Annotated in this window: 43 protein-coding genes; 20 read left to right on the forward strand and 23 right to left on the reverse strand. The window is 39.6% G+C overall.

What is annotated here, in order from left to right; translation table 11 throughout:
• Positions 1–880: asparagine synthetase B (locus tag K1X56_09005; protein MBX7094847.1), on the reverse strand; the 880-nt coding region annotated here is incomplete at its 3' end.
• An 80-nt stretch (positions 881–960) separates the two neighbouring features.
• Here K1X56_09005 and dacB point away from each other — a divergent pair.
• Positions 961–2445, forward strand: a complete 1485-nt coding sequence (gene dacB / locus K1X56_09010; protein MBX7094848.1) for a D-alanyl-D-alanine carboxypeptidase/D-alanyl-D-alanine-endopeptidase — start codon at positions 961–963, stop codon at positions 2443–2445.
• Positions 2446–2726: 281 nt separating this feature from the next.
• Positions 2727–3179 (forward strand): DUF4389 domain-containing protein, encoded by a 453-nt coding sequence (locus K1X56_09015; GenBank protein ID MBX7094849.1) that lies wholly within the window; start codon positions 2727–2729, stop codon positions 3177–3179.
• A 65-nt stretch (positions 3180–3244) separates the two neighbouring features.
• On the opposite strand, the gene lpdA is transcribed toward K1X56_09015, so the two are convergent.
• The 3 genes from lpdA to K1X56_09030 all read right to left on the reverse strand — a co-directional run bounded on the left by lpdA (position 3245) and on the right by K1X56_09030 (position 6589).
• Positions 3245–4633, reverse strand: a complete 1389-nt coding sequence (gene lpdA / locus K1X56_09020; GenBank protein MBX7094850.1) for a dihydrolipoyl dehydrogenase — start codon at positions 4631–4633, stop codon at positions 3245–3247.
• A gap of 111 nt (positions 4634–4744) precedes the next feature.
• Positions 4745–5695: a carboxypeptidase-like regulatory domain-containing protein gene (locus K1X56_09025; protein MBX7094851.1), complete on the reverse strand. Its 951-nt coding sequence runs from the start codon at positions 5693–5695 to the stop codon at positions 4745–4747.
• 9 nt (positions 5696–5704) lie between these two features.
• Complete coding sequence (locus K1X56_09030; GenBank protein ID MBX7094852.1) at positions 5705–6589, reverse strand: DUF4412 domain-containing protein; 885 nt, start codon at positions 6587–6589, stop codon at positions 5705–5707.
• Positions 6590–6678: 89 nt separating this feature from the next.
• Between K1X56_09030 and K1X56_09035 the strand changes: the two genes are divergently transcribed.
• From K1X56_09035 to K1X56_09050, 4 genes are read left to right on the forward strand one after another with little or no spacing between them, the layout of a single operon-like run.
• Positions 6679–8088: a hypothetical protein gene (locus K1X56_09035; protein ID MBX7094853.1), complete on the forward strand. Its 1410-nt coding sequence runs from the start codon at positions 6679–6681 to the stop codon at positions 8086–8088.
• A gap of 36 nt (positions 8089–8124) precedes the next feature.
• Positions 8125–9870 (forward strand): hypothetical protein, encoded by a 1746-nt coding sequence (locus K1X56_09040; GenBank protein ID MBX7094854.1) that lies wholly within the window; start codon positions 8125–8127, stop codon positions 9868–9870.
• 1 nt (position 9871) lies between these two features.
• A complete protein-coding gene (locus K1X56_09045; GenBank protein ID MBX7094855.1) occupies positions 9872–10402 on the forward strand; it encodes a hypothetical protein in 531 nt (176 codons plus the stop codon).
• Positions 10399–10887: a hypothetical protein gene (locus tag K1X56_09050; GenBank protein MBX7094856.1), complete on the forward strand. Its 489-nt coding sequence runs from the start codon at positions 10399–10401 to the stop codon at positions 10885–10887. The genes K1X56_09045 and K1X56_09050 overlap by 4 nt, the downstream gene beginning before the upstream one ends.
• 1 nt (position 10888) lies before the next feature.
• Here K1X56_09050 and K1X56_09055 read toward each other — a convergent pair whose 3' ends face one another.
• Positions 10889–11272 (reverse strand): RidA family protein, encoded by a 384-nt coding sequence (locus K1X56_09055; protein ID MBX7094857.1) that lies wholly within the window; start codon positions 11270–11272, stop codon positions 10889–10891.
• A gap of 101 nt (positions 11273–11373) precedes the next feature.
• Here K1X56_09055 and K1X56_09060 point away from each other — a divergent pair, with 101 nt between their 5' ends.
• From K1X56_09060 to K1X56_09085, 6 genes are all read left to right on the forward strand, one after another.
• On the forward strand, positions 11374–11943 hold the full coding sequence (locus K1X56_09060; protein MBX7094858.1) for an aminodeoxychorismate/anthranilate synthase component II: 570 nt from the start codon (positions 11374–11376) through the stop codon (positions 11941–11943).
• Between the two features lie 192 nt (positions 11944–12135).
• Entirely contained in the window at positions 12136–14124 is a 1989-nt protein-coding gene (locus K1X56_09065) for a SpoIIE family protein phosphatase (protein MBX7094859.1), read from the forward strand.
• Positions 14125–14321: 197 nt separating this feature from the next.
• Entirely contained in the window at positions 14322–16982 is a 2661-nt protein-coding gene (locus tag K1X56_09070) for a hypothetical protein (GenBank protein MBX7094860.1), read from the forward strand.
• 11 nt (positions 16983–16993) lie between these two features.
• A complete protein-coding gene (locus K1X56_09075) occupies positions 16994–18196 on the forward strand; it encodes a hypothetical protein (protein MBX7094861.1) in 1203 nt (400 codons plus the stop codon).
• Positions 18183–18707: a hypothetical protein gene (locus K1X56_09080; GenBank protein ID MBX7094862.1), complete on the forward strand. Its 525-nt coding sequence runs from the start codon at positions 18183–18185 to the stop codon at positions 18705–18707. The genes K1X56_09075 and K1X56_09080 overlap by 14 nt, the downstream gene beginning before the upstream one ends.
• A 55-nt stretch (positions 18708–18762) precedes the next feature.
• Complete coding sequence (locus K1X56_09085) at positions 18763–20937, forward strand: tetratricopeptide repeat protein (GenBank protein ID MBX7094863.1); 2175 nt, start codon at positions 18763–18765, stop codon at positions 20935–20937.
• 35 nt (positions 20938–20972) lie between these two features.
• Here the strand turns inward: K1X56_09085 and K1X56_09090 are convergent, their stop codons facing one another.
• Genes K1X56_09090 through K1X56_09100 form a run of 3 tightly spaced genes read right to left on the reverse strand, consistent with a single transcriptional unit; the run spans position 20973 to position 22588 of the window.
• Positions 20973–21557: a carboxymuconolactone decarboxylase family protein gene (locus tag K1X56_09090; protein ID MBX7094864.1), complete on the reverse strand. Its 585-nt coding sequence runs from the start codon at positions 21555–21557 to the stop codon at positions 20973–20975.
• Position 21558: 1 nt separating this feature from the next.
• Positions 21559–22110, reverse strand: a complete 552-nt coding sequence (locus tag K1X56_09095; protein MBX7094865.1) for a peroxiredoxin — start codon at positions 22108–22110, stop codon at positions 21559–21561.
• 22 nt (positions 22111–22132) lie between these two features.
• A complete protein-coding gene (locus tag K1X56_09100; protein MBX7094866.1) occupies positions 22133–22588 on the reverse strand; it encodes a DNA starvation/stationary phase protection protein in 456 nt (151 codons plus the stop codon).
• Between the two features lie 93 nt (positions 22589–22681).
• On the opposite strand from K1X56_09100, the gene K1X56_09105 reads away from it, so the two are divergent.
• Complete coding sequence (locus K1X56_09105; protein ID MBX7094867.1) at positions 22682–23614, forward strand: hydrogen peroxide-inducible genes activator; 933 nt, start codon at positions 22682–22684, stop codon at positions 23612–23614.
• Here K1X56_09105 and K1X56_09110 read toward each other — a convergent pair whose 3' ends face one another.
• From K1X56_09110 to pruA, 8 genes are all read right to left on the reverse strand, one after another.
• Positions 23615–23887, reverse strand: coding sequence for a DUF3817 domain-containing protein (locus tag K1X56_09110; protein ID MBX7094868.1), 273 nt, complete (start codon positions 23885–23887; stop codon positions 23615–23617).
• The gene (locus K1X56_09115) at positions 23887–24051 is read right to left on the reverse strand and encodes a hypothetical protein (protein MBX7094869.1); all 165 of its coding nucleotides are present in this window, start codon (positions 24049–24051) and stop codon (positions 23887–23889) included. The genes K1X56_09110 and K1X56_09115 overlap by 1 nt, the downstream gene beginning before the upstream one ends.
• A 5-nt stretch (positions 24052–24056) precedes the next feature.
• Positions 24057–24701, reverse strand: coding sequence for an NAD(P)H-binding protein (locus K1X56_09120; protein MBX7094870.1), 645 nt, complete (start codon positions 24699–24701; stop codon positions 24057–24059).
• Positions 24698–25366, reverse strand: a complete 669-nt coding sequence (locus tag K1X56_09125; GenBank protein MBX7094871.1) for a YggS family pyridoxal phosphate-dependent enzyme — start codon at positions 25364–25366, stop codon at positions 24698–24700. Before K1X56_09125 ends, K1X56_09120 begins: the two co-directional genes overlap by 4 nt.
• A 53-nt stretch (positions 25367–25419) precedes the next feature.
• Positions 25420–26667 carry a DUF1015 family protein gene (locus tag K1X56_09130; GenBank protein MBX7094872.1) on the reverse strand — a complete coding sequence of 416 codons (1248 nt, stop codon included), beginning with the start codon at positions 26665–26667 and terminating at the stop codon, positions 25420–25422.
• Between the two features lie 6 nt (positions 26668–26673).
• Entirely contained in the window at positions 26674–27636 is a 963-nt protein-coding gene (locus tag K1X56_09135) for a D-2-hydroxyacid dehydrogenase (protein ID MBX7094873.1), read from the reverse strand.
• A gap of 75 nt (positions 27637–27711) precedes the next feature.
• Positions 27712–28230, reverse strand: coding sequence for a hypothetical protein (locus K1X56_09140; protein ID MBX7094874.1), 519 nt, complete (start codon positions 28228–28230; stop codon positions 27712–27714).
• Positions 28231–28341: 111 nt separating this feature from the next.
• Entirely contained in the window at positions 28342–29973 is a 1632-nt protein-coding gene (gene pruA / locus K1X56_09145; protein MBX7094875.1) for an L-glutamate gamma-semialdehyde dehydrogenase, read from the reverse strand.
• A 98-nt stretch (positions 29974–30071) separates the two neighbouring features.
• On the opposite strand from pruA, the gene K1X56_09150 reads away from it, so the two are divergent.
• Positions 30072–32888 carry a tetratricopeptide repeat protein gene (locus K1X56_09150; protein ID MBX7094876.1) on the forward strand — a complete coding sequence of 939 codons (2817 nt, stop codon included), beginning with the start codon at positions 30072–30074 and terminating at the stop codon, positions 32886–32888.
• On the opposite strand, the gene K1X56_09155 is transcribed toward K1X56_09150, so the two are convergent.
• From K1X56_09155 to K1X56_09165, 3 genes are all read right to left on the reverse strand, one after another.
• Positions 32885–33061 carry a hypothetical protein gene (locus tag K1X56_09155; protein MBX7094877.1) on the reverse strand — a complete coding sequence of 59 codons (177 nt, stop codon included), beginning with the start codon at positions 33059–33061 and terminating at the stop codon, positions 32885–32887. The genes K1X56_09150 and K1X56_09155 overlap by 4 nt on opposite strands.
• Positions 33062–33177: 116 nt before the next feature.
• Positions 33178–33972 (reverse strand): hypothetical protein, encoded by a 795-nt coding sequence (locus K1X56_09160; GenBank protein ID MBX7094878.1) that lies wholly within the window; start codon positions 33970–33972, stop codon positions 33178–33180.
• Positions 33973–34210: 238 nt separating this feature from the next.
• Positions 34211–34816, reverse strand: coding sequence for an ACP phosphodiesterase (locus K1X56_09165; protein ID MBX7094879.1), 606 nt, complete (start codon positions 34814–34816; stop codon positions 34211–34213).
• 87 nt (positions 34817–34903) lie between these two features.
• On the opposite strand from K1X56_09165, the gene K1X56_09170 reads away from it, so the two are divergent.
• The 4 genes from K1X56_09170 (at position 34904) to K1X56_09185 (ending at position 37891) form a co-directional block, all read left to right on the forward strand.
• Entirely contained in the window at positions 34904–35950 is a 1047-nt protein-coding gene (locus tag K1X56_09170; GenBank protein MBX7094880.1) for a histidine kinase, read from the forward strand.
• 18 nt (positions 35951–35968) lie between these two features.
• Positions 35969–36697, forward strand: a complete 729-nt coding sequence (locus K1X56_09175; protein MBX7094881.1) for a response regulator — start codon at positions 35969–35971, stop codon at positions 36695–36697.
• Positions 36698–36811: 114 nt separating this feature from the next.
• Entirely contained in the window at positions 36812–37216 is a 405-nt protein-coding gene (locus tag K1X56_09180; GenBank protein ID MBX7094882.1) for a DUF1987 domain-containing protein, read from the forward strand.
• A gap of 69 nt (positions 37217–37285) precedes the next feature.
• Complete coding sequence (locus K1X56_09185) at positions 37286–37891, forward strand: hypothetical protein (protein ID MBX7094883.1); 606 nt, start codon at positions 37286–37288, stop codon at positions 37889–37891.
• Here the strand turns inward: K1X56_09185 and K1X56_09190 are convergent.
• Positions 37884–38441: an NUDIX hydrolase gene (locus K1X56_09190; protein MBX7094884.1), complete on the reverse strand. Its 558-nt coding sequence runs from the start codon at positions 38439–38441 to the stop codon at positions 37884–37886. The two genes, K1X56_09185 and K1X56_09190, sit on opposite strands and share 8 nt — an antisense overlap.
• 67 nt (positions 38442–38508) lie before the next feature.
• Here K1X56_09190 and K1X56_09195 point away from each other — a divergent pair, with 67 nt between their 5' ends.
• Positions 38509–38661: a 30S ribosomal protein THX gene (locus tag K1X56_09195; protein MBX7094885.1), complete on the forward strand. Its 153-nt coding sequence runs from the start codon at positions 38509–38511 to the stop codon at positions 38659–38661.
• A 51-nt stretch (positions 38662–38712) separates the two neighbouring features.
• Entirely contained in the window at positions 38713–39267 is a 555-nt protein-coding gene (locus K1X56_09200) for a Smr/MutS family protein (protein ID MBX7094886.1), read from the forward strand.
• 5 nt (positions 39268–39272) lie between these two features.
• On the opposite strand, the gene K1X56_09205 is transcribed toward K1X56_09200, so the two are convergent.
• From K1X56_09205 to K1X56_09215, 3 genes are all read right to left on the reverse strand, one after another.
• Entirely contained in the window at positions 39273–40073 is an 801-nt protein-coding gene (locus tag K1X56_09205) for a DUF4249 domain-containing protein (GenBank protein MBX7094887.1), read from the reverse strand.
• Between the two features lie 3 nt (positions 40074–40076).
• Positions 40077–42419 carry a TonB-dependent receptor gene (locus K1X56_09210; protein MBX7094888.1) on the reverse strand — a complete coding sequence of 781 codons (2343 nt, stop codon included), beginning with the start codon at positions 42417–42419 and terminating at the stop codon, positions 40077–40079.
• Between the two features lie 128 nt (positions 42420–42547).
• Positions 42548–44397 (reverse strand): T9SS type A sorting domain-containing protein (locus tag K1X56_09215; protein ID MBX7094889.1); only part of this gene is annotated, 1850 nt, incomplete at its 5' end.

Here is a 44397-nt window from a genome sequence, read left to right on the forward strand (position 1 = left end):
ATCGGCTTTCATCAAAATATGCTTGTTTGGGAAATGAAATGGAGTAGGTATGAAGTTGCGGTTTCAGTTGACAAGCAAGTGCACTTACGATGGCAGAATCCAAGCCGCCACTTAAAAAAGATCCAAGTGGAACATCAGCCACCATGCGCCATTTTACGGCTTCCTGTAATGCATTTTTTAGTTGTACTTCATCGGAATTTACATCACCTTTTAAGGTGTACCAATTGGTGTTTTTTATTCCTTGTTTACTGAGGTAAAGCAGTTCTCCCGGTTGCAGTTTGTGAACCTCATTTAAGATGGTATAGGGAGCGGGAATGTAGGATAGATGCAGGTAATGATGTAATGCTTGCTGATGAATGGTTTTTTCAATCGGAAATGCAAGGATTGATTGAAAATCGGATGCGTAAAAGCAGGTGTTCTCTTTGTAACTCCAGTAGATCGGTTTTTCTCCAAACCGGTCGCGTACCAACCAGTGTTCATTGGTGTTTAAATCTGAAAAATGAAAGGCAAAAAATCCATGAATCTTATGCAGGAATTTTTCCTTGTAACGGTGAAATCCCTGGAGCATTACTTCCGTATCGGATTGTGTTAAAAAAACACAACCTTCCTTTTCGAGTTCTGATCTTAATTCGCGGTAATTAAAAAGTTCGCCGTTGAGCACAATAACTTGTTGTCGGTCGGCACTAAAAAAAGGCTGATTTCCATTGGAGCTGGTGTCGATGATTGAAAGTCGACTATGTGCTATGGCGATGGTGCTGTTTTGGAAAAATTCCTGATGATCGGGACCCCTGAAACGCAATTCATACAAAGCAGCGCGAAGCTCTTTTTCGTAATCCTGCTTTAAACCTTCCGGCGAAATAATTCCGGATATTCCACACATGTGTCCTGATTTTTGTTTTAAAGATACATCTTGTAGTGTTCCATCGGACGATTTTTCGTTTTATATTTATATCATCCATGATGAAACGACTGTTAACTCTGATATTATTTTTTTCCATCGCCTCCATTTCCGGGGCACAAGTGGTGGTAGATACTTCTATGAATTCCCTCGAAAAAGCAGTGGAATTATTTCTGAAGGATCCGGATTTAAAAAATTGTGCATTTAGTTTTTATGCCTACAACTCAAAAAGCGGAAAAGTAATTGCCGATAAAAATGGTTCGATGAGCATCGTTCCGGCTTCCTGTATGAAAGTAATTACCACAGCGAGTGCCTTAGAAATTTTAGGAGGTTCTTATCGGTTTAAAACTTCCTTGCAGTACACCGGATACATTGATCAAAATTGTGTTTTGCATGGCGATTTATACATCCGTGGAGGAGGTGATCCTACCTTGGGTTCCAAATTCTTCACTGATGGTGATCCTTCTGAATTTTTAAATCAATGGGCATTGGAAGTACGCAATGCGGGAATTGATTCTATTACCGGAAATGTAATAGCAGATGCGGAAATTTATGGTTGGGAAATGGTTCCCAGTACCTGGGCCTGGGGAGATATTGGAAATGGATATGGAGCTGCTCCTTGTGGAATTTCCATTTACGATAACACTTGCGTATTGAGTTTTAAAACCGGAGAAAAAGCAGGAGATGTTGCCCATATAGAATGCATGCAGCCTTATGTGCCCAATCTCGAGTTTGTAAATGAAGTGTATTCCTCGAATGTTTCGGAGGATAACTCCTATATTTTCGGCGCACCTTATTCCTACGATCGTATTATTAAAGGAACACTTCCAAAAGGTCGTGAAGCGTTTGAAGTAAAAGGAACCATTCCCGATCCCGGATATTTAGCAGCTTTTGAATTACGGTATGCCTTGGCCAAATGGGGTATTGGGGTTGCAGGTATTACGACTACTGTTCGGGAATTAAAACTGGAAAAAAAATACAACGACACCACCCGTATAAATATCTACGATCATTTTTCACCATCGGTGGCATCCATTGTGAATCTCACCAACACCTATTCGGTGAATTTGTTTGCCGAGCATTTAATGAATCAGATTGGATTAATTAAATATGGAAACGCAACGGTAGGTTCCGGCACTGCGGCGGTTACTGAATTCTGGACAAAAAAGGGAATTGACACGAAAGGATTTTATATCACCGACGGTAGCGGATTGTCGCGATTCGATGCCGTTTCTGCAAAACATCTGGTGGATATTCTACTTTATATGTCGAGAAGTAAAAATGCCAGCACATTTGAAAAATCGCTTCCCGTTGCAGGGAAAAGCGGGACCTTATCTAATTTTTGCAAAGGGACTAAAGCTGCAGGTAATGTGTGGGCTAAAAGTGGAACGATGACCCGCGTAAAAGCTTATTCGGGCTATGCAAAATCGGCAAAAGGGGAGAAAATTGTCTTTTCCGTGATTGTGAATAATTTTAATTGCAGCACCAAGCAAATGGAGAAAAAGCTGGAAAAGCTTGCTATTGCTATGGTCGAATTTCAAAATTAACTCCTGTGAATTGTTGAAAACTGTCTGATGGATTTTTCGTAAAGTTTTGGTTATGTGTATTTTCTGTGTAAATTAATGCACCAAAACCAAAAAAAATGAAAATAGGTATCAGACATCAGGAGTCATACTCTCGGGGAGAGTTATTACTTCGCACATTTTTCGGCGCATTTTACATTGCGATTCCGCACTTCTTAGTTTTAATCTTTTTGTTTATCGGATCGGCGATAATCAATTTCATCACCTTCTGGGCGATTTTGATTACCGGTTAATTTCCACGAGGTATGTTCGATTATCAAATCAAATTACAACGCTGGATGCTTCGTTTAAATGCTAGACTTCAAAACCTGAGTGATGGTTATCCTGCTTTTGGTTTGGATGCGCAAGATCCAAATGTTGTACTTGATGTTGCATATCCTGAAAACCCAAGCAGAGGATTAGTATTAATCCGTATGTTTTTCGGAATGATCTATGTAATGATTCCTCATGGAATTTGCCTCATCTTTTTAGGGCTTGCATCTGCATTTGTTAATCTAATTGCATTTTTTGCAGTTCTAATTACAGGTAAATATCCAAAAGGAATGCATGATTTTATGACAGGCGTTCTTCGTTGGAACATTCGTGTAGGTCTTTACATGGGCTATTTCACCGATACATATCCTCCATTCACCATGGCTGAAACAGATCCAATCGATTGGTCAAAATCCAATGGTGTAGAAGATCATTTAGTTGGATAATCTTCTTCCTTATAAAATGAAAAAGCCCCGAATCATTCGGGGCTTTTTTATTGGGTAATTATATTTTATAAATGGATAACCTCTCCGTATGCAGCTGCAGCAGCTTCCATTACTGCTTCGCTCATGGTAGGATGCGGGTGAACGGTTTTGATGATGTCGTGACCTGTTGTTTCCAGTTTACGAATTGCAACTATTTCGGCAATCATTTCGGTAACGTTTGCACCGATTAAATGTCCGCCCAATAATTCTCCATATTTCGCATCGAAAATTAATTTAACGAAACCATCTTTTGCGCCGGCAGCTGAAGCTTTACCTGAGGCAGAGTAGGGGAATTTTCCGACTTTAATTTCAATACCTGCTTCTTTCGCTTGTTTTTCGGTCATACCCACCGATGCAACTTCCGGATTGCAATATGTACATCCGGGAATGTTTTTGTAATCGAGTGGTTCTGGGTGGTGACCCGCAATTTTCTCTACACAGATAATCCCTTCTGCAGAGGCAACATGTGCAAGTGCAGGACCAGGAACAACATCTCCAATGGCAAAATAGCCCGGGATGTTGGTTTGGTAATATTCATTGACCAGAATTTTTCCTTTGTCGGTTACAATACCAACTTCTTCCAGTCCGATATTTTCAATATTGGCAGCGATACCAACCGCAGAAAGAACAACATCACATTCAATGATTTCTTCTCCTTTTTTGGTTTTCACTTTTACTTTACACCCAGTTCCTTTGGTATCTACCGACTCAACAGACGCTTCGGTCATGATATCAATTCCTTGTTTCTTAAATGAACGCTCCAATTGTTTGGATACTTCTTCATCTTCAACAGGAACAATGTTCGACATATATTCAACAATTGTGACTTTCGTTCCTATGGCGTTGTAGAAATAAGCAAACTCAACACCGATTGCTCCTGAGCCAACTACTACCATGGATTTTGGTTGAGTAGCTAAAGACATCGCTTCGCGGTAACCAATTACTTTTTTACCGTCTTGAGGAAGATTAGGTAATTGACGCGAACGAGCTCCGGTTGCAATGATGATGTTTTTTGCTTCCAGTACGGAAACCTTACCATCATCACCTGTGACTTCTAATTTTTTTCCGGCTTTAACTTTACCGGATCCTTTGATAACGTCAATTTTATTTTTCTTCATCAGAAATTGAATACCATTGCTCATTCCATTGGCAACTTCGCGACTTCTCTTCACCATTCCTCCAAAATCGGCATTGGCATTTCCTACTGTAATTCCGTAATCCGAAGCATGTTTTATGTATTCGAAAACATTCGCACTTTTCAGAAGAGCTTTCGTAGGGATACAGCCCCAGTTCAAACAAATTCCTCCCAGACTCTCACGTTCAACAATTGCAGTTTTTAAACCCAATTGAGAAGCACGAATCGCGGCAACGTATCCGCCGGGACCACTTCCTAAAACTATTACGTCGTAGCTCATATTTTAATTTTTTAGATTTAACAGTTTGAGGCACGAAAGTAGCAACTATCCTACTATAAAACAAAAAGAGGTCTATCTAATGATAAACCCCTTTAAGTGGTTGGTAAACAGTTATTGCTTGGGCGACATTACAAAAGGATCCTGCGTTTTTTTGCCTTCTTCCGCATCAACTCCGGCAAATAGATCCTGGTAATTACAATGGGTGATTTTTAAGGGGTGGTGACCATTGGGTAAATCCTTCAACATCAATTTTCCATTCTTGTCGGTTTTGTAAATGGTACCATTGGGTAATTCAACAATTGCTTCTGCAATACCCAGTCCTGTTGCCTCATCATTCACTGTAATTTCAATTGAATTGCGGGTGATGGCTCCAGGTTTGGGATTGATCAGTAATTTGATGAAATCAATGGCAAATCCATCAGCTGCGGAGGTTTGCGGATCATCGATTAAAATCACCAATTCTTTTTCTTTTAACAAGGGAAGAAATTCAGCCGGAATTTCGAAGGTTAACAATTTTCCAATAGGACCTGTCTGATTGAGTTTGTTCAATGCATTTTCCATAAATGGAGCACGTTTTCCATTGAGGGTTACCTGAAACGATGAGCAGAAAACAGGAGATTGAAAATCGTCGGCAAACAATTGCAGAATTGCAGATTGAATGGTGAAATCCTGAGGTATTTGCAAGGGAAGATGAATGGGTAATACACTTGCTTTAAACTGACTCATGTTGCTTTCGTACTGACCCGAATATCCGTCGCCACCACATGCTGCATCCTTTTTACCCATAGAGCTGGGGAGCATAATCATATCGGTTCCTTTAAACGCTGTATCCGGGGTCCAGGGATATCCGTGTGGCGGTGTTGATTTTCCGGAGAAGGGGTCAAACTTTTCTTCCCATCCAAAAGAGAGGTTGTCAATGTCGCCTCCCCGAATCATAATATCCGCCTGAGGAGTACCTTTCAGTACAACATAATTCAATTTCCAATCGCCATCATTTGCTTTGTTTTGAGCAATGGCATTTACTGACCACAGAGTGGTTAATGCAATAACTAATTTTTTCATGTTAAAAGTTTAGAATCCGAGAAAGGTGTATTCTCCGGTTTTTACTGAAGTTGTTTTTTTGAGATTTACCTCAAGTGCTTTCCAGGTTGTTTTTTTACCATCCTTTTCTGTCATGATCATTTCCATGGCAAATCCTTGTGGTCCTTGTGTGAAATTAGAAGAAGGAGATTTTCCTCTGGAAGCACCTGCAAACATGCTGCTGGCTCCGGTTACATCCAACAAAATATCTTTGGTCACCCACATCTCATTTTTAGAACCTTCTTTTTCATTTACGGCAACCCATTCTTCGCAGGTATAACCTAAAATGACTTTCGTTCTTCCGGTCTTCGACATTTTCCAATCGCTTTTGCTGGTGTCGGCAGCTTCCTGAACTTGTTTTTTCAAATCGTATTTCATCACCATGCCCTGTTTTTGTCCATCGTTCTCCATGAGCATAACGATTTGATTTTTTTCATATTCAGCAACGGAGAAAGTGTGCGATTCAACTTCGCCTTTTTTGTTTTTGCTATCCATTTCCATTCCGAAATAGGTATTGGAAGAAGAAAAATGATAACGAACCTGTGCAGGATCTCCATCCGCTTTTCCATCTTTTTTATAGTTCTGAAGTTCGATGAGGACATTGTCGTTAAAGGTGTATTCTGCTTGAACATCCTTTTTGCTTCCACCTGAAAAACCGAAAGGAGCCGTGTTACCGTTTTGTCCGGAATTATCTGTTGACGGATTACCGCCATTGTTGTTTTCGGGTTGAGTAGCACGGGTAGTATCCGCACTGGTCTTCGATTGCGATTTGTTGTTGATGGTCTGTTGTGCTTTTTTCATCAGGACATCACGTACCTGAGCTTGGAGGTTAAGACTTAAACATCCGGCAAGTGCAAATAAGGCTAGCTTTTTCATGGTTGGAAAATTGTGAAACAAAATTCGTGATAATCAAAAATATAGCCAAAATTATTTTTGTAAATTGTGATGAAAAATTTTGTCAAAATATGATTGAACTAACTGAAAAAGAGAATAATGACTTTATTTCTGTGTTGAAAAATGAGAAAAGAGCATCACTCTTTAAATTGTTCTCGAGAACGGATAAAGGGAAAGGAGGGGACCGGAAAAAGTTATTTCAGTTCATTTTCGATAAGCCGTATAGCGAAAAGGAAGATTTTCTTCTTCGGAATGAATTCCGTTTGTTAAAGGAAAAATGGAGGGATTTTTTGGCCGGTTTATTTTTAAAAAGAAGTACTGAAGAATCTCGTCACTACCGTGATTTGCTCCTGCTGAAAGAATTATTCCGGAGAAATGAATCGGAAGTCTTGGAACGTGAAATTTTACGTGTGAAAAAATACCTGAGGGATGGTGAGGATGAAGAAGTATTAAAGGAAGTATTGTTATTGGAGCAACGATATCTGATTAACCAGGCAGGGATTAGTTTGCAAAATTTATCACAGATCCGTTCCATCAATGAAGAGTTGCTGATGATTGACCAGCGTATTCATCGTCGTACGCGACTTTATGCAGAAAGTGTGAAAGCCTGGAATTACCGCATGTTGCAGATCTATGATCCGGGAGGCGCATATTTCTATCAGCTACCGGTGGATTTATTGCAATCGGAAAATGAATCTGACACTGAAGCACGATTTTACCTGCTAAAAATTAAAAGTCTGTATGCACCACAACATGAGCGTCTGGAATTATTGTTAGAGATGGTTCAACTCGCTGAGAAAATTCAACGGAAAGGGTTTCCCAAGGGAAGAGAATTAGCGGTGATATACTCGAATCTCGGAGTGGAATATTCATTTGTTCCGGACTATGATCAATCGCTTGAACAATTCAGAAAAAGTGTTGAATTAAAAAATGAAATCCAGCAAATTAATTTTCATCAGATTTTATTTAATTATATCTCAGTATGTATAAAATCCGGCAATACGGATAGAGCAATGCAACTCATCGATAAATATGGAACTGCTCTGAATAACGATTCGTTTTTAAGTCCACGTTACCGTGTAGTTCATATCATGGCTTTGGTATTTACCGGAGAGATAAAAAAGGCGAAACAAATTTTTCCGGAGCAGTTGAAAGAAGGGAATTATGAAAATTATATTTACCACAGGGTTGTTCAGTTAATCTTGTTTTTCGAGGATGGAAAAATTGATTTGGCCATGAATGAATGTTTAAATCTATTGCAGACCGTTAAAGGGAAAAGCGGATTAGATCATCATTTGTTGTTTTTAAAGTCGTTCCGAAAAATAATGGAACAGTCTATGCAGATGGAGGATAGAAAAAAATTAAGTAACGCTTTTATCAAGGGTATGCTCACTGAAACCAATCCCGATAAATTCCTTCAACAAAACGTAATACCGCTCATCTGGTTGAGGAAAAAACTTTTACTTTCACAGGATAGCTGATTTTTTAAATGTATTTTTACCATCATATTTTTTCTCATGATTCACTATCGACTTTCCTATAAAAATCCGCAACATCGGTTTCTCGCTGTTGAAGTGAAAATCCCCGTTTTATCCGATAAAAAAATCCAGGTTCAATTACCGTCATGGCGACCCGGAAGATATGAACTGGGAAATTTTGCGAAAAACGTCAGGAATTTTCAAGTTAAAAATGAAAAGGGGAATGCTGTCCCTTTCTCAAAATTGAATAAAGATCTTTGGGAAATCATTGCTAAAGGCGAAACGGAGATCATCGTTTCTTATCACTATTATGCTGCCGATTTAAATGCGGGTTCAACTTATATCGACGAGAAACAATTGTATGTTAATCCGGTTAACTGCTGCATTTATGTCCCTTCCCGAATCGATGAGTCATCACAATTCACCGTAGAGGTTCCTGCCGGCTGGGAAATGGCATGTGGAATGAAAAACTCAAAATCCAACGGAGATGCTTGTTCCGTATTTCACATGCAGCCCGGTTCATTTCATGAATTAGCGGATAGTCCATTTATTGTTTCACCTCAATTTCACCATCGGGAATACCGCGTGGATCAAACCTTATTTCATATTTGGTTTAATGGTGAATGTCGACCCGATTGGGATCGGATTCTAAATGATTTCTCAGCTTTTACAAAGAAACAGATTCAAGCTTATGGGGCTTTTCCGGTGGATGAATATCATTTTTTAATTCAGATTTTACCAGTTCAGTTTTATCATGGCGTAGAGCATCAAACCAGCAGCGTAAATGCATTGGGACCCGGATATGAATTGATGCGCGACAGGTATGATGATTTATTGGGATTGTGTTCGCATGAATTGTATCATGCCTGGAATATTAAAAGTATTCGTCCCGCAGAGATGTGGCCTTATCGCTACCAGGAAGAAAATTATTTTAAAACCGGTTATGTAGCCGAAGGAGTTACCACCTATATGGGTGATTATTTCCTGCTCGCATCCGGTGTTTTTTCAGTGTCCAATTACCTTTCCGAATTAAGCGCTCAATTACAAAAGCACCTCGATAATTTTGGAAGAAAGAATTATTCGGTTGCCGACTCATCCTGGGACACCTGGCTCGATGGATATGTTCCCGGTGTGCCTGAACGAAAAGTCTCCATTTATACCGAAGGCTGTCTCCTTGCGTTTATGACGGATGTTTTAATTATGAAACACAGCAAGAATAAATTCCGCTTGCATGATGTCATGAAAAAATTATACACGGAATATTACCTGAAAGGTAAAGGCTATATGGCTTCAGATTACAGAGCGGAAGTGGAGTCCTTTGCGGGAACGGGACTGTGTGAGTTTTTTGATACGCTGGTGAATGGAAAACAAGATTATATTCCAACATTACAGAAGTGTTTAGAATATGTGGGACTGGAAATTTCTTCGCTCGATCCCGCAACTGCAGCTGAAAAATTTTATGGAATTAAGATAACGGATGCTGCAAGTGGGTCCATAATTACGGCCATTCATCCGGATGAACCCGCTTATCATTGCGGAATATCTCTGGGCGACAAGCTAATTTCTATCAATGGTTACCAGGTAAACTCGGATGCCAATAAATGGATTGCTTATTTTGCCGGAGAAACATTGGATTTCATTTGTATGAGAAATTCAGAATTGAAAAAGATTCAGATTCCCACAGCTGAAAACGGGGGATTCAGGTCCTGGAAAGTTACACGACTGGAAAAAATTTCGGCAGAACAACAAAAAAATTTCAATCTTTGGTCAACCTTAACGAATTAATATGTCAACACAAGAAAATAGCAGTGTAGAGATCAATCCTGAAAAAGATGAATTGAATTTACCAAACCGCAAATGGGTTTATACGCTAACTACTTTAACGTTTATCGGAGCAACCATCGGTTTAATTTTTTGTATCATGTTTATCGTTTTTTGGGGTAAACTGGATGTGGTATTATCGAAAGGCGATCAGAATGCCAAGGATCTTGAGGCCATGCTTATCTCTACCATTGGAGAACAACGTTGGTGGACCTACGTAAAAAATAATCAGATCAACGATTTCTTTTTGTCGACGCGTAATCATTATATCCTTGCAGCCATTTCCAATGCGCTGGCTATTTTGGGAGCATTCCTGATGCGTACCTATCGTAAAAGCGGATTTTATATTTATGTGCTTTCACATCTTTTATTTTTGGTTTCACCCTTTATCATGATTCTGGATTATGAAATCAATATGAGAGATACTTTGATTTTTGTTTTGATAGCCACTGTATTTATTGGTTTATACTCGAGAAGTATTAAATTTTTTAAATGACCACCAGTTATACTATCAGGACCAAAACAATCAAAAATTTTATTCTGGGTAAAGAATCCCCTTCTTTATTTACCCGTATCGTTTTTTGGTTGAATGTGCCCTTGGCCTTATGGTACCTGATATTTTTTGTCCTTGAATTTTTAGCCATCCGTTTAGTTCATACACTGAAAGATTCGGAAGAAGTGCTGGACCGGATCAATGAAATTGGAAGTAATTACGGCTTAAGCGATATCTCACAAAGTTTTTTTCTGATGTCGGTAAGTGGCTTAACGGGAGTTGCTTTAATGATTGTGGGAATGCTTCTCTTCTGGAGAAAAATCAAGTGGGGCTATCCGGCATATCTCATTGGAATAAGCATTGTATTTGTTAGTCCAATGGTGTTTTTAGGTTATACCTATTTCAGTGAAGAACAAACGATCCTGGAGCTGTTATTGCCCATGCTCGCTTTGGTGCTGGTGTTGATTGACTGGATGCGTAAATCCTGACCTATTTCGGTTTATAGGCAATCACTGAAATTTCAACATTTACATTTTTAGGTAAACGTGAAACTTGTACAGTTTCCCTGGCCGGAAAATGATCTTTGAAATAAGCACCATACACCGCATTTACTTTCGGGAAGTCATCCATGTTGGAAAGGAATATGGAAGTCTTTACAATATGACTATAATTCAATTCTACCGCATTTAAAACGGCACCTATATTTTTCATTACCTGTTCGGTTTCAGCTTCAATGCTGCCCTCTACCAGGTTTCCGGTTGAAGGATCAATTGCGATTTGTCCGCTCACATATAAGGTGTGGTCAACCAAAACAGCCTGACTGTAAGGACCGATCGGTGCGGGAGCATTGGGGGTATGTACAATTGTTCTCATAGTTGAATTGCAAGAAAGCACGAATATAAGAAATAGGAAAAACAAGAAGTTTCGCATAGGTCTGATCTTTATCAGTAAAATTGCAAAATAAATCGAAGAGCATGAAGGTCCTGCTTCTGGATAATTACGATAGCTTCACCTGGAATCTATTTCATTATGTAGATTCACTGGGAGTGGAGTGCCGTGTTGTGCGCAACGATGAAGGAGAACTGTCGGAACTGGATCATTATTCGCATTTGTTGTTGTCGCCGGGACCAGGATTGCCGAAGGATGCAGGAAAAATGATGGAGGTTATTCGAAGGTATCACTCCAAAAAAAACATATTGGGTGTTTGTTTAGGCATGCAAGCCATCGGAGAATTTTTTAATTGTTCATTGGTCCAATTAGAAAAACCATGTCACGGTGTGACGGGAACCTACACTATACTGAATGCAAAGGCCAGCTTATTTCACCGGGTGAACAATCCATTTATCGCAGGTAAATACCACAGTTGGGTGATTTCTAATCCAACTTCAGAATCCGGTTTAATCGTAGATGCCGTAGATGAATTGGGAAATCCTGCAGCCATTTCGCATGTAAACTATAAAGTTTTTGGTGTACAGTTTCATCCTGAATCTATAATGACACCATCAGGTAAACAAATCATTGAGAATTGGTTAACACTAAGCTAATTTTCGCTTCTTTTTGATAACGAAGGGTCTGAATAAATAACGGCTTAATGTTTTCCCGTTTTATTATTTCATCGATGAATAAAGAATTCTAATGGTTGAATTTTAGCGTTCGAAAATGGACTTAAACATTATTTGAATCAGAAATAAGAATGCGTTAAAGTCGATAGAACATCCTACCTGTAGTTTTGTTGTATGAAACAGCTATGGAAAATCGGGTCGACCTCAATTCGCATAAAACTCCTTCTCACTTTTTTATTTTTCTCTTTATTTGGATTGTTCCTTGTTCTTCTTGCTTTTTTTCATGATCAACGCCGCCAAAAAGTACAGCAAGGATTACAAAATATTGCCGATTTGCGTATCGAAATTCTTCATCATTTATATGATCAGGAACGGTTTTTTAATCATGATGTATATACCGAAGATTTTTATAAAAATAAATCGAGCGGCATATTGATTGCGCTTAATGATTCTCGGAAAAAAATTGGAATAAACATCGATCAGTTAAATCACGAATTATCAGAATTTGGTTCTTATGATGTTGAATTGCAAAAAATAAAAACGACCTGGCTGCAAATGAACGATTGTTTTGATCAATGCGTTGAAGTGATTTTAAAACGAGGGTTTAAAGATTACGGCATGGAAGGCCGGATGCGAAAAATAATCCATAGTTTGATGGATGATCCGGCTATGGAACCGTATAAAAATGAATTATTATCTATTCGTCGACACGAAAAGGATTTTATCATAAGAGGTTCGCAAAATTATATTGAGTTACTGCGTTTAGAAGCAGCAAAACTCGAGGGGATTTTACAGCGAAAAATGTCAGAATCGAAGCTGGATTATAAATCACAAATTTTGCGTTTAAAGCGATTTGTTTTGTGTTTTAATGAATTCTCCAGGCTGGAGAAGATTTTAGGCAGATCAACCAATGAAGGGTTAAAAACGCAACTGTTCATCATGGCTGCCGGTTTGGAAGAGTCGATTGTGTCCATAAAAAATAAAGCCGAAGAAGAAGCGATTTCATCACTGCGTGAAATGAAAATGACCTATATCGGTTCGGTGCTGGTTATATTGGCATTGGCCGTTGCTTTTAGCTTTTATTTTTCAACGATTATGTCGGACCGCATCCGGAAACTGAGTGACCGCGTAAAACTATTTGTTGAAAGCGGATTCACCAAGCGCAAATCCTTTTCTCCCGGAAAAATGCGCGATGAATTATTCAGGCTTCATGTCCATCTTGGGATTCTGGAAGATGAAATTGCGATTCGCTTTAAAGAATTTAGAGAACATTCAGAGAAAAACACATTTGAAATTCTGGAACAGAACAAACGAATTGAATATCAGAAAGCCCGGATTCAGGAGCAGCGTGATGTGTTGTTTCATCAAAAGGAAATTGTAGAAGTTCAGAATAAGCGGATCATCGATTCCATTGTATATGCTAAGCGGATTCAGAATTATTTATTTCCAAAAGAAAAAAAACTGGAAAGCATTTTAAGAGATCATTTTTTGTTTTTTCGACCCAAGGATATTGTCAGCGGCGATTTTTATTGGGTGGAACAAAAGGATGAGTGGACCTGGATAGCCGTTGCCGATTGTACCGGACATGGAGTTCCGGGTGCGTTTATGAGTATTATCGGAAATACATTATTGAATCAGGCCATATTCGAAAAAAATATTCAGGAACCTTCCGAAGTCCTGCATTTTGTTTCCAAAGGAATAAGTACCCGGTTCGGACAATCAGGAATTCATTCTGAGATCAAAGACGGAATGGATATTTCATTGGTGAAATTCCGTTTTAATGCTTACACCAATCAGGGAGAATTATTTTTTTCCGGTGCACAACGCAATTTGTTAATGATACGGAAAGGTCGTGTACAAGAATATAAAGGAAACCGAACAGCAATAGGTTGGGTAAGTGGAAATCAGGTTCCGCATTTTACACAATTCAGGATTAGTCTGAATGAAGGTGATCGCTTTTATATGTTTACCGACGGACTAGCCGATCAATTTGGTGGCGCTGATGAATCGAAGTTTAAACACAAAAAGGTGGTCGAATTAATTCATTCGATTCAGGAAGAAGAAATGTCGAAACAGGGACCCATCATTGAGGAGACGTTTGATGTGTGGAAGGGTGAGGTTTTTCAGGTGGATGATGTCTGCCTCCTGGGTTGGGAAGTATGAATTGGCATCCCGGTAATCAACATTTTTTAGGTTATCAACAGGTGTTGAAAAGATCTTATTCACATTTAAATTCCTTATTAATTAAGCTTCTGTAAGCTTTTTAACAGTCACGCTTTTCTTGTTAGAAACTACATTTTACCTTCTCCTTTCTCTGGGGTTGCAAAGGGTTATCTTTGTTAGAATAAAAAAACTGCTGAATGCTACGTAAAATTGCCGTTCTGAATTCTAAAGTGTACGGAAAAGCCGTTGTGCGCGTTGACGATTGTGATTCGCTTCAATTGGTGGGACCGAACAACATTGGTAAGAGTACCTTGATTTATGCCCTGAACTTTCTGTTTATTATCGACGGAAATAAAATGACCTTTTCCGGTCAGCGTAAGGGCGACAAGGAAACGATTCACCACTATTTTCCGACTCCAAATCAGAGTTACACCATTTTTGAAATCTACAAAAATCGTGCATACTGTATTCTGGTAAAAAGGGATACCGAAGGTGAATTGGAATATTATCATTTTAATTCGGAATACCGCGATGATATTTTCTTTAAGGAAGACGGAGCACAGCAACGACTTTTAAAATTCGACGAGGTTCAGGAACGCATTGCGGAAATTGGACTGGATCTGGTTCAGTTTAAGAATAAATCGGAAGTATTCAGTTTTGTGTACAGCCGCGGTACCGACAACGATGCTATCGTTTGGCTCGAAGAAAATGTTAAATCGGATGGTTTATCGAATAACTTCTCCAAGGTTTATCGTTATCTGATTAACTCGAAGTTGATCACCAACAAAACCCTGAAGGAAGCATTAATTATTGCGGATAACCGTGAAAATGAAGTCCTGAATTTCTCTCAGAAAAACAAAAAAGACATCATTGATCTTTTGCGTTTAAATGATGAAATCAAGAATATTAAATCGGTTAAAAATGAATTTCTCGATTTCCGCGAAATTGTTAATCAATACGAATCAAAATCGCGCATTCTTTCGGAATTGATTTATCAGTTTGAAGAGTCGTACAAAACGACGCTTCCGGAAATGGAAGAGCGTATTCACCGTAAAGCGAAAGAAATCAATGAGCTTTACACCGAAATCGGTGAATATCTTCGTCCGAAAGAACAGGATCTGAACCGTCGTATTGGTCAGAAAGAAAGCGACATCAATAATCAAAACCGTTATGTAGAAGAAAAGCGTCTTACGCTCGACGAAATTAACGGTATTGAAAGCATGGAATTCCTTGCTGAATCGCTCGAAAATCTTGAGCGCAGCAGAAAGGAAATCGAATCGCAGATTACACAGGTTGAAAGTCAGCGCTACACCTCGAATCAGATTAAAGCACGTCTCGATGTATTGGGAGCAGCCATTTCTGAAAAGGAAAATCAACAGCGAAACTATAACGACTTATTGATTCACAAAATCAGTGATGATGCGGATACCCGTAAGTTGCTGAATACCGTATTGTCGGAAAGAATTACTTCACTTCCAAGCGGACGTATTCTGGAGAAAGTGAAAAAAGCGGTGAAGAATCTGAAAATTTTCGATGGAGAAATCGATATTTCAGGATTGTCACTGAAAGACTTTAAATCCATCGATGAGATCAATGATGAATTATACGATCTGCGTCGCGAAGAGGAAAATTTCAAACGTCTTTTAGATACCGCTAAAAATGGAGAAAAAGTTCAGGAAGAACTTCGCACCATTAAAAACAATATCGAAGAAATTCAGGATAAGATTCGTTTATTAAAAACGAAACCTCAGATTGAAAAGGAACTTTCTACTTACCGACTTGAAGTAGAAAAATTACGCGAAGAAAAAGAATTGCTTGAGCGCGAATTGAAAGATTTGATGCAGGAAATTCTTACCAAGGAGCACATGCTGCAATCCATGCGTGAAGAACGCAAGAAAACAGAAGAACGTGTTACTCAACTCCGTGAGCGTAAACAGGAAGTTGAATTCCTGAACCTTCAACCGGTCGAGTGCGAAGTATCAGATTCGCTTGAGAGCATTTATAGCAAAATGAAACTTCATTACAATGACCGAATTGAATTGAAGGTAACCAAAGATAAAGCGTTCGATAATCTTCGTCACACACTCAAAAGCACCATTGCTGATGAATCGGAATTCATCCGTTATTTTGAAGAAGAGGTTGCTTGTTTAAGCGATAAAGAAAAATCGATCGACGGATTATTGCAATCAATTTCTACCCAGTTTGCGAATCCGGCTTACACCATGATGAAGCGTTTCGAAGAGTTCAAGCAGTTTATTTATACCAAATTCAATAAGACACTTGCTACCACCCGCATTTCGAATATTGAATCCCTGCAAATTGAATTGCTCGATAATAAACGCATCCTTGGTGAATTAGCAGCCATTAGTTCCATTCAGGAAATCAATGGACAGATGATGCTTGATTTCGATCAAACTGAAAATCTCCGGATTCTGAATAATTACCTCGATAATAGCCGCAAAGTGCATTTCGATGAGTTATTCGATATTGAATTGCATCTTGAAATTAAAGGCACGGTTAAAAAAGTGGATCTTGCCAATCAGGTGGAATCGGATGGTACCGACCGTATGATTCGTCTTGTAATTATCATGTCCATCATTAACCGTTTGGCGATTAACGAACATGATAACAGGATTACCTTGTTTATCGACGAGGTTGCAACCATCGATAAGCAGAATCGTCCCGAGCTGGTGAAATTCTGTCGCGAGCACAACTTCATTCCGATTTTTGCCGCGCCGGATCCGGTTCCAGGTTTCAGCAAGTATTACTTCATCTATCCGAACAAAGGAAAGATCAACATCAACGAGCGCCTCAACGCTATTTACAGCGAGCCTTTGGCCGAAATGGATAACCAATAAGAATCCGTGCTATGAGCAGTTTAAAAGCAGAACCGCGGACCATCTTATACTTCATCTGGAATCACTTTGATCTCTTGAATGAGCTCTTTGCTGAACAGATGGAGAAAGGGTATATCCGCGATACAAGTTTGAGAAACATCTGTTCCAAATACGAACATGATGTCACCGATCGTTTGTCGGAATATAAAATCCTTCGCAAGATTGGCGATGATTTTGAGATTCGTCCTGTTATTTTTCAATTGATCGAATTCGTACAAAACGAATTTAAACCGGTGTTACCGGAGACCATTGAAAAGTATGGATTCTCTATTCTTTCCCTGTTCCGTAAAATCAAAGAGGGGATTAATGGTGATAAAGAAATTCTGATTAAGCGAATTGAAGACCTTCTTTCGGAGGTTCGTTTGTTTGTGGATTCCATTGAGAAAAACACTTCAAAATTACTCTCCGAAACCCGCGCACTGAAATCGAATCTTGAAAAAATCGATTACCGCGAAAAAGTACATCGTGCCTCAGGATGGATTGAACATTACATCATTCCCCTGAACGAAATTCTTGATGTTAATCAGGCAGCATCCGTTACCAATCAGCTTCACGAAGTGGCTTATTATGTGAACATAAAACGCCTCGATACAACAGATGAATTGATTCGTGCACAGTTCGAAAAACTTTACTCTTTCCTGGTACAAACCAATGATGACTTGCTTCGTCAGAGCAAACTGTTGACCAACGAATTATTGCCGCTGATTGAACGGATTAAAACAGAATCCATCATTCTTACCGGTTGGATTGAGTTCCTTAAAAAACCATATTCTGCACGTGTTCCGAAAGTGTTCAAGACATCTCTGGAGCGTGCCTACAACCGTTCATTCTATTTGAACGCAAAAGAATATGTGGAGCAATTCCTGGATGATGAGCCGGTTTATTTATCGGATGAACCAAGCTTTCAGGAAAAATGGATTTTTAACCGCGAGTTCTATAAGGTGAAAATGGAATCGCAATTGCCAATCGAAGATTTCTTTGGTTGGTGCCAGAATACCGTTAAACGCGATTTCCACGGTGTGGATCAGGAAAAATTCTTCTCAATGGTGTCACTGCTATTTGAAGATGATCTCGTAATGGAAGCCGATGAAAAAGCAGAATTCACCACCATTAAAGCCAGTGACGCATTAATGAAAGTACCAAAAGTTAAAATAGACCGCCATGGAATATCCTAAAGGACATAAACACGTTGTTAAAGAATTACTCGATGGGAAATTTGTTTTGCCCAACGATCCCTTATATCAGGTGATTCGTGAAAACGATGAATTCTATACTAAGTTTTTTAAAGAATCGTTCGATTACGAATTGCGGACTTCCAATGAATATTGCTTTCTTATTTCCGGAGAAAGTAATGAGATGTTGAGTCGCGATATATGTATTTTCTTCGGTGTGCTTTGTTATGAACTCGACAGAGACGGAAGAAATTTTATGGATGAGATTCAATATTCGGAATGGGATCATGAACGTTTGGATCGCTATTTCGAGAATTCCACTTACAATGAGTTGATCTCTTCCAATAAACAGTTGCGCGATAAAGATTCGCGTAAAACATTTGTCAATTCCTTATCGAGAAGAAATATTATCGACAAGCAAGGTGAAGATAAATGGTACTTTACCGCTGCGCATAAAGTGTTTATCGACTTCGCTTCGGAGCTGGCTAAAAACAGAATCCGCGAAGGGGTTTAAATTATTCTCCAATACGAATCTCCGTCGACCCGACGGAGATTTTTTATTTTACCCAATGCGGAACATATTCATCTTATTTATCGGATTATTGCTGTGGCAAAATCAATTGTCGGCCCAGTATCTCGATTCGTTATATTCCATTTACAACGATGAAAAACAAACACCTCTCGACAGAGCCTATGCCTTATCGGATATTGCCTGGGAGATGTGTTATATGGACCCCGATTCGGCACGATCACTTTGTGATGAATTAATTGTCTTTATTAAGAAAGAGCCTTCCATTCCGCGCGCTCGTTTAGCCGATGCCTGTAATACGGTAGCTAATTCTTACCGATTAATGGGGCAATTGGATAGTGCTTTAACCTGGTACGATAAAACGTTAAAGATTTACCAGTTTCTTCGTCACGATAAAGGCATTGCTTCTACCTACCTTAATCTTGGAGATGTGTACACATCAATCGGGAATTTTCCACTGGGATTAAAATACATGCAGCAATCGCGGATGATTTATGAGCGCGTAGATAATGCAGAAAATCAGTTAGGGAATTTATATAATAACATCGCAAATATTTTTCTGCAGCAAAACAATATAAAGCAGGCAGTAGAATATTATGAAATGGCCATTGTGAAATTTACAGGATGTAAAGATCTCCGCGGATTAGGAAATGCGTATTCTAATTTAGGATTGGTTTATCGGGATACGTATCACGATTTGGACAAGGCTACAGAGTTAGCCCGCATCGGATTAAGTTACCGGATGCGAAATACGGATAGTTTGGGTATGGGAGATTCGTACAATATTCTTTCGCTGATTTATCTTGAGAAAAAGCAATTTGACAGCGCAGGATATTATATCGATGCTGCATTAGCCTTGCATAAAAATTTGGGCAATCTGGATGGTATGGCCATCTCCTACCAGCACAAAGGAACTTTAGCACTTGAAATGGGAAATGCCGATTTAGCAATTTCTATTTGCGGTGAAGGATTAAAAGTAGCTACGGCATCCAAAATGATCATGAATCAGCAATTCAATTGTGATTGTCTATACCAAGCCTACAAGAAAAAAGGAGATTCAAAAAATGCGCTTTATTATTTCGAAAAACACCGCGAATATGAAGAGGCTATGCGGGATCAGGATCGGATACGTGAAGTAACGGAATTGGATGTGAAATTCAGATTTGAAAAAAAATCGCTGGAGGATAGTCTTAAAGTGAGAGAAGAACGACTGATGGCTGATGAAAAATTAAAATTAAGTCAGGCTGAAACCGATTACCAGCGCCGGTCAAAATATTTCCTGTATGCCGGAATTTTACTGTTAATTGTTTTTGCAGTTTTTATTTATAACCGCTTTCAGGTAACCCGTAGACAAAAACTGGAAATTGAAGAAAAGAAAATCGAAATTGAACATCAAAAGGAATTGGTTGAAGAGAAAAACAAAGAAATTCTGGATTCGATCACCTATGCAAAACGATTACAGGAAGCCATTTTGCCACCACGAAAACTTGTGAAGGAGTATCTGAATAATTCGTTTATTCTATATAAACCTAAAGATATTGTTGCCGGTGATTTTTATTGGATGGAATCCTTCGCTAAAGCTTCGGATTCCAAAGGAGGGGCTGTGAGTGGAGTTTTGTTTGCGGCGGCCGATTGTACCGGGCATGGTGTTCCGGGTGCAATGGTTAGCGTGGTTTGTTCGAATGCATTAAACCGGACCGTAAAAGAGTTTGGAATTACAGATCCGGGGAAAATTCTGGATAAGGTAAGGGAATTGGTTATCGATACCTTTTCAAAATCGGAATCTGAAGTGAAAGACGGAATGGATATTTCACTTTGTGCTTTGGATCTGAACAATCAAAAATTACATTGGGCCGGAGCAAATAATCCATTGTGGATTTTACGAAACAATAGTGATGTTATTGAGGAGATAAAACCAAATAAACAACCCATTGGAAGTTATGCGGAAGCAAAGGCCTTTACAACCATTTCATTTGATCTGAATAAAGGTGATTGCATTTATGTTTTTACCGATGGATATGAAGATCAGTTTGGTGGTCCGGATAGAGAAAAAGGTGGAAAGAAATATAAAAGTTCACGAATGAAATCATTGTTCGTCTCTATTCGCGATTTGGAAATGGAAGAACAAATGCAAGCCATTAATCAGGAGTTCGAAAACTGGAAGGGCGACTTTGAACAAGTGGATGATGTTTGCGTCATTGGTGTTAGAATATAAGAAGGTCACCGGAATTCCCGGTGACCTTTTTTCTTTTACAATAAGCGAACCAGTCCTTTGAAAACTGCTGTTAAGCGAATCGCATCATAAATCCGTTGTTCAGAACCACCGTGATTTAAAACAGAGGCTTCATGGGATACTACGCATTGTTCACATCCATTTAAAGCAGAAATAGCCAGACTCATCAACTCGAAAAATTCTTTTCCCAAAACCGGGTTCAGCATAATACTCATTTTAATTCCGGCGGGCGTTTTTTCATAGAATTCTTTTTGGGTGAAGTGACGAAAACGATAAAAGACATTATTGACTTGCAGCAAGGATACGCAGGCATAGGTTTCTGCAATCTCTTCCTCCTTGATTTCAACTTCTTTTAACCGGTTCAGAATACCGCTTTCAAGTGTTTCATTGTCATCATTGACGGCAACTGCCAAAGCCAATAATAACCGTTCCTTTTCATTTAGCGTTTCAACTTTCAGAACGTTCCCAATGTTAATCTTTACATCGCGCAAATACCTGGTATTGGAATTTGAAATGATATTTAAGCGCGATTCAGATTTCAAGGGCGGATTTCCGATGGAGATCAGTAAATCCTGCAGGGTTTCATTTACGATCGTTTCCATATTATGCATTTAAAGTGGCTTCACCTTTTTTCCAGTTGCATGGACACAATTCATCGGTTTGTAAAGCGTCGAGTACACGCAATACTTCCGCAACATTTCTACCCACGCTTAAATCGTTGACCGAAACCCAGCGGACAATCCCCTGCGGATCGATAATGTAGGTAACGCGATAAGCAACTTTTTCTTCGGCTTCTAAAATGCCTAATTCCTCCGCGAGTGATTTTGATGTATCAGCAAGCATCGGGAACTTTAATTCGCGCAGATCCTTATGGTCTTTTCTCCAGGCGAGATGCACAAATTCAGAATCGGTAGAGGCACCAATCAACATGGCGTCACGATCTCTGAATTCGCCAACATTTTTATTGAATTCGGCAATTTCGGTGGGACAAACAAATGTAAAGTCCTTCGGCCACCAAAACATGACTTGCCATTGACCTGCATCGCGATGATTGGTCGAGGAAAGTGTGGTGAATTCTTTTCCTTCTTCAAGGCTGACAACCGCTTTTTTTGTCCAGTTTGGAAAAACACTTCCAACAGAAATAATTTTGTTCATGGTTTTAGGTTTTAAGTAGTTTTTATTGATTAGATTTTGCGAAATGGCTTTTAAGAAACCAATTCAATTTTTCATGTTCCTGGAGTATCCGGGTCAGGAAATCTTCTGTGCCGGGATCTTTCAATTCTTCTGCTAATTCAATTCCTTTTTTAATCAACCCGATTAAATTTTCGGTGGATTGCATTAATGTGGTAATGATCAGGTCTTCATTCATCAGGGCTTCCTCCGGGAGGTGGATCAATGACGATTTTTGGTATTCTGAAAATGAAGCATGTGCTATACCTCCAATCATTTTATTCCGTTCAGCAATTTCATCGATTCGGGAGTTGGACTCGTTATACAATTCTCCCAGCCATTCATGCATTGGTTTAAAATGGAAAGAGATCAGGTTCCAATGTGCATTTCTGATTTGTAATGCAAAAGCCGATTCAGTGGCTAGAAGGATATTCAGGTAGCTGTTAAGATTTGTCGTTTTCATATTGATGATTATTAGTTTTTGCATTACAAATGTCCACCGTTTTTGGTTATAAGAAAAATTGATTAATTTTATGGATGTATAGATTTTGATTATATGACAATAATTCAACTGGAATACTTTATTGCAATTGCTGATACTCAGAGTTTTTCACTGGCGGCTGATCGCTGTTTTGTTACGCAGCCAACGCTCAGTATGCAGATTAAAAAGCTGGAGGAAGAGCTGGAAGTGGTTTTGTTCGACAGGAATGTGAGTCCTGTTCAACTCACGGAACTGGGTCAGCAACTTTTGCCCAAAGCACGACGAATCGTTCAGGAATCGAAATCGCTGCACGAATTTGTAAAGGATGAAAAGGGAATAATAAAAGGCGATTTAACGATTGGAATCATACCCACTTTAGCGCCCTATTTATTGCCACTGTTTATCGGGAAATTCATGAAAAAGTTTCCGATGGTCAACATCCACATAACTGAATTTACCACTGAGGAAATTATCCACCGGATAAAGGAAAGTCAACTGGATTGCGGAATATTGGCAAGTCCTTTGCATGAAAAAGGAATTTTGGAAAAGCCGGTATTCTATGAGCGCTTTGTTGCTTATTTATCGCCGCAACATCCGCTTCTTAAGAAAAAAGTGTTGGATGCATCTGATCTGGATACGGATGAGACCTGGATTTTGCATGAAGGACATTGTTTCCGAAATCAGGTAATGAATTTTTGTAAGTTCAGGAAGAGTGGACAGCATGCGCGTTTGCATTATGAATCCGGAAGTATTCAGACATTGAAAAAATTGGTGGAGACAGAAAAGGGTTTAACCGTTATGCCCGAGTTAGCTATTCGTGAATTTACTGCACACGAAATGAAGATGCTTCGCTATTTCCGAGCACCGGAACCCGTTAGAGAAATAGCGGTGGTGTGTAGTCAATATCCCGTAAAAGAAAAAATGATTGATCGCCTGGCAGAAGAAATTGCACATGCGGTTCCAGAGAAATGGAGAAAAAAGGAAAAAAACAAAGTGGTTGATATTTAATCAATCCTTCATTTTTCTTACGATATAAAATGTTGCAAAGGGAAGCAAACTGGCAAGATAAGCTTGCGTGGTAAAGGTCCGATTCCATTTTTTTTCTTGTGCTACCAGGTAGGTTAAAATGATATAACTTATAAATAGAATTCCGTGAATCATCCCTGTAATTTGTACAGCAATCGGTTGATTCCATATGTATTTTAATGGCATGGCAATACCTAATAGAATCAGATAGGACCATCCTTCCAGGTGAGCGGTAATCCGGAATAGCTTTTCCATTATTTCGATTTTTTTTGTTCTTCTTTTTTCCGCTCTTTTTCTTCGCGTTCTTTTTCCTGTTCTTTCAGATAAAGACTATCTATAATTTCCTGCAATTCATCAATCGTGCTGATGCGGTTGATCATTCCGATTAAACGTTGACGAGTGAATTCGAGTCGTGACATCCTGCTTAATTTGATTTTAAAATTTCCGGGTATTCATGAATGACTTTCTGCTGATCATTGATTCCGAACTGAATCATTTTTTTAGCGAGATCATTTCCATGAATGGCGCGGTATTTTCTGAATAATCCCATACGGTTAAAAAAACGAAGAATAGCCAGACTCCTTTTTTCTTTAGAACGATATTCTTTGCGGTCGCCTTTTAATGAACCGGGACGTAAAATATGAATGGAGGGGATTGAAAGACGGAGAATTTGTTCATCCAGATCACCTTTCATTTTCATATAAAAAAAGCGGGAGTTTTTGTTGGCTCCCATCGAAGAGATTAATACATAAACCGGGACCTTATTCCTTTCGCAAGCCTGCGCAAATTGAAGTTGATAGGTATGGTCAATTTTCCATTGTTTTTCTTTAGAACCTGCAGTAGATAGGGTAGTGCCAAAGGCTGAATAAGCAATGTCTCCGCTAACCTCCTTTTGCCATGATTCAGGCTGGTTAAAGTCAACCACAAACTCTACCAGTTTGGGATGATTCATGGATAATGATTTCCTGACGAAAATTTTTACCGTTTTATATTCCGGATGTTCCAGAAGTTGATGCAGTAAATAATTTCCGGTCATTCCACTTGCACCAAGAAGCAAAGCCGTTTTCATTGCTGGGCATAATTTCGTTCACCAAAAATTTTGCTGCCAACCCGTATCATGGTACTTCCTTCTTCAATAGCCAATAAATAATCGCCACTCATACCCATAGAGATAATGGAAATAGTTTCTTTAATGGATTTCAATTGTTCAAATGTCCTTTTCAATCCCTGAAACTCCGATTTTATTTTTTGGATATCATCTGTATTTGATGCCATTCCCATCACACCGGTGATGTTTACGTTGTTTAATGCTTGAAAAGCATCGCTCTTTAGTAATGTTATCGCCTCTTCTTCCGAGAGTCCGAATTTACTTTCTTCCGAAGCGATATAGATTTGCAACAAACAAGGAATAATACGATTGTTTTTTTTCGCTTGTTTATCGATCTCCTGCAGCAATTTTAAACTATCTACGCCATGAATTAAATGGACAAAAGGAGCAATGTATTTTACTTTGTTACTTTGTAAATGTCCAATAGCGTGCCAACGGATATCTTTTGGCAGCAATTCTGCTTTTGCACAAAGTTCCTGAATGTAATTCTCTCCAAAATCGCGCTGGCCCGCCGCATAGGCTTCCATGATTTCTTCGTTCGATTTGGTTTTGGATACTGCAATCAATGTTACATATTCCGGAATTTCGCTTTTGATTTTAGAAATATGTTCAGCAATTTTCGACATGTACAAATCGATTTTATTTACCCCTTCCAGCGAATGGGTCAAGTTGTGATTCTTTATTCTTCCAATCCCTGAATAACCAAACCACTTCTTAATTTCGGTTCAATCCAGGTAGTTTTGGGAGGCATAATGTTATGCGTATCTGCAATTTCTTTTAGCTGCTCAACTTTTACGGGAAACAAAGCAAATGCAACTTTACGTTTTTCTTCATCCACTTTTTTCTGAAGTGCATCCATACCTCTTAATCCGCCCACGAATTCAATGCGTGAATCAGTTTTTAAATCGTGTACGCCAAGGATGGGAGAAAGGATATTGTCCGTTAAAATTTGAGCATCCAGATTTCCCACTGGATCTTTCGGATTAAAACTTCCTTTGCGGGCATTCAGAATGTACCAGTTTCCATCGAGATACATCGTAAACTGATGAATCTTTTTGGGTTTAATCTGATGTTTGCCATGAAGTTTGATTTCAAATTTATCTTCCAGTTTCTTTAAAAATTCAGAAGTGGATAATCCATTTAAATCTTTCACCACACGATTGAAATCGTAAATGTTCAATTGACTTTCACTGATGAAAAAAGCCATGCAGTAATTGAACATTTCTTTGCCGGAGTATTTTTTTAATTTTTTCCGTTTGTCCTTCGCCAGCAATGCAGAAGAAGCACTACGGTGATGTCCGTCCGCAATATAAACGGCAGGAATTTTCAAAAATGCATCAGAAATTAGTTTAATATCCGATTTGTCCTCTACCACCCATAAAAAATGAGTGACGTGATCGGTAGTTGCAAATTCATATTCCGCACGGAGCAAAGTGTATTTCTTTAGGACTTTATCTACTGTTTTATTATCGGCGTAGGACAATAAAACGGGTTCTGCATTAAATCCGCAAACATCCAGGTAGTTTTTAAAGACCTCTTCGCGTTTTGTTAACGTTTGTTCATGGATTTTTATCACGCCATTCAGATAATCATCCACAGAAGCTCCTGCAATTATTCCGGTGTATTCAAATCCATCTTTCTGCTGGCGATAGATATATAAACAGTCTTTTTTATCCTGAATTAAAATCCCCTTTTTGCGGAATTCATTAAAACTCTTTTTTACCAGTTTAAAGCGCTCGGTGGTATTCGGACGAGTACTTGCTTTTTGTCCAAACTCCGGTAATATCACATGCATGAAGGTATAGGGATTCTCCTCCAGTTTTGCATTGAGAATACGAGGTTTGTACAAATTGACAGCACGTGACGCAACCAAATGCGCTTTATCACGGGTGGGACGAATTCCCTTAAAGGGATGAATAACCGCCATGGTGATTTATTTCGAGTAAAACGAAATGATTTTATCTGCGATCTCAATTCCGATTCGGTCCTGCGCTTCAACTGTTGCAGCTCCGATATGCGGGGTTAAAGAGATTTTTGGATGAACTAATAAATCCTGGCGTGGAGTAGGTTCGTTTTCGAAAACATCAAGCGCAGCATGTGCAATTTTTCCTGCATCTAATCCTGCAATTAAATCATCTTCATTAATCACACCGCCACGAGCCGTATTTACCAGGCAAACCCCATCTTTCATTTTGGCAATCTCCGCAGCTTTTATCACTGCAGATCCATCTTTTTGTTTTGGAACATGCAAGGTGATAAAGTCAGATTGAGATAAGAGTTCATCCATTGAAGAACTTTTTACGGCAACTTTTACTTTACCGTGACCATGAATTTCAATTTCAATCTGCGCTTCAGTAACAAAAGGATCATGCGCGATTACTTTCATTCCGCATCCCAGAGCATAAGAAGCAACGGCCTGACCAATTCTTCCGAATCCGATAATTCCGATTGTTTTACCTCTCAACTCAATTCCTTTTGCATATTTCTTTTTGAGTTTCTCAAATTCACTTACACCGTTAGCAGGCATATTGCGGTTCGAATCGTAAATGAAACGAGCCATGGCAAACAGGTGAGAAAAAACCAATTCTGCCACCGATTGTGAAGAAGCGCCTGGGGTATTAAATACATCAATTCCTTTTTCGCGACCGTAAGCCACATCAATATTATCCATTCCTACACCACCGCGACCAATCATTTTTAAACCGGGACAAGCATCGATCACTTCTTTTCGAACCGTAGTAGCAGAACGAACTAATACTACTTCATAGCCTTGTTCATTGATGGCTTTGGCCAATTGATCTTGAGCTACTTTTTCAGTTACTACCGTAAAACCGGCTTTTTCAAGAAGGATTTGTCCGGATTTGTCAATACCGTCGTTGGCGAGGATTTTTTTCATGAGGATAATTTTTACCAAAAGTAAAAATTCGAACGAAAAAAGTCCCCCGAAATGCGTGAAATAAAACCGGGTGGATTAATTATTTAATCGTGCAATTTGGATTTGGAGGTATTGAAGCCTCATATAGACCTGATAGTCATCAAAACAATAACGATTGGCATTAGCCAAAATCATTTTTCGGTGTTGACTCCCCATGTTAATCCAATCTTCCATGCTAATTCTGATTTTACCTGCCTTGTATTTACGTATTTCGGCAAGTCGAGCATCAATATCCACTGGAGGTCCTTGCATGACTTCAGCTTTTGAATTATAAGTGGGATAGATGACCTCTTTCTGTCCGGGTTTTTGTTGTGGATGAACAAAGCTTTGGTTTTGATTTGAATTGGATGGTGCGTTAGTCCCCCTTTGAGTTCCCGAAGAATAATAAGTTGGATTTTTTCGATTAGATGGCATTGGGCTTCTATACTGTTGAGAAGGCACCTTGGCAGGTTTAGAATATGCATTGTTTTTTCCTGTCACATTGGGTTTCCCGTTTTGTTGTGAAAATACCATGCTGCCTAAAAAAATAAAACCGATTGTGAAATAACGTTTCATATTCTTGTTTTCAGGAATTTACAAAGACGAGCATTAAAAAGCAAAACGCTACCAATGAAAAAGCCCCTAAATAGGTTTAGAGGCTTTTCAGTTGTAGAATTTAAATGACGATTAATCTTTTTGCAGGAATGGATATCTGTAATCCACCGGCGGAACAAAGGTTTCTTTGATGGTGCGTGGAGAAACCCAGCGCAACAAATTAATCATTGAACCGGCTTTATCGTTGGTTCCTGAACCGCGGGCACCACCAAATGGTTGTTGTCCCACAACTGCTCCTGTTGGTTTATCGTTGATATAAAAATTCCCTGCAGCATTTCTTAATTCGCGTGTGGCGTACTCGGCCGCATAACGATCGTTCGAGAATATGCTTCCGGTTAACGCATAAATGGAAGTTGAATCCACCAAACGAATGGTTTCTTTGAATTTTTCTGCCGGATAAACATAAACTGTTAAAACAGGACCAAATAACTCTTCACACATGGTGACGTAGCCAGGGTCTTTGGTAAGGATAACAGTAGGTTCAATAAAGTAACCCACTTTTTTATCGCATTTACCGCCGGCAATAATTTCAACTTTTTTATCCTTTTTCGCATTGAGAATATAACCTGCGAGTTTGTCGAACGATTTTTCATCAATCACTGCATTAACGAAATTGGTGAAATCTTCCGTTCCACCCATTTTCATACTTTTTAAATCAGCAATTAATAATTTTTTTACCTCCGGCCAGATGTTGGAAGGAATATAGGCGCGTGAAGCAGCAGAGCATTTTTGTCCCTGGAATTCAAAAGCACCTCTCGACATAGCCGTTGCCACTTCTGCAGGATCTGCACTGCTATGTGCAAGAATGAAATCCTTACCTCCGGTTTCGCCAACAATGCGCGGGTAACTTTTGTATTTGTGAATGTTATTCCCAATGGTTTGCCAGATATTTTGGAATACTTCGGTACTACCTGTAAAGTGAATTCCAGCAAAATCGCGGTGGTTAAAAATGACGTCAGCTGCTTCTGGTCCGCTAGGATAAATCAAATTAATCACACCATCCGGTAATCCGGCCTTCATGAAAATTTCCATCAATACGTTGGCCGAATAAACCTGCGTATTCGAAGGTTTCCATACTACGGTGTTCCCCATCATAGCAGCAGATGTTGGTAAGTTTCCTGCAATTGCCGTGAAATTAAACGGCGTTAATGCGTAAACAAATCCTTCGAGCGGACGCCATTCCAACCGGTTCCACATTCCCGGTAAAGAATCGGGTTGCTGCGCATAAATCTCGGTCATGTATTGCACATTAAAGCGCAAAAAATCGATGATTTCACATGCTGCATCAATTTCGGCCTGATAGGCATTTTTCGATTGACCAAGCATGGTTGCCGCATTGAGCTTTGCACGGTAGGGCCCCGCAATTAAATCGGCGGCCTTTAAAAAGATACTTGCACGGTGTTCCCATGCCAGGTCTTCCCACTGTGCTTTAGCTTTTAAAGCGGCATCTATAGCTTGTTTGATGTGTTTTTTCTCGGATTTGTGGTAGAATCCCAACGTATGTTTATGATCATGCGGAGGAGCAATACGGGCTTTATCCCCACTTCTAACTTCCTTACCGCCAATGTACATGGGGATATCCACTTTCACTGCACGGAGTGATTTTAATGCAGCTTGAAGTTCTTTACGTTCCGGACTTCCGGGAGCGTAATTTTTTACCGGTTCGTTTTTGGCAACGGGTACTTTATAAATTCCTTTTGGCATAATCTGTTGAATTGGTTTCCAAATTTAATCAAAACATTTACCTGCGGATGTGATTCTACTCACATATTGTATTTAGATTAGCAAACCAAATGAAAACCATGAAGGGAATTACCTCCATTCTGTTGTTTTGCCTGTTGATTCCATTTTCCGGCATTTCCCAAACGAAGGAATTGGATTCACTCAATGCGATATTTCCGGCCTCCAAAGGCAAGGACCGGGTCGATATTCAGATTTCTATAGCCCGGAAGGTGTATAAAACCGATAAGGAAAAATCGGAATCTTACTTTAAAGAAGCAGAGGCACTGGCGCGTTCCATCAATTACAAAGAAGGGATAATCGATGCGGTTTATTACAGTCACCGTTCCAAAGATTTAGCTAAAGATTATACCAATGCTTTACCCGGATATAAATCCGCTTTAAAAATGGCGCAGGATTTAGGGGATCGCAAACGAATTGCCATGTGTTATTTGGCGATAGGAAAAATTCATGGCCGGATGAACCATTATATGGAGGACATTCTCACAATGGATGAAGCTTTGGCCTGGGTGAAAAATGATGAGTATGAATTCAGAGGTGATTTCCATGCTGAAAAGGGATTCGCGCTTTTTTACACGGGTGATTATACAAAAGCAAAATATAATTTCGAAGAAGCCTATACCATGCGGATAAAATCCGGTAATGAAGCAGATGCAGCCGGTGTGTATATGAATTTGGGGGTAATGACCTACCGTATGGGGAAAGCGGAAGAATCATTGCCTTATTATCAGGTCGCCCTAAAATCATTCAAAAAACAAAAGGATACAGTGAATATCGGTCACGCATTGGTCAACATTGCGATGTCGGAATACGCCATGGGGAAAATTGATGATGCTACGCGTGATTATCAGCGTGCGGGGGAAATGTATCTGGCCATTAACGACAGAAGAAATTTCACCTATGTCCTCAGCAACATCACCAATTTATACATCGATCAGGGTCAATACGGCAAAGCCTACCTGGCGCAGATGGATGCATTAAAGCAATATGAAAAAGATGGCGACCGCAAAGGCATTGCAGGAAGTTATGCGGGGATTAGTCAGGTTAACCTGCACATGAAAGATACAGCGAAAGCGCTCGAATACCTCGAAAAGGCAATTGCAATCAACCAGGAGTTAGGTATTTTGAATTCACTGGCCGGTAATCTGGTGGCGAAGGGAAATATTTTATCTGAACGCAAACAATTTACAGAAGCGAATGCCTGCTATCAGCAAGCGATGCTCATCCGTACAAAAAATGGCGACAAAGGTGGGGTAGCGGGTTCGCATTTATCCATCGGAAATAACTTTTACCGTCAGCAACAACTCGATTCGGCTGTGAACCGTTTTACCACGGCATTAAATATTTTTATCGAGCTCGGAGAAAAACAAAATATTGCAGGATTACATTCCAACATCGGAGTGGTTTACTATGAAAAAGGCGATTACAACAAAGCCTTGGAGCATTATGAAAAAGCGTATGAGATTCGTAAGGAATTAGGTTTTTTGCAGGATATCGGAGAAACCTATCTCACTTTTGCCAATGTGTACGACAAACTGGGTAAATACGAGGAAGCGCTAAAGTACCACCGTTTATATTTTAAACAGTGGGACTCCCTGTACAGCGAATCGAATAAACGGACCATTGCAGAAATGCAAACCAAATACGAAACCGATAAAAAGGAAAAAGAAATTGCATTGCTTTCTGCCGAATCTCAAATGAAGGAATATGCATTAGAGAAACAGTTTTCCTTGTTGGAAATGGAACGATTGAAATCGGACAAAGCCAATCAGGAATTAACGCTTGCACAGCAATTAGCGAAGCTTAAGGAGATTCAGCTGGAACAATCGGAAAAGGACAAAGCCATTCAGGCCAAAGAGTTGGAAGATGAAAAACAACGTTCCAAATTGCAAGAGGAAATCAATGCTCAACAGAAAAAAATCACCTCCTATTTTATAGGTGGATTTATTTTTATGTTGATTACCTCACTGATTATTTTCCGTTTTTATCGCCAGAATAGAAAAGCAAAATTGGTTATTACTGAACAGAAAAAAGAAGTAGAAAAACAAAAAGCAGAAGCCGAACTTCAAAAAATAATTGTAGAAGAGAAGAACAAAGAAATTACCGATTCCATTCGTTATGCGCAGCGCCTACAAAATGCTATTCTTCCTCCCATCAATATGTTTGAGAAGATGTTTTCCGATTTCATGGTGCTGTATAAGCCTAAAGATATTGTGGCCGGCGATTTTTATTGGTTAGCTTCTTTCGCTGAGGCAACGGATACCAAAGGTTTGAGCAGGGACGGAGTTTTGTTTGCCGTTGCAGATTGTACGGGTCACGGAGTGCCGGGGGCGATGGTTAGTGTGGTTGGACATAACAGTCTTGAGCGTTGCATCAAGGAATTTAAGTTGAGTTCTCCGGAAAAAATCCTCGATAAACTAAATGATTTGGTAGTTGGCACTTTTTCTAAAAGTGAAGATCAGGTGAGCGACGGAATGGATATTTCACTCTGTGCCATCAGTCAAAAAGATTCAAAAAAAGTATTGGAATATTCCGGTGCAAATAATCCGGTATGGATAGTCAGAAATGGTGAAATCATCGAAATAAAAGCAGATAAACAACCCATCGGACGATTTGATTATCGTCAGCCATTTTCACTCCATGAAGTTGAATTGCAAAAAGATGATGTGATTTATTTGTTCTCGGATGGATTTGCAGATCAGTTTGGCGGACCATCCGGCAAAAAATTCAAATACTCAAAATTGAAAGAAGAATTGATAAAAATCTGTCAGCAGCCTCTGCAAAAACAGCAGCGCCTGTTATCGGAAGTATTTGAAAACTGGAAGGGACAATTAGAGCAAGTGGATGATGTTTGCCTTATTGGTGTGCGCATCGATTAAATGGAATCGAGATTGATCTTTCGTAGGATATCCAGATAAGCTTCTTTTTTTCCTTCGTAAATGGTTGCCTTGCCGTAATTATGCGTAAGCTTCGACTCTTTAATAACCGATTCTGTTTCGGAAACTTTACCTCTTAGCCAGCTTACAAGATCGCGTACTTGTTTTTTGTCCATAGGCTTTGGTTTTTTGGTTCAACAATTCTACGCTGTCTTATCTAAAGAGGTTGCAAAAAAAATCCCTCCTTATTAGGGGAGGGATTCTCAATCAAACAATACACAAAAACAGGAAACTATTTTTTGTGAAAGCTCTCTACCGAGTTATCGTAACACAAGTAATATTCATCGTTGTTTAACGACACTACGTCGATTTCTTTACCGAAACCTTTAATTCTGGCCTGACCAAATTTGTCGTAAATCTCGTAGGCAGTTTCTTTTGAAAAAATTATTTTATTTTTTCCACTTTCAAAATTCCAGCTTGGTTTTTCAACTTCACTAACAACAGTCACCGACTGCGATTGTTCAGTTTTACCTAATGTTCCTTTTTGCGTAACGCGAATTTTATTCTCGCCCGAAATAAGTCCAACTTTAAATGAGTAATTATTCAATTCAGAGGTTCCTTCACCTTGAACTTCACCAACTTTCACCCATTTATTCCATTTGTAAACTTCAATGTTAAATGGTAATGAACCGGATTCATCTTTAGTGCTCCACTTCAACAATCCTTCTTGTGTTACTTCAATGTTTTGAATTTCGAAGGTGGCTTGTGGTTTAAGTACAGTAGGATTTAACACCTTAGGCGCACAACCGTCGCGATACATAATTTGCACCGTAACAGGAGCTCCTTGTACTAATTTCAATTGCGATAAATCAATTTCAAAAGCGGTGGAGTTCACCTCATCTGTGGTGACTTCCCCATTAACACGAACTTCATACGCACAAAACCCTACACCCGAAGAAGAAACGGAATTGGAAACGTAGAGGTTCTTGTTTTGATACTGACCTTCGAGTGTAAGAATGTGTTCGCCTGCCATTGCAGCGTTAAAACACATCAGACCCAGCGCCGATAAACAAAGTGATTTGAACATACTTATTCTCTTTCTGCGGCAAATTTAGTTGATAAATCACCATTTAACCAAAAAAATCGCAATGAAATATTTAATAATAACGACGAATCATCATTTATTATCGATGAATTTTCAAATTTGACTAAATCGGTTAAATTGCAATAAATGATTGATTATTAACTGTTTAAATTTATGAATTTCCCTAAAGAGCTCAGGAATAGGCTTTTTTTAGTGGAAAAGAAAAAAGGTTATTAACAATTTAGAGGCCGAAATCCTGCTGCAGTCGCAGGCGATGTAAATCGGATTGGAGATTGAGATCGGGGAAAAAGCGGCGAAAATAGGCTTCATAGTGATGATCATTTTCTTCCAAATCTTCCATTGCGAGCTCCATTCCTGAATAAAAACCGGTTCTGCGCGACATCCGTTCGAGTATTGAACTGATTCCTTCACGCGTGACATAAGAGCCCAGCCAATCCTGACGAATCATGTAGGGTATAAACAAACGCGATTTTTCGGGCAGCGAATCAAAATGAAGATCAAGAATGGAATATGTTTCATCGGCGAATTCACGGAGACTAAGAGCCGGGTGATGTTCTTCCCACAAGCGCGCAAGATAATGATCGAAATACACATCAGAAACTACACCGGCGTATTTACCGAAGCGTGGTCGCAGCAAGATTTTAATTTCATCCACCACCGGGTGATGGTCGGTATAATCATCTATGAAGCGATGAAGTTGAATGCCTACCTGAATCTTTTCGGGATAATTTTTCCAGGCCGATCCTTTTACTGAATCAGCAATAAGGTTTCCGATCCGAATTTGCGGATCATCGCCAGATAAAAATGCATGTGCCAGAAAATTCATTCCTTTTATAAACGAAAATGTCCACTGGTCCTAAAGCAATAACCCTTAAGTGAATTACACGTACCTTTAACAAAAATAAGCAAAGATTTGCGTCGAAAGCAATTAGCATATTGGGTCGCTCAATTTTCCGGATGGGGATTGTATCTCTTCATCAGCGGATTTAGTTCTTATTTGAATAATGAATTGAGTCGTCCCGTTTTAATTGGTTTTACTGCCATTTTTCTCAGCGGTATTTTGTTGTCGCACCTCTACAGAAATTTTATTGTTCGTATTGGCTGGTTAAAATTCACGCCTATTAAAGCATTAATTCCTGTCGCCTTTTCTGCGGCACTGCTTTCGCTGGTGATGGGTTTGCTGCAATTAACCTATTCTTCATTTATCATTGGCAGAACAGGTGTTTTTTCATCGCTGGATCCTTCCAATGCCTTTCTGATTTGGCTCAACTGGTGGGTGATTTTTATGGTGTGGTCGGTCATTTATTTTGCCTTCCATTTTTTTGAAAAATCGCGCGACGAAGAAATTAAAAATCTGCGCCTGGAAGCAATGCGTACAGAGGTGGAATTAAATAATCTGAAAGCACAGCTCAATCCGCATTTCATGTTCAATGCCATGAACTCCATTCGTGCCTTGGTGGATGAAGATCCCATCATTGCCAAAGAGAGTATCACCAAACTTTCCAATATTCTTCGTAACACGCTTTTGATGGGACGAAAAAAGTTTGTGACGGTAGAGGAGGAATTGCAGCTGATTGAAGATTATTTAAAACTGGAAAGTATCCGTTATGAGGAACGATTGAAAGTTGAATTGGTCATCGATTCTTCCTGCTCCGCATTTCTCATTCCACCTTTAATGGTGCAAACACTGGTGGAAAATTCAATTAAACACGGGATTTCCAAATTACCGGGTGGTGGACTATTGCGGTTGGAAATTCGTCGTAATCAGGATATGCTCGAAATAGTGGTGGAGAACACCGGTAAACTTGCCAATGGCGTGAGTGGATCAACCGGAATCGGTATTGAAAATACCAAACAACGATTGCAATTATTGTACGAGGGAAAATCCCATTTTTCACTTCGTGAATTGCAGGATAAAGTTGTAGCAGAAATTAAATTACCTGTCAGAAATAATTTGTAACGCTAAAACCGTTGAAAGATGAAAGCTATTATTATTGATGATGAACGCCTCGCTCGTAAAGAGTTGAGATCTTTATTGAATAAATTTCACGAAATAGAAATTGTGGATGAATGTGCCAATGCTGATGAAGCGCTGGTGAGTATCGATAATCATCATCCTGATTTATTGTTTCTCGATATTCAAATGCCGGGTATGAATGGATTTGAAATGCTGAATCAACTCGACCGTGTACCCAAAGTAATTTTCGTAACGGCTTACGACGATTATGCCATTCGTGCTTTCGAAGTGAATGCACTGGATTATTTATTAAAGCCCGTTAACCCCGAACGTTTGGAGGAAGCGATTAATAAAGTATCACGACAAAAATCTTCGTTTGTAGCAGCGCCTGTAGATGAAGAACCGCTAAAGAAATTGTCGGAAAATGATCAGATTTTTCTGAAGGACGGAGAAAAATGTTGGTTCACTTCACTGAAGGATGTACGCATGTTTGAATCGGAAGGAAATTATGTGCGTGTCTATTTTAACGAGTATAAACCACTTGTATTAAAAAGTCTGAATAGTTTGGAGGACCGTCTGGATCCGAAAGTGTTTTTCAGGGCCAATCGTAAATTTATCATCAACCTGAAATGGGTTACGGGAATTGAAAATTGGTTCAATGGCGGATTGCAAGTCCAATTGCGGGGTGGCGAAAAAATCGAGATTTCCCGTCGCCAGGCAGCCCGTTTTCGCGATCTAATGAGTTTATAAGTGACTTCTGGTCGAAAATGCAGCTTGGTTTGGTCTGCCGAAACCCTGCATTAGTAGAAAATTCAAAAGCACCGATTTGATTTTCCGTAAATTAGAGGTGTAATCATATTTGCTATGGATTTATTACAAATTGAGGCTACCGAGAAAACTCCCTTTGTGAAGTTTGACCCCAAGACCGGGGAATTTGAAATGAGTGGAAAAGCAATTCCTCAAGATGCTGAAGCATTTTTTAGTCCAATCCTTGAGTGGATGGACGAATACGTAAGCACTGTAGATCGTGCAACCCATGTTCGCATTGATCTCGAATACTTCAATATTTCATCCTCGAAGCGCATTCTGTTTTTATTGTACAAACTCAATGAGATTGTAGATAAAAGCATGCCCGTTTCCGTTTCGTGGTATTATGCCGATTCCGACGATGATATGAAGGAGGTTGGTCAAGATTTTGCATTCATGGTACGCGTTCCGTTTAAGTTCGTGTCCTATGCTCGCAATGCGCGCCTGATGGCTACGGCTTGATAACGTTTTGGTTGGTTAGGTTATAAAACAGCGGCTCCATGCCGCTGTTTTTTTTTAGATTGCAGTGGTATGGACATCTGGAAACATCATCTTAGTGCCAATAAATGGAAATGGACAATTGGCATCCTGCTGTTTATTTTTTCGCTGCTATTATTTAACCGGGTTTTGATTGTTGTTTCGGGTCAGCCGGGTATTCCATTTAACGATCCACTTTTTCCCTTTTTCAAAGCAATAGATGTTTCGGTCATCATTTTTTCATTCACCTACGGATCGCTGTTGTTGTACATGATTTTTAACCGGTCAAATCCTGATCAATACCTGCGGTTTATTTATCTCTACGCTGCCATTGTTTTATTGCGAAGTGCAACAGTTTTCCTTTTACCACTCGCTGAACCACCGGGCAACATTCATTTGGTAGATCCGGTTTTAAATTCAGTTTTTTACCCGGGGGGATATTCCTCGCGCGATTTGTTTTTTTCCGGCCACGCAGCAAGTATTTTTTTGATGTTTTTTTTAGCAAAGGAAAAGAGACAGCGACCCCTTTTTTTAGGAATGGCTATAGCTGTTTCCGTTTTGGTTGTGGCACAAAAAGTCCATTATACATTGGATGTTCTGGCAGCTCCGTTTTTTGTTTGGATGATTCTTTATTTCAATCGCCGTTTTAAACTCATTTAATTAATCCATCTCTTCGCATCAGTTCAATTTTTAATGCAGCAGCAACGGTTAAGCTGTCGGTAATTTTTCCTTCGAGAACTTCTTTTAAAAAATCATCGAACGGAATTTTTCGGATTTGAAGTTCTTCCGAATTTTCCGGCATCGGTTTTCCAAAGCTTAATTTTCGGGCTAAGAAAATAACGGCATGTTCGTCGGTGGCCGAATTACTCAAATCCATTCGAAGAATTTCTGTCCATTCTTCCGCCTTAATTCCCGTTTCCTCTTCCAGCTCACGTTGGGCCGACAAGATTTCGGGTTCCGATTTGGGGCCGCCTCCTTCGGGTATTTCCCAGCTGTATTTCCTGTGGGGATAACGGTATTGACCAACCAGCCAGGTATTCATGTCCTCATCCAAAACAATAATTCCAATGGCAATATTCCGGAACTCCACTACACCATAGATACCTGGATCTCCACCGGGGTGAATCACTTCGTTATGGTGAATCCGAATCCATTTGTTTTCGTAGGCGAGGCGGGACGATATGGTGGTCCAGGGATTTTTTGTTTCCATGGGTTTCTTTTTTTATAAAAGTAATTGGTTATCTTTAAGTCCCCTAACCAATTAAAACAAAATCGTCATGGGAAAAGGTGATAAAAAATCAACAAAAGGTAAACGTTGGAGAGGTTCATACGGGAATACTCGTCCCTCCAAAGTAAAAAAAGTTACAGCTGCAGCCTCTGCGCCAAAAGCGAAAAAGGCTCCCGCTAAAAAGGCTAAAAAAGCTGAATAATAAAAAATCCCTCTTAAGAGGGATTTTTTTTTGAAGAATAGCGAGATTTGCATGGCAATGCACAAGGATTTTCATATTGGCGATAAGGTTTCCTTTTTAAATGAAGATGGAAATGGAGAGATAATTTCCTTCCCCACCAAAGGGAAAGCATTGGTGTTAACGGAGGTTGGACTCGAAATTGAATATCCGGTTAAATACCTCGTGCATTTGTCCGACTTCGAAGAATACGATTTAAGTCACACCGAAGAAAACCGCTTTATCAAAGCGAAACTTCAGGATGCCAAACCAAAAAAATCGAAAAAGACGGCACCCAAATTACGGGTGATGGAAACCGATCTTCATATTTACAACCTGGTCGACGATCACCGCCATTTAAGTAATGGTGATATGTTGCGCATTCAGTTAAATCATTTTAAAAACAAAATGAATGAGGCGCGCAAAAAGGGGATGGATAAGCTCATTATCATTCATGGAGTAGGCGAGGGCGTACTCCGTTCCGAAATCCGTCACGCTCTCCGCAATTACGAATTCATTGAATTTCTCGATGCAGATTATTCCAAATATGGATCCGGAGCTACAGAAGTTCGTTTTTTCCGCGAAAAATAATTCCGTTAAGGTAGAACAATCTCTTTCCAATTTCGGCTTACGGCTGCAAAGTATCCTAAAGCACCATTCGAAATATTGCTTGGAGGATTACTCGGTGGAGAATCAAATGGTCCGCCTGTATTTTGTGTTTGCGTTGCAACAGCGTTCAGGTAAGTGAAATAATCTAAATCCAGACATTGAATTTCTACACGTGCCGTATCTCCGGTTTGGTAATTAAAAGGTACCTGCGCAATAATGTAATTACCCTGTACCTGTTCATCGTCGGTAACAAAATATTTAAACGGATCTGTTTGCAGGGTATCGTTTTTATAGAATAGAAAACGATAATAGTCAACAGTAGCTCCATTATCCTGCGCGTTTAAAATCACATTATATCCTTCATCGATAAATGCCGATTGTTGATTGTAAATGGTGGTGATGGTATCCAGCATCATTTTATTAGCAGGAATGGTGGAATTGGCCGTAAACGATGTCCCGTTATACAATACGAGCAGGGAGTAGGTTCTTCCAAGAACACCCTGACGATTTCCTATGGTTTGATATATACCATTGCTCGTGTGGTAGAGTGTATCCACGTTGCCGGTATTGTCACTGATATAAACTTCTGCATTGCTAACGCCGGGATTATTGGCATCGAAATACGGAGCCAGTAAGGTTAATTTAACCTGAAAAGGTTCAACATTATCGGTAATCAATGCTTCTACTACCAGTTTAGGTTCGGAAGTTGTTAATTCGATTTCTACCACCTCGGTGCAGGAGGAAAGCAGAAGTACAAAAGCTGAAAAAAGAAAAGTAATTTTTTTCATGACTTAAAATTTGAAATTCCAGGTGATGGAAGGAATGATTTTAAACAGTGTAGTTTTAACCGCTTCGGTTTGTCCGGTTGGATTTCCATTTTCATCCGTTTTCTCACGGAAGGTGATGGAAAATGCATTGGCGCGGTTGTAAATATTGTAAATGGAAAAGTTCCATGAGCTTTCAAATTTTCTTCCTTCTTTTTTCTTACCATCAAGCGTAAAGGAAATATCAGCCCGGTGGTAATTGGGCATGCGGTAATTGTTTCGCGAAGGATAATAGGCTAAAATATTACCATCGTATTCGTATCGTCCGCCAGGGAAAGTAATAGCATTACCAGTTGCAAAAACCCAGGTGGCACTGAGTGATGCACGTTTGTTGATTTGCCAGGTTCCCACTACGGAAATATTATGTCTGCGGTCGTTTTTTACGGGATAAGGATCGTTGTTGTTGATGCCATTTACCTGACGCATGGTTTTCGCCAGGGTGTAACTGATCCATCCTGTAATTTTACCTTCTGTTTTTTGTACGAGTAATTCGGTTCCGTAGGACCACCCTTTTCCAAATAGCAGTTCACGTTCAATTACCGGATTAAATTGAATATCGGCATTGTCGCGGTAATCAATTTGGTTGGCCATCCATTTGTGATAAACTTCCAATGAAGCTTCCCATCCTTTTTTGAAATTTCTGAAATATCCAACAGCAATCTGGTCGCTAATCTGCGGACGAATATGTATTCCACTTGGCATCCATAAATCGGTTGGAAGCGTGGTGGCCGAATTCGAAATCTGATGCAGGAATTGATAGGTGTGATCGTAGCTGGCTTTTAACGATGCATTTTCACTGAGTGAATACGAGGCAGCAAAACGAGGTTCTGGTCCAACATACGATTTTATCAGATCTCCCTTGGCGTATTCGGTAGTATCGGTAATATCGTAATTGTTTACATCGCTGAATGTGTACTCGGTGGTTGAGCCGATGACATTAAACAAGGTTAAGCGCAGTCCATATCTGATATTGAAACGAGGATTGAATTCGTATTTATGATCATAATAAACCGACGATTCAATAGCGTTCTTTTTGGGTAATTCCGACACATTAAAAATGGAAGTACTGCGGATAGGTTCAAATCTTCCCGGTTGGAATTTGTGATAAACCGAAGCTACTCCAAAATAAATGGTACTGTTTGGTTTGGGGTAATAGGACCAATCCGCTTTTACACCGTAATCATCAATTCCCGATACCAATTGAAAATTCTGTGTTTCGGATAAATCAATCTGAATTCCGTAATCGAAATTGGAATAGATGGCGGTGATGTTACTGAATAATTTCGGGTTGTAAATATGGTTCCAGCGTAAAGTAGCGGTTGCATTTCCCCAATCGAAACCAAATAAACCTGCTAGTGAAAGCACATCGCGACCAAAATATCCTGATACAAACAAACGATCTTTTTCTCCCAGGCGATAATTTCCTTTTGCATTAAAATCATAAAAATAAAGTTTGTTATCCCGCAAATCTTTATTCGGTGCGAGCTTTAAAAATACATCGGCATAGGTTCTTCTTCCGCTCACAATAAATGATCCTTTTTCTTTTAATATTGGCGATTCAAGTGTGAGTCGGCTTGAAATTGTTCCCAAACCTCCGGTTCCTGCAAATCGTTTGGAATTTCCGTCTTTCATGCGGACATCAATCAATGAGGCTAATCGTCCGCCATACTTAGCAGGGATCCCTCCCTTGTATACATCAAGATCTTTTACGGCATCCGGATTAAATACCGAGAAGAATCCGAATAAATGGGACGCATTATACACGGTTGCTTCATCCAATAAAATCAGATTTTGATCATTGGCACCTCCGCGGACATTAAATCCGGCATTTCCTTCACCGGCACTTTGAATACCCGGTAATAGTTGAATGGTTTTTAGCATGTCTACTTCACCAAACAATGCCGGTAATTTTTTTGCTGTAGCCACATCCATTTTTACAACGCTGATTTGTTTATCCTGCGGTGTTTCTATTTTCTTATCCTCAATACTGATTTCTTCCAGTTGCACACTGGAGACACTTAATTCAATATCGATTTTCTGATTGCTTTGAAGCTGGACTTCCTTTTCTACCGTAGCATAACCTACAAAACTATAGGCAAGGTGATAAGTTCCTGCAGGTAGTGTAAGGGAGTAAAATCCATAAGCGTTGGTTATGGTACCGGTACCCAGTTCTTTCACCAGAATACTCGATCCAATAATTTCTTCTCCGTTACCGGCATCTTTTACTGAACCCGAAATAGTGAATTTTTGTTGCGCGTTTAATTGGGAAAAACCCAAAATAAAAATCAACGATGTAAATAAAGTCCTCATTCTTTAATTATATGCAGCAAAGCTAAGTTTAAGCTTTTTCGTTTCCTTACCAGTAATCATTCTATTTGGCCATTCAGCAAAAAAAGCAAGAGTACGACGCTTCAGCCGCGCTTTTGTTACAGAATGGGTTAATGTTCTATTAAAATTTTTCCTCCAAGCGAAGAATTTTCATTCATAACTCTCAGGAAGTAGATACCTGCAGCTATGGATGAAAGATCCAATTGCACCTGATTGGATGGCATCACACGAGTGCTGAGAATACATTTACCATCGGGCGACCAAAGTTCAACAACTGAAGCATTGAAATTGTTCGGTAAAGCAATTAAAACCTGATTGGAGGCAGGATTCGGGTAAATATGCAGTGAAGCATCCGGACTTAAATCCTCTGTTCCTACATTGGCGGCAATATTGATGTCGTCCAGAAATAAATTATTTCCACCCCCAGAGGTAAAGACAAATTTTACCATGAAATCGGGTCCGATATAAGCGTTACTGATATTGGTAACTGTAGCATAAGCCCAATCTGCCTGCGTAGAGGGGAAATAGGGATTGGCTTGTGGTGCAACACTGCTAAGAGAACTTGAATTCATTGTTTTTCGAACGGTCCAGCTTAAACCACAATCATTCGAAACCCATACTTTCAAAAAATCAGTGGAGGCTAAACTGTCCTTTTTCGCAAATGCATAGCGAAAGGATAATTGCAAAGAAGGAAATCCACTGGTGTTGATGGGGACAGAAATTAATTCGTCGTCGAGATTCTCATTCGTGTTATAATTATCAAACATAACACATTGTGTTCCGCTATAACCGCCAAGGGTATAAAGTGTAAATGCGGCATCTTGCTGCGGATTATTAATGACCCAATTATTATCGGGAATTCCACTCGTGTAATCGAAGGATTCTAGAAGTGGACCGGGATTTCCGGGATTGGGTAACACAGTAATATAGTCGGTTATGCTTGTGCTCACTGTGGACAAGCCATTTCCTGCACTAAGAGAAACGGTATACGTGCCGGGAACCGCGTAACTCACCGTTACCACCGAATCGGTTAATGAAGATGCATTTCCTCCGCTAAAGGTCCAGTTACGTTGCGTTACACCGTGATAGGAGTTGTCGGTAAACGTGATGGATTGATTGACACACACAATGGTTTTGTTGGCCGAAAATTCTGCTGCACATAAAGAGGATGTTCCATCGGTACCGGTAGCAATGAGATTGGCGGGCGACCATAAATTATTTCTGCCTGCAATACCTGAATTTAAACAGGCATGCATTCTTGTTTTTTGTCCGGGCGTAAACATTCTTCCACAGTAGGAATAATCCATAAAATTCTGAACGTTGTCAACCGTATTTCCACAGGAAGATCCACTCAAATTACACGTACTCCAGCCGATGGTATTTGGTGTGTCGGAAACGCCGTCGTCGAATGCGCAATTTCCGGGTTGTGCAACGGGTAAATAGTAAAATCCGGGAACATTATTTCCTCCCCAAATATGCTGGAGGTTTAAGTAGTGACCCAATTCATGCGATAATACCATGGAACGAACCGGATTGGATGTTCCGATGCTCCCAACGTAATCGTGACCAATTACAATTCCGTCCCATTCCGGAATAGTATCTGCATCCGAGGGCCACACGGCGTGACCAGCCAATCCTGCTGCGTTGGCTACGATGTAAACATTCAAATATTTTGTAGGATCCCAATGAATAAGATCTTTCACCGAATGATCTCCGGTAAAGGTGAGGGGAGAGGCAATGCGATTAATTCCCTTTGTACAATTTCCTGCAGGATCTTTTTGTGCAAGTCGCAATTCAATTTCACAATCTGTTGCCAGAGGCTTAAAGACATTAACAATATCAACCGAGTCGGGATTTTGATGACGGTAGTTCAGATTTAAAACACGAATGGCATCGATGATCTGGGCATCAGAAATATTTTCTGCGCCATAATTGTGAATTACGTGGAATACGACGGGGA

The sequence above is a fragment of the Flavobacteriales bacterium genome, assembly GCA_019694795.1.
Lineage (GTDB): Bacteria > Bacteroidota > Bacteroidia > Flavobacteriales_D > UBA2798 > UBA2798.

Bases quoted from the DNA above. Each gene is read 5' to 3' on its own strand.
- K1X56_09140 (MBX7094874.1), bottom strand. From the start codon at position 28,230: ATGAAACGTTATTTCACAATCGGTTTTATTTTTTTAGGCAGCATGGTA.
- K1X56_09185 (MBX7094883.1), top strand. From the start codon at position 37,286: ATGGACATCTGGAAACATCATCTTAGTGCCAATAAATGGAAATGGACA.
- K1X56_09030 (MBX7094852.1), bottom strand. From the start codon at position 6,589: ATGAAAAAGCTAGCCTTATTTGCACTTGCCGGATGTTTAAGTCTTAAC.
- K1X56_09040 (MBX7094854.1), top strand. From the start codon at position 8,125: ATGATTCACTATCGACTTTCCTATAAAAATCCGCAACATCGGTTTCTC.
- K1X56_09210 (MBX7094888.1), bottom strand. From the start codon at position 42,419: ATGAGGACTTTATTTACATCGTTGATTTTTATTTTGGGTTTTTCCCAA.
- K1X56_09100 (MBX7094866.1), bottom strand. From the start codon at position 22,588: ATGAAAACGACAAATCTTAACAGCTACCTGAATATCCTTCTAGCCACT.
- K1X56_09035 (MBX7094853.1), top strand. From the start codon at position 6,679: ATGATTGAACTAACTGAAAAAGAGAATAATGACTTTATTTCTGTGTTG.
- K1X56_09160 (MBX7094878.1), bottom strand. From the start codon at position 33,972: ATGTTCAAATCACTTTGTTTATCGGCGCTGGGTCTGATGTGTTTTAAC.
- lpdA (MBX7094850.1), bottom strand. From the start codon at position 4,633: ATGAGCTACGACGTAATAGTTTTAGGAAGTGGTCCCGGCGGATACGTT.
- K1X56_09070 (MBX7094860.1), top strand. From the start codon at position 14,322: ATGCTACGTAAAATTGCCGTTCTGAATTCTAAAGTGTACGGAAAAGCC.
- K1X56_09060 (MBX7094858.1), top strand. From the start codon at position 11,374: ATGAAGGTCCTGCTTCTGGATAATTACGATAGCTTCACCTGGAATCTA.
- K1X56_09095 (MBX7094865.1), bottom strand. From the start codon at position 22,110: ATGAACAAAATTATTTCTGTTGGAAGTGTTTTTCCAAACTGGACAAAA.
- K1X56_09055 (MBX7094857.1), bottom strand. From the start codon at position 11,272: ATGAGAACAATTGTACATACCCCCAATGCTCCCGCACCGATCGGTCCT.
- K1X56_09135 (MBX7094873.1), bottom strand. From the start codon at position 27,636: ATGAAAAAAATCCTCGCCAACGACGGTATTGACAAATCCGGACAAATC.
- K1X56_09150 (MBX7094876.1), top strand. From the start codon at position 30,072: ATGAAGGGAATTACCTCCATTCTGTTGTTTTGCCTGTTGATTCCATTT.
- K1X56_09195 (MBX7094885.1), top strand. From the start codon at position 38,509: ATGGGAAAAGGTGATAAAAAATCAACAAAAGGTAAACGTTGGAGAGGT.
- pruA (MBX7094875.1), bottom strand. From the start codon at position 29,973: ATGCCAAAAGGAATTTATAAAGTACCCGTTGCCAAAAACGAACCGGTA.
- K1X56_09180 (MBX7094882.1), top strand. From the start codon at position 36,812: ATGGATTTATTACAAATTGAGGCTACCGAGAAAACTCCCTTTGTGAAG.
- K1X56_09200 (MBX7094886.1), top strand. From the start codon at position 38,713: ATGGCAATGCACAAGGATTTTCATATTGGCGATAAGGTTTCCTTTTTA.
- K1X56_09045 (MBX7094855.1), top strand. From the start codon at position 9,872: ATGTCAACACAAGAAAATAGCAGTGTAGAGATCAATCCTGAAAAAGAT.
- K1X56_09080 (MBX7094862.1), top strand. From the start codon at position 18,183: ATGGAATATCCTAAAGGACATAAACACGTTGTTAAAGAATTACTCGAT.
- dacB (MBX7094848.1), top strand. From the start codon at position 961: ATGAAACGACTGTTAACTCTGATATTATTTTTTTCCATCGCCTCCATT.
- K1X56_09090 (MBX7094864.1), bottom strand. From the start codon at position 21,557: ATGGAAACGATCGTAAATGAAACCCTGCAGGATTTACTGATCTCCATC.
- K1X56_09165 (MBX7094879.1), bottom strand. From the start codon at position 34,816: ATGAATTTTCTGGCACATGCATTTTTATCTGGCGATGATCCGCAAATT.
- K1X56_09085 (MBX7094863.1), top strand. From the start codon at position 18,763: ATGCGGAACATATTCATCTTATTTATCGGATTATTGCTGTGGCAAAAT.
- K1X56_09125 (MBX7094871.1), bottom strand. From the start codon at position 25,366: ATGTCGAAAATTGCTGAACATATTTCTAAAATCAAAAGCGAAATTCCG.
- K1X56_09115 (MBX7094869.1), bottom strand. From the start codon at position 24,051: ATGTCACGACTCGAATTCACTCGTCAACGTTTAATCGGAATGATCAAC.
- K1X56_09065 (MBX7094859.1), top strand. From the start codon at position 12,136: ATGAAACAGCTATGGAAAATCGGGTCGACCTCAATTCGCATAAAACTC.
- K1X56_09075 (MBX7094861.1), top strand. From the start codon at position 16,994: ATGAGCAGTTTAAAAGCAGAACCGCGGACCATCTTATACTTCATCTGG.
- K1X56_09050 (MBX7094856.1), top strand. From the start codon at position 10,399: ATGACCACCAGTTATACTATCAGGACCAAAACAATCAAAAATTTTATT.
- K1X56_09120 (MBX7094870.1), bottom strand. From the start codon at position 24,701: ATGAAAACGGCTTTGCTTCTTGGTGCAAGTGGAATGACCGGAAATTAT.
- K1X56_09015 (MBX7094849.1), top strand. From the start codon at position 2,727: ATGTTCGATTATCAAATCAAATTACAACGCTGGATGCTTCGTTTAAAT.
- K1X56_09025 (MBX7094851.1), bottom strand. From the start codon at position 5,695: ATGAAAAAATTAGTTATTGCATTAACCACTCTGTGGTCAGTAAATGCC.
- K1X56_09105 (MBX7094867.1), top strand. From the start codon at position 22,682: ATGACAATAATTCAACTGGAATACTTTATTGCAATTGCTGATACTCAG.
- K1X56_09110 (MBX7094868.1), bottom strand. From the start codon at position 23,887: ATGGAAAAGCTATTCCGGATTACCGCTCACCTGGAAGGATGGTCCTAT.
- K1X56_09155 (MBX7094877.1), bottom strand. From the start codon at position 33,061: ATGGACAAAAAACAAGTACGCGATCTTGTAAGCTGGCTAAGAGGTAAA.
- K1X56_09205 (MBX7094887.1), bottom strand. From the start codon at position 40,073: ATGAAAAAAATTACTTTTCTTTTTTCAGCTTTTGTACTTCTGCTTTCC.
- K1X56_09175 (MBX7094881.1), top strand. From the start codon at position 35,969: ATGAAAGCTATTATTATTGATGATGAACGCCTCGCTCGTAAAGAGTTG.
- K1X56_09130 (MBX7094872.1), bottom strand. From the start codon at position 26,667: ATGGCGGTTATTCATCCCTTTAAGGGAATTCGTCCCACCCGTGATAAA.
- K1X56_09190 (MBX7094884.1), bottom strand. From the start codon at position 38,441: ATGGAAACAAAAAATCCCTGGACCACCATATCGTCCCGCCTCGCCTAC.